Source organism: Nocardia sp. NPDC004582, assembly GCF_053602115.1.
Genome location: NZ_JBSGCY010000027.1, coordinates 1 through 56,826 on the forward strand (window position 1 = coordinate 1; position 56,826 = coordinate 56,826).

At 68.4% G+C, this 56,826-nt stretch carries 48 protein-coding genes and 3 pseudogenes (1 of these 51 only partly in view); 28 read left to right on the forward strand and 23 right to left on the reverse strand.

Annotation, left to right across the window (positions count from 1 at the left end):
* The 3 genes from ACWELJ_RS10845 to ACWELJ_RS10855 all read left to right on the forward strand — a co-directional run.
* A partial coding sequence (locus ACWELJ_RS10845) for an FAD-binding oxidoreductase (protein WP_452365974.1) occupies window positions 1–1,073 on the forward strand: 1,073 nt, incomplete at its 5' end.
* Window positions 1,074–1,200: 127 nt separating this feature from the next.
* Window positions 1,201–2,076: an SPFH domain-containing protein gene (locus tag ACWELJ_RS10850; protein WP_452365975.1), complete on the forward strand. Its 876-nt coding sequence runs from the start codon at window positions 1,201–1,203 to the stop codon at window positions 2,074–2,076.
* Window positions 2,076–2,240: a hypothetical protein gene (locus ACWELJ_RS10855; protein ID WP_357097856.1), complete on the forward strand. Its 165-nt coding sequence runs from the start codon at window positions 2,076–2,078 to the stop codon at window positions 2,238–2,240. Before ACWELJ_RS10850 ends, ACWELJ_RS10855 begins: the two co-directional genes overlap by 1 nt.
* Window positions 2,241–2,259: 19 nt before the next feature.
* On the opposite strand, the gene ACWELJ_RS10860 is transcribed toward ACWELJ_RS10855, so the two are convergent.
* A complete protein-coding gene (locus ACWELJ_RS10860; RefSeq protein ID WP_452365976.1) occupies window positions 2,260–3,132 on the reverse strand; it encodes a class I SAM-dependent methyltransferase in 873 nt (290 codons plus the stop codon).
* Window positions 3,133–3,399: 267 nt separating this feature from the next.
* Between ACWELJ_RS10860 and rpsA the strand changes: the two genes are divergently transcribed.
* Together rpsA and ACWELJ_RS10870 are read left to right on the forward strand one after the other, a co-directional pair.
* On the forward strand, window positions 3,400–4,866 hold the full coding sequence (gene rpsA / locus ACWELJ_RS10865; RefSeq protein ID WP_357285909.1) for a 30S ribosomal protein S1: 1,467 nt from the start codon (window positions 3,400–3,402) through the stop codon (window positions 4,864–4,866).
* A gap of 179 nt (window positions 4,867–5,045) precedes the next feature.
* Window positions 5,046–6,569: a phospholipase C gene (locus tag ACWELJ_RS10870; RefSeq protein ID WP_452365977.1), complete on the forward strand. Its 1,524-nt coding sequence runs from the start codon at window positions 5,046–5,048 to the stop codon at window positions 6,567–6,569.
* A gap of 115 nt (window positions 6,570–6,684) precedes the next feature.
* On the opposite strand, the gene ACWELJ_RS10875 is transcribed toward ACWELJ_RS10870, so the two are convergent.
* Window positions 6,685–6,903 carry a hypothetical protein gene (locus ACWELJ_RS10875; protein ID WP_452365978.1) on the reverse strand — a complete coding sequence of 73 codons (219 nt, stop codon included), beginning with the start codon at window positions 6,901–6,903 and terminating at the stop codon, window positions 6,685–6,687.
* A 293-nt stretch (window positions 6,904–7,196) separates the two neighbouring features.
* Between ACWELJ_RS10875 and coaE the strand changes: the two are divergent.
* Window positions 7,197–8,141 (forward strand): annotated as a pseudogene (gene coaE / locus ACWELJ_RS10880) (dephospho-CoA kinase); the annotation flags it as partial.
* A 77-nt stretch (window positions 8,142–8,218) separates the two neighbouring features.
* Here coaE and ACWELJ_RS10885 read toward each other — a convergent pair.
* The gene (locus ACWELJ_RS10885) at window positions 8,219–8,743 is read right to left on the reverse strand and encodes a DUF402 domain-containing protein (protein ID WP_452365979.1); all 525 of its coding nucleotides are present in this window, start codon (window positions 8,741–8,743) and stop codon (window positions 8,219–8,221) included.
* Between the two features lie 212 nt (window positions 8,744–8,955).
* Between ACWELJ_RS10885 and ACWELJ_RS10890 the strand changes: the two genes are divergently transcribed.
* A complete protein-coding gene (locus ACWELJ_RS10890) occupies window positions 8,956–9,432 on the forward strand; it encodes a hypothetical protein (RefSeq protein ID WP_452365980.1) in 477 nt (158 codons plus the stop codon).
* 77 nt (window positions 9,433–9,509) lie between these two features.
* Here ACWELJ_RS10890 and ACWELJ_RS10895 read toward each other — a convergent pair whose 3' ends face one another.
* Window positions 9,510–10,094, reverse strand: a complete 585-nt coding sequence (locus ACWELJ_RS10895; RefSeq protein ID WP_452365981.1) for a DUF402 domain-containing protein — start codon at window positions 10,092–10,094, stop codon at window positions 9,510–9,512.
* A 342-nt stretch (window positions 10,095–10,436) separates the two neighbouring features.
* Here ACWELJ_RS10895 and uvrB point away from each other — a divergent pair, with 342 nt between their 5' ends.
* Complete coding sequence (gene uvrB, locus ACWELJ_RS10900; RefSeq protein WP_452365982.1) at window positions 10,437–12,602, forward strand: excinuclease ABC subunit UvrB; 2,166 nt, start codon at window positions 10,437–10,439, stop codon at window positions 12,600–12,602.
* Window positions 12,603–12,658: 56 nt separating this feature from the next.
* Here uvrB and ACWELJ_RS10905 read toward each other — a convergent pair whose 3' ends face one another.
* Complete coding sequence (locus tag ACWELJ_RS10905; protein WP_452365983.1) at window positions 12,659–13,141, reverse strand: VOC family protein; 483 nt, start codon at window positions 13,139–13,141, stop codon at window positions 12,659–12,661.
* A 56-nt stretch (window positions 13,142–13,197) separates the two neighbouring features.
* Here ACWELJ_RS10905 and ACWELJ_RS10910 point away from each other — a divergent pair, with 56 nt between their 5' ends.
* The 3 genes from ACWELJ_RS10910 (at window position 13,198) to ACWELJ_RS10920 (ending at window position 15,372) form a co-directional block, all read left to right on the forward strand.
* The gene (locus ACWELJ_RS10910) at window positions 13,198–14,061 is read left to right on the forward strand and encodes an AraC family transcriptional regulator (RefSeq protein ID WP_452365984.1); all 864 of its coding nucleotides are present in this window, start codon (window positions 13,198–13,200) and stop codon (window positions 14,059–14,061) included.
* Window positions 14,062–14,150: 89 nt separating this feature from the next.
* Window positions 14,151–14,570 (forward strand): DoxX family protein, encoded by a 420-nt coding sequence (locus ACWELJ_RS10915; protein WP_452365985.1) that lies wholly within the window; start codon window positions 14,151–14,153, stop codon window positions 14,568–14,570.
* Between the two features lie 349 nt (window positions 14,571–14,919).
* On the forward strand, window positions 14,920–15,372 hold the full coding sequence (locus ACWELJ_RS10920) for a universal stress protein (RefSeq protein ID WP_357097823.1): 453 nt from the start codon (window positions 14,920–14,922) through the stop codon (window positions 15,370–15,372).
* Window positions 15,373–15,471: 99 nt separating this feature from the next.
* Here ACWELJ_RS10920 and ACWELJ_RS10925 read toward each other — a convergent pair whose 3' ends face one another.
* Together ACWELJ_RS10925 and ACWELJ_RS10930 are read right to left on the reverse strand one after the other, a co-directional pair.
* Entirely contained in the window at window positions 15,472–17,757 is a 2,286-nt protein-coding gene (locus tag ACWELJ_RS10925) for a HelD family protein (RefSeq protein WP_452365986.1), read from the reverse strand.
* Window positions 17,758–17,913: 156 nt separating this feature from the next.
* Window positions 17,914–19,248, reverse strand: a complete 1,335-nt coding sequence (locus ACWELJ_RS10930; protein WP_452365987.1) for a diguanylate cyclase domain-containing protein — start codon at window positions 19,246–19,248, stop codon at window positions 17,914–17,916.
* A 176-nt stretch (window positions 19,249–19,424) separates the two neighbouring features.
* Here ACWELJ_RS10930 and ACWELJ_RS10935 point away from each other — a divergent pair, with 176 nt between their 5' ends.
* Window positions 19,425–20,570: a beta-ketoacyl synthase N-terminal-like domain-containing protein gene (locus ACWELJ_RS10935; protein ID WP_452365988.1), complete on the forward strand. Its 1,146-nt coding sequence runs from the start codon at window positions 19,425–19,427 to the stop codon at window positions 20,568–20,570.
* Window positions 20,571–20,636: 66 nt separating this feature from the next.
* Here the strand turns inward: ACWELJ_RS10935 and ACWELJ_RS10940 are convergent, their stop codons facing one another.
* A complete protein-coding gene (locus tag ACWELJ_RS10940) occupies window positions 20,637–22,382 on the reverse strand; it encodes a GAF domain-containing sensor histidine kinase (protein WP_452365989.1) in 1,746 nt (581 codons plus the stop codon).
* A 71-nt stretch (window positions 22,383–22,453) separates the two neighbouring features.
* Complete coding sequence (locus ACWELJ_RS10945) at window positions 22,454–23,101, reverse strand: response regulator transcription factor (protein ID WP_357097132.1); 648 nt, start codon at window positions 23,099–23,101, stop codon at window positions 22,454–22,456.
* Between the two features lie 264 nt (window positions 23,102–23,365).
* Here ACWELJ_RS10945 and ACWELJ_RS10950 point away from each other — a divergent pair, with 264 nt between their 5' ends.
* Complete coding sequence (locus tag ACWELJ_RS10950; protein WP_452365990.1) at window positions 23,366–24,202, forward strand: sigma 54 modulation/S30EA ribosomal C-terminal domain-containing protein; 837 nt, start codon at window positions 23,366–23,368, stop codon at window positions 24,200–24,202.
* A 146-nt stretch (window positions 24,203–24,348) separates the two neighbouring features.
* Complete coding sequence (uvrA, locus tag ACWELJ_RS10955; protein ID WP_452365991.1) at window positions 24,349–27,351, forward strand: excinuclease ABC subunit UvrA; 3,003 nt, start codon at window positions 24,349–24,351, stop codon at window positions 27,349–27,351.
* Between the two features lie 63 nt (window positions 27,352–27,414).
* On the opposite strand, the gene ACWELJ_RS10960 is transcribed toward uvrA, so the two are convergent.
* From ACWELJ_RS10960 to ACWELJ_RS10975, 4 genes are all read right to left on the reverse strand, one after another.
* Window positions 27,415–29,328 (reverse strand): ATP-binding cassette domain-containing protein, encoded by a 1,914-nt coding sequence (locus tag ACWELJ_RS10960; RefSeq protein ID WP_452365992.1) that lies wholly within the window; start codon window positions 29,326–29,328, stop codon window positions 27,415–27,417.
* 36 nt (window positions 29,329–29,364) lie between these two features.
* Window positions 29,365–30,549: a type III polyketide synthase gene (locus ACWELJ_RS10965; protein ID WP_452365993.1), complete on the reverse strand. Its 1,185-nt coding sequence runs from the start codon at window positions 30,547–30,549 to the stop codon at window positions 29,365–29,367.
* Between the two features lie 82 nt (window positions 30,550–30,631).
* The gene (locus tag ACWELJ_RS10970) at window positions 30,632–32,023 is read right to left on the reverse strand and encodes a fatty acid desaturase (RefSeq protein ID WP_379106974.1); all 1,392 of its coding nucleotides are present in this window, start codon (window positions 32,021–32,023) and stop codon (window positions 30,632–30,634) included.
* A 319-nt stretch (window positions 32,024–32,342) separates the two neighbouring features.
* Window positions 32,343–33,173, reverse strand: a complete 831-nt coding sequence (locus tag ACWELJ_RS10975; protein WP_452365994.1) for an LppX_LprAFG lipoprotein — start codon at window positions 33,171–33,173, stop codon at window positions 32,343–32,345.
* 403 nt (window positions 33,174–33,576) lie between these two features.
* On the opposite strand from ACWELJ_RS10975, the gene ACWELJ_RS10980 reads away from it, so the two are divergent.
* Entirely contained in the window at window positions 33,577–34,413 is an 837-nt protein-coding gene (locus tag ACWELJ_RS10980; RefSeq protein WP_452365995.1) for a class I SAM-dependent methyltransferase, read from the forward strand.
* A gap of 6 nt (window positions 34,414–34,419) precedes the next feature.
* A complete protein-coding gene (locus tag ACWELJ_RS10985; RefSeq protein ID WP_452365996.1) occupies window positions 34,420–35,034 on the forward strand; it encodes a TetR/AcrR family transcriptional regulator in 615 nt (204 codons plus the stop codon).
* 78 nt (window positions 35,035–35,112) lie between these two features.
* Here ACWELJ_RS10985 and ACWELJ_RS10990 read toward each other — a convergent pair whose 3' ends face one another.
* Window positions 35,113–35,481, reverse strand: coding sequence for a DUF1844 domain-containing protein (locus ACWELJ_RS10990; protein ID WP_452365997.1), 369 nt, complete (start codon window positions 35,479–35,481; stop codon window positions 35,113–35,115).
* Window positions 35,482–35,813: 332 nt separating this feature from the next.
* On the opposite strand from ACWELJ_RS10990, the gene infC reads away from it, so the two are divergent.
* From infC to ACWELJ_RS11010, 4 genes are all read left to right on the forward strand, one after another.
* Entirely contained in the window at window positions 35,814–36,512 is a 699-nt protein-coding gene (infC, locus tag ACWELJ_RS10995) for a translation initiation factor IF-3 (protein WP_357286021.1), read from the forward strand.
* Window positions 36,513–36,576: 64 nt separating this feature from the next.
* Window positions 36,577–36,771 carry a 50S ribosomal protein L35 gene (gene rpmI, locus ACWELJ_RS11000; RefSeq protein ID WP_033090982.1) on the forward strand — a complete coding sequence of 65 codons (195 nt, stop codon included), beginning with the start codon at window positions 36,577–36,579 and terminating at the stop codon, window positions 36,769–36,771.
* A 70-nt stretch (window positions 36,772–36,841) separates the two neighbouring features.
* A complete protein-coding gene (gene rplT, locus ACWELJ_RS11005; protein ID WP_040807291.1) occupies window positions 36,842–37,222 on the forward strand; it encodes a 50S ribosomal protein L20 in 381 nt (126 codons plus the stop codon).
* A 116-nt stretch (window positions 37,223–37,338) separates the two neighbouring features.
* Window positions 37,339–38,142, forward strand: a complete 804-nt coding sequence (locus ACWELJ_RS11010) for a TrmH family RNA methyltransferase (protein WP_452365998.1) — start codon at window positions 37,339–37,341, stop codon at window positions 38,140–38,142.
* A 50-nt stretch (window positions 38,143–38,192) separates the two neighbouring features.
* Here ACWELJ_RS11010 and ACWELJ_RS11015 read toward each other — a convergent pair whose 3' ends face one another.
* Window positions 38,193–38,765 carry a TetR/AcrR family transcriptional regulator gene (locus tag ACWELJ_RS11015; RefSeq protein ID WP_452365999.1) on the reverse strand — a complete coding sequence of 191 codons (573 nt, stop codon included), beginning with the start codon at window positions 38,763–38,765 and terminating at the stop codon, window positions 38,193–38,195.
* 104 nt (window positions 38,766–38,869) lie between these two features.
* Between ACWELJ_RS11015 and ACWELJ_RS11020 the strand changes: the two genes are divergently transcribed.
* On the forward strand, window positions 38,870–40,321 hold the full coding sequence (locus tag ACWELJ_RS11020) for an MFS transporter (protein ID WP_452366000.1): 1,452 nt from the start codon (window positions 38,870–38,872) through the stop codon (window positions 40,319–40,321).
* Here ACWELJ_RS11020 and lipB read toward each other — a convergent pair.
* Window positions 40,299–40,970 (reverse strand): lipoyl(octanoyl) transferase LipB, encoded by a 672-nt coding sequence (gene lipB / locus ACWELJ_RS11025; RefSeq protein WP_452366001.1) that lies wholly within the window; start codon window positions 40,968–40,970, stop codon window positions 40,299–40,301. The genes ACWELJ_RS11020 and lipB overlap by 23 nt on opposite strands.
* Window positions 40,971–41,155: 185 nt before the next feature.
* On the opposite strand from lipB, the gene pheS reads away from it, so the two are divergent.
* The 3 genes from pheS to ACWELJ_RS11040 all read left to right on the forward strand — a co-directional run bounded on the left by pheS (window position 41,156) and on the right by ACWELJ_RS11040 (window position 45,599).
* A complete protein-coding gene (pheS, locus tag ACWELJ_RS11030) occupies window positions 41,156–42,214 on the forward strand; it encodes a phenylalanine--tRNA ligase subunit alpha (RefSeq protein ID WP_452366002.1) in 1,059 nt (352 codons plus the stop codon).
* A gap of 33 nt (window positions 42,215–42,247) precedes the next feature.
* Window positions 42,248–44,749 (forward strand): phenylalanine--tRNA ligase subunit beta, encoded by a 2,502-nt coding sequence (pheT, locus tag ACWELJ_RS11035; protein ID WP_452366003.1) that lies wholly within the window; start codon window positions 42,248–42,250, stop codon window positions 44,747–44,749.
* A gap of 64 nt (window positions 44,750–44,813) precedes the next feature.
* Complete coding sequence (locus ACWELJ_RS11040) at window positions 44,814–45,599, forward strand: alpha/beta hydrolase (RefSeq protein WP_452366004.1); 786 nt, start codon at window positions 44,814–44,816, stop codon at window positions 45,597–45,599.
* Here ACWELJ_RS11040 and rho read toward each other — a convergent pair.
* Window positions 45,586–46,788 (reverse strand): annotated as a pseudogene (rho, locus tag ACWELJ_RS11045) (transcription termination factor Rho); the annotation flags it as partial. The gene ACWELJ_RS11040 and the pseudogene rho overlap by 14 nt on opposite strands.
* Before the next feature lie 175 nt (window positions 46,789–46,963).
* Here rho and ACWELJ_RS11050 point away from each other — a divergent pair.
* Window positions 46,964–47,473, forward strand: coding sequence for a hypothetical protein (locus ACWELJ_RS11050; RefSeq protein WP_452366005.1), 510 nt, complete (start codon window positions 46,964–46,966; stop codon window positions 47,471–47,473).
* A 24-nt stretch (window positions 47,474–47,497) separates the two neighbouring features.
* Complete coding sequence (locus ACWELJ_RS11055) at window positions 47,498–48,538, forward strand: hypothetical protein (RefSeq protein ID WP_452366006.1); 1,041 nt, start codon at window positions 47,498–47,500, stop codon at window positions 48,536–48,538.
* 88 nt (window positions 48,539–48,626) lie between these two features.
* On the opposite strand, the gene ACWELJ_RS11060 is transcribed toward ACWELJ_RS11055, so the two are convergent.
* The 4 genes and pseudogenes from ACWELJ_RS11060 to ACWELJ_RS11075 form a co-directional block, all read right to left on the reverse strand.
* Entirely contained in the window at window positions 48,627–49,688 is a 1,062-nt protein-coding gene (locus ACWELJ_RS11060) for a GlxA family transcriptional regulator (RefSeq protein WP_452366007.1), read from the reverse strand.
* Window positions 49,689–49,726: 38 nt separating this feature from the next.
* A complete protein-coding gene (locus ACWELJ_RS11065) occupies window positions 49,727–50,605 on the reverse strand; it encodes an alpha/beta fold hydrolase (RefSeq protein ID WP_452366008.1) in 879 nt (292 codons plus the stop codon).
* Between the two features lie 123 nt (window positions 50,606–50,728).
* Window positions 50,729–50,875, reverse strand: a pseudogene (locus tag ACWELJ_RS11070) (aromatic-ring hydroxylase C-terminal domain-containing protein); the annotation flags it as partial.
* A gap of 57 nt (window positions 50,876–50,932) precedes the next feature.
* Window positions 50,933–52,492: an FAD-dependent oxidoreductase gene (locus tag ACWELJ_RS11075; RefSeq protein WP_452366009.1), complete on the reverse strand. Its 1,560-nt coding sequence runs from the start codon at window positions 52,490–52,492 to the stop codon at window positions 50,933–50,935.
* Between the two features lie 284 nt (window positions 52,493–52,776).
* Here ACWELJ_RS11075 and ACWELJ_RS11080 point away from each other — a divergent pair, with 284 nt between their 5' ends.
* Window positions 52,777–54,312, forward strand: a complete 1,536-nt coding sequence (locus ACWELJ_RS11080) for a DUF222 domain-containing protein (protein WP_452366010.1) — start codon at window positions 52,777–52,779, stop codon at window positions 54,310–54,312.
* A 482-nt stretch (window positions 54,313–54,794) separates the two neighbouring features.
* Here ACWELJ_RS11080 and ACWELJ_RS11085 read toward each other — a convergent pair whose 3' ends face one another.
* Window positions 54,795–55,280, reverse strand: coding sequence for a nitroreductase/quinone reductase family protein (locus tag ACWELJ_RS11085; RefSeq protein WP_452366011.1), 486 nt, complete (start codon window positions 55,278–55,280; stop codon window positions 54,795–54,797).
* A gap of 108 nt (window positions 55,281–55,388) precedes the next feature.
* On the opposite strand from ACWELJ_RS11085, the gene ACWELJ_RS11090 reads away from it, so the two are divergent.
* Complete coding sequence (locus tag ACWELJ_RS11090) at window positions 55,389–56,288, forward strand: RNA polymerase sigma-70 factor (protein WP_452366012.1); 900 nt, start codon at window positions 55,389–55,391, stop codon at window positions 56,286–56,288.
* 15 nt (window positions 56,289–56,303) lie between these two features.
* On the opposite strand, the gene ACWELJ_RS11095 is transcribed toward ACWELJ_RS11090, so the two are convergent.
* On the reverse strand, window positions 56,304–56,826 hold the 3' portion of the coding sequence (locus tag ACWELJ_RS11095; protein ID WP_452366013.1) for an isocitrate lyase/PEP mutase family protein. It continues 254 nt past the right edge of the window; 523 of the gene's 777 nt are visible here — the last part of the coding sequence; the start codon falls outside the window, past its right edge; its stop codon occupies window positions 56,304–56,306.

Sequence of the window (56,826 nt, forward strand, 5' to 3'; positions counted from 1 at the left end):
GCCCGCCCGCCCGCATCGGGGCCGGCGTGCAGGCCGGGGCCTTGATCGAGGCGGCCGCCGCGCACGGCCTCGCGCCGCTGAACGGCTCCTCGTTGTCGGTCGGCGTGGTCGGCTACATCCTGGGCGGCGGGGTCGGCATCCTGGCCCGCGAATACGGTTACGCCGCAGAGCATGTGCGGGCCATCGAGATCGTCACCGCCGACGGGCGGCTGCGCACGCTCGCGCCGGGCGACGAATTGTTCGGCGCGGTGCTGGGCACCGGCGGCAACTTCGGCGTCGTCACCGCGCTGGAACTGGACCTGCTGCCCGTCACCCGGGTGTACGGCGGCCAGCTCCAGTTCGACACCGCGCGGGTGGCTCCCGCGCTGGAGGCATGGCGGCTGTGGACCCAGGACGTGCCCGAGACCCTCACCTCGGCCCTCACCATGCTGACCTTCCCCGATCTCCCGCAGCTGCCCCCGCACCTGCGCGGGCGGTACGTGGCGACCATCAATATCGCGTTCACCGGCACCGAGCAGGAGGGCGAGCGCCTCGTCGCGCCGCTGCGCGCGGTCGGCGAGCGAATGACCGACGACCTGCGGATGATGCCGTACACCGAAAGCCATGCCATCTACCGGGATCCGGATCACCCGCACGCCTACACCGCCACCAACGCGCTGCTCTCGGAGCTGCCCGCCGACGCCACCGACGCCTTCCTGGAGGTGACCGGACCCGGGGCCGCGCTGCCGACGGTGGCCGGATTCCGGCACCTGGGCGGGGCGCTGAGCCGCCCGGGGCCGAACGGCATCTCGATGGACCACCGCGACGCGCGGTACATCGCGCGGGTGCTGGCCATGCCGCGGCCGGACAACGCCGAGCAGGTGCGCGAGCAGTTGGATCTGGTGCGAAAGACGGTGGCGCCGTGGACCGTCGGCCACAACCTCAACTTCCTGTACGGCGGCGGCGACCAGGCCGACGAGGCGCAGACGCGCGCCGGGTACTCCGATGCCACCTACGACCGGCTCGCGGCGCTCAAGGCGCGGTACGACCCGGCCAACCTGTTCCGCAACAACCGCAATATCCGGCCGAATTGATCGGCCGGGACTCGTAGCCCTTGCCCCGCCGCCCCTTCGCGCGGCGGGGCGAGCTGCTGTCTCACCCTTGCCGCGTCTCGGCGGTAGCGCTATCGTCGTGATATCACTTCGATACTAGGAGAGTGTCATGGAGATGCGTCGGGCCTTCCGATTGAACGGCTTCCTCGTGCTGGGGGTCTTCATCCTGCTGGTCCTCGGAATGGTGCTGGAGTCGCACGCGCTGAGCGCCGGAGCCGAAGGGGGCGCGCGGACCGTCATCGGCATCGCGCTGGGGGTGACCATCCTCGCCGCGGTGCTCGCCGCCAGCGGATTCATCACGGTGAATCCCAACCAGGCCAAGGTGATCCAGTTCTTCGGCCGCTACATCGGCTCGGTCGGCGAGGCGGGCTTCCACTGGGTGACCCCGCTGTCCAGCCGCCGCGGCATCTCGCTGCGCATCCGCAACTTCGAGACCCAGAAGCTGAAGGTCAACGACCTCGACGGCAACCCGGTCGAGATCGCCGCCGTCGTCGTCTACCAGGTGGTCGACAGCTACAAGGCCGCCTTCGCCGTCGACGACTACGAGGACTTCGTGCGCACCCAGTCCGAGACCGCGGTCCGGCACCTGGCCACCACCCACCCGTACCAGACCGACGACGCGAGCACCTCGAGCCTGCGCGACGGCGCCGAGGTCGCGGGCGAGCTGACCGCCGAACTGCGCGCCCGCACCGAACTGGCCGGCATCGAGATCATCGAGGCCCGCATCACCCACCTCGCCTACGCGCCGGAGATCGCCCAGGCCATGCTGGTCCGCCAGCAGGCCGCGCAGGTGGTCGCCGCCCGCAGCCGCATCGTGGAAGGCGCGGTCGGTATGGTCGGCATGGCACTGGACCGGCTCGCGGAACAGGGCGTGGTCGATCTGGATGAGGAGCGCAAGGCGGCGATGGTGTCCAACCTGCTGGTCGTGCTGTGCGGGGACCGCTCCGCCGCACCCGTGGTCAACGCCGGCACCCTCTACGCCTGATGTCCGCCGCCAAACGCGAGCCGAAACGCGTGCTGCTGCGCCTGGACCCGGCCGTCCACGACGCCATCGCCAAATGGGCGGCCGACGACCTGCGCAGCATCAACGCCCAGATCGAATACGCGCTCCGGATGGCGCTGCGGCAAGCGGGCCGCGAACCCAAGTAGTCACGCCACCGGCTCGGTCTCAGCTCGCTTTCTCGGTGACGAAAATGGCTGTGCCCGGAAAGATCTCGCCGCGGAGGGGGCTCCACTGGCCCCATTCGCGGTCGAGCCATTCGGGCCAGTCGGGTTCGACGATGTCGACGAGGGTGAGGCCGGCGGCGACGATCTCGCGGACGCGGTCGCCGATGGTGCGATGGTGCTCGACATAGGTGGGCTCGCCGTCGGGACCGACCTCTACATAAGGAGTGCGGTCGAAATAGGGGATGGTGGCGCGCAGGCCGCCCGGGCCGGGATCGTCGGGGAAGATCCAGCGCATGGGGTGATTGACGGAGAAGACCCAGCGGCCGCCGGGACGCAGGACGCGGTGGACCTCGCGCATCACGCGCGCGGAGTCGGCGACGAAGGGGACCGCGCCGAAGGCCGAGCAGGCCAGGTCGAAGGATTCGTCGGCGAAGGGCAAATCCTCGGCGCCCGCCTGGATCAAGGGGACGCGGGGCCCGCCCGCCGCCATCGCGGCCAGGCCGCGGTCCAGCATGGAACGGGAGATGTCGAGGCCGACGGGGTGCGCGCCGTGCGAGGCGAGCCAGCGCGAGCAGGGCGCCGAACCGCAGCCGATCTCCAGGATCCGCTTGCCCTCGATCTCGCCCAGCAGATGCCAGTCACCCTCGTGCAACCCCTCGGGGCACCACACGAACTCACCGGCGGGGGAGTCCACGCCCAGGAAGTCGGCGTGGGTCTCGTGATAGGCGGCCGCGTCGGCGTCCCACCACTTGCGGCTGGCCCGCTGGCTGGACTCGGAATCGACCTTGGCGCGGGTCACTCCCACCGTGCCGAGCAGGGCATTGGCCTGGGCGTGCCGGACGTCGTCGGGGGTGGCAGAGTGATCTTCGGACATGGGCCAACCCTAGCGAGGATTGCGATGGGACCCATGTTTGCTTGGTACAACACCCGTCGCGTACGCTGTTTTCCGCGAGTGTCTTCTGTACCCGGTTTCTCGAGACCGCGTAGAGCAGATAATCGTGCTGTGAGTCCGCAAGCTGTCTTTGGAAGTTACAGCCACGGCAGCGTTGTGCAACGTTAGATCCATTGCCCGCTGTTCGCAGCAAAACCGAAAGTCCACATGTCCACTACCGACCACAATCCGTCCGGAGCCTCCCAACACATGCCCACCACTGTCACCTCGCCGCAGGTTGCCGTCAACGACATCGGCACTGCCGAGGACTTCCTCGCCGCCATCGACAAGACCATCAAGTACTTCAACGACGGCGATATCGTCGAAGGCACGATCGTCAAGGTCGATCGCGATGAGGTCCTTCTCGACATCGGTTACAAGACCGAAGGCGTGATCCCGTCTCGCGAACTGTCCATCAAGCACGATGTCGACCCCAATGAGGTCGTTTCCGTGGGCGATGAGGTCGAGGCCCTCGTTCTCACCAAGGAGGACAAGGAAGGCCGCCTGATCCTGTCGAAGAAGCGCGCTCAGTACGAGCGGGCTTGGGGCACGATCGAGGAGCTCAAGGAGAAGGACGAGGCCGTCAAGGGCACCGTCATCGAGGTCGTCAAGGGCGGCCTGATCCTGGACATCGGTCTGCGCGGCTTCCTCCCGGCGTCGCTGGTCGAGATGCGCCGCGTCCGCGACCTCCAGCCGTACGTCGGCAAGGAGATCGAGGCCAAGATCATCGAGCTCGACAAGAACCGCAACAACGTGGTCCTGTCGCGTCGCGCCTGGCTCGAGCAGACCCAGTCCGAGGTCCGCAGCGAGTTCCTGCACCAGCTGCAGAAGGGCCAGGTCCGCAAGGGTGTGGTCTCCTCCATCGTCAACTTCGGTGCCTTCGTGGACCTGGGTGGCGTGGACGGTCTGGTGCACGTCTCCGAGCTGTCCTGGAAGCACATCGACCACCCGTCCGAGGTTGTCGAGGTCGGCAACGAGGTCACCGTCGAGGTTCTCGACGTCGATCTCGACCGCGAGCGTGTCTCCCTGTCGCTCAAGGCGACCCAGGAAGACCCGTGGCGTCAGTTCGCCCGCACCCACGCGATCGGCCAGATCGTGCCGGGCAAGGTCACCAAGCTGGTTCCGTTCGGTGCGTTCGTGCGCGTCGAAGAGGGCATCGAGGGCCTGGTGCACATCTCCGAGCTGGCCGAGCGCCACGTCGAGGTCCCGGACCAGGTTGTCGCCGTCGGCGACGACGCCATGGTCAAGGTCATCGACATCGACCTCGAGCGTCGCCGGATCTCGCTGTCGCTGAAGCAGGCCAACGAGGACTACACCGCCGAGTTCGACCCGTCGAAGTACGGCATGGCCGACAGCTACGACGACCAGGGCAACTACATCTTCCCCGAGGGCTTCGACTCCGAGACCAACGAATGGCTCGAAGGTTTCGAGAAGCAGCGTGAGGAGTGGGAGACCCGGTACGCCGAGGCCGAGCGTCGCCACAAGATGCACACCGCTCAGATGGAGAAGATGGCGGCCGACGCCGCCGCCGAGGCCGCCAACGGTGGACCGCAGAACTACTCCTCGGAGTCCGGTTCGCAGGCTGCCGCGTCGTCCTCGGACGCTCCGGCCGGTGGCTCGCTCGCGAGCGACGCGCAGCTGGCCGCGCTGCGTGAGAAGCTGTCGGGCAACGCCTGATTCGCTGATCCGCGTTAAGCGATAACGAAAGTCCCCTGGTCCCATCGACCAGGGGACTTTCGTTTACCAGCGGTTCGCTGGGCTGTCATGATGCACAGGTTGGATACGTACTGGACGTACGACCGATCCGGGTCGCCGTCCCTTCACTGTCACTTCTAACGGGAAGGCACCACCGGAGCATGGGCGTGTTCGCCGGAGTCAACAGGCGGGAATTTCTGGCGAAAGCCATGGCGGCGGGCGGTGCGGGCGCGCTCGCGTCGGTCGCCGGACCGATCATCGAAAAGGCTTACGCCGCGGACCCGGCGGGCATGGGCGGACTCGGGGACATCGAGCACTTCGTGCTGCTCATGCAGGAGAACCGGTCCTTCGACCACTACTTCGGCACCATGTCCGGGGTGCGCGGATTCGACGACCCGTCCCCGTCCTGGAACCAGTACGGGTACACCCCCGGCATCGGCCCCACCGCGGACGGCTTCCTCAACCCGTTCCGTCTCGACACCACCCGCGGCGCCAGCCTCGACGGTGAGTGCATCAACGACCCGGACCACAGCTGGGCGGCCATGCACAAGGCGTGGAACAACGGCCGCAACGACGGCTGGATGCCCATGTCCATCGCCTCGGTCGGGCCCGGAAACGCGCCTGCCGCAATGGGTTACTACACCCAGGCCGACATCCCGGTGCACTGGGACCTGGCCAACGCCTTCACCCTGCTCGACAACTACCACTGCTCGGTGCTCGGCCCGACCGACCCCAACCGGCTGTACTGGATGTCGGCTACCATCGACCCGGAGGGCCGCAACGGCGGCCCGCTGCTCGAGACGCCGACCCTGATCCCGCAGAACGCCTACAGCTGGCGGACCATGCCGGAGAACCTCTCCGATGCCGGGGTCAGCTGGAAGATCTACAACAATCGCGATGTCGGTCCGCTGTCGTCGGTGATCTTGGACGGCATGATGGGCTGCTTCAAACAGGCCGCCGACCCGAATTCCGAACTGGCCCGGCGCGGTAAGGCCCCGGCGTATCCGCAGGACTTCGCCGCCGACGTCGCCGCCAACCAGCTGCCCGCCGTGTCCTGGGTGATCCCGTCGCTGCTGAACTGCGAACATCCCGCGCTGCCACCGGCTTTCGGCGCGGTCGGCATCATGCAGGTGCTCGACATCCTCACCTCCAACCCGGCGGTGTGGGAGAAGACCGCGCTGATCATCAGCTATGACGAGAACGGCGGCTTCTTCGATCACGTCACCCCGCCGACCGCGCCCGCGGGCACGCCGGGGGAGTACGTCACCGTGCCGATCGACAAGAAGCACGAGGGCATCACCGGGCCGATCGGCCTCGGCTATCGCGTGCCGGGCCTGGTCGTCTCGCCCTACAGCCGCGGCGGCCTGGTCGCCTCGGAGACCTTCGACCACACCTCGCAGTTGCGACTCCTGGAGCGGCGCTTCGGAGTCGACGTCCCGAACCTGACGGCGTGGCGGCGCGGCGTCACCGGTGACATGACCTCGGCCTTCGACTTCGGTTCCGGCCCCGATGCTTCCAAGCCCGTGTTCGCTCCCGCGGACCGGAAGGTCAACGACGCCATCGCGCAGTGCGGTCCGAACATCGCCCTCGGGACCGCGACCGTCGGCACTCCGTACCCGGTGCCGCCCAACTCCATGCCGCGCCAGGATCCCGGCACCCGGCGCAAGCCCAGCGGCATCGTGTAATTCCGCTGCCGCGTCAGGAGACACGCGCACAACACAGTGGCTCGGTCCGGATCGGACCGAGCCACTGCGTATGTATGTGGCGAATCAGGGAGCGGTGCTGGAGGTTCCGGCGGAATCAGCCGGCGGTCGCGGGCACCCAGCGGCGGGTGACGCCGGCCTCGGGTGATTGTTTTCGCCTGGCCGTCGCGCTGTGCCTGCCCGGGCTGAACAGCGCGGTCAGCCAGGACCGTCCGTGCTCGGCGAGAGCGGCTGCGACGGCGGGGATCTCGATGCAATGCACGGTGCCCGCCAGGCCCAGACGGTGGCGACCCGTCTGGAGGTTCTTGGTGCCCACTGATGTTCCTTCTCTTGCGTGTTAACCGGCCTGAAGATCGCCTGCGGCGAACGATAGCCGAACAAAAGTGTGAGTCACCGAATTTTGCGGGGCGTGTGCCCCGGCGTGTCGGAATGTTGCCGACAAACGGTCGGGATTGGCCGGAAAAGTTGCGAAATGATCTCACCGGCATCACGGAACGGGTAAGGACTGTGCTTGCAGGTGAAACGGCGATGCCAGGTGAGCGACTCGGACCAGGCCGACCGGGCAACCCTGGCACGCACCGGAACCGGCCGCGATGCGAGACTGGTCGAATGTTGCGAATCGGTCTCACCGGAGGCATGGGCGCGGGCAAGTCCACCGTGGCCCGCATTCTCACCGAGCGCGGAGCCGTGCTCGTGGACAGCGATGTCATCGCGCGCGAGGTGGTCGCCCCCGGCACCGAGGGCCTGGCCGCCCTGGTCGCCGCGTTCGGCGCCGACATCCTCGCCGCCGACGGCAGCCTCGACCGGCCCGCCCTGGCGGCCAAGGCCTTCGCCAGCGACGAGGCCCGCGCCACCCTCAATGGCATTACCCACCCGCTGGTGGGCAAGCGCACCGCGGAGCTCATCGCCGCCGCGCCCGTGGACGGCATTGTGGTGCAGGACATTCCGCTGCTCGTCGAGAACGGCCTGGCGCCGTTCATGAACCTGGTGGTCATCGTGGACGCCGCCGAGGAGACCCGGGTGCGCCGGCTGGTGGAGTTCCGCGGCATCGACGAGGCCGACGCCCGCGCTCGAATCGCCGCCCAGGCCACCGACGCCCAGCGCCGCGCCACCGCCGACGTTCTGCTCGACAACAATGGCGCGACCGGACTCATCGACGCCGAGGTGCACCGGCTGTGGGACGAGCGCCTGGTGCCCTTCGAACGCAATCTGCGCACCCGCACGCCCGCTGCGCGGCCGGAACTGCCCGTGGTGGAAGCGAATCCGGAGTGGCCCGCCCAGGCGCGGCGGGTGATCGCGCGTCTCGCACTGGCGTGCGCGGCCGACGCGGCGAGCATCGAGCATGTCGGGGCGACCGCCGTGGCGGGTAAGCCCGCGGCCGACGTCCTCGACATCCGGATCACGGTCGCGGCCGGGGTGGCCCCGGACGCGCTCCGGGATCGCTTGGCGGACATCGGTTTTCCGCCGGTGGCCGCGGACCGGGTGCCGGCCGCGGGCGTCGAGCTCGCGGCGGGGGAGCGGCTGCACGCCAATGCCGACCCGGGCCGTGCGGTCAACCTGATCATCGGCGCCTAGACGTCGAGAAGGGGCCGTCCGCACCTCTCGGTGCGGACGGCCCCTGGTTCCTCGGTCTACATCCAGGTGAGCGTGATGCCCTTGGACGCCAGCCAGTCCTCGAAACTGTGTCCGTGCGCGGCGATTCCGTCGATGGTGGCGGTGGCGGACTCGATGGCCTGCTGGGCCTCGGTCAGGGTCAGGTAGTCGGCGGCGTGGGCGGCCAGCAGCTCGTCCACGTCGAGTAGCTCCACCTCGCGGCCCTGGCGCACCACCAGGTCCAGGTAATGGTCCACCGACTTCCACCGCTTCGGCCCGACCTGGGCGAACTCGCCGATGTCGATGTAGTAGTCCTGGTCGCGCAGATGCGCGGGGGTGAAGTGGAAGACGGTGGCGCGCAAGGACACCGTGGGCAACAGCCAGGATTCGATGTAGTGGAACTCGGGATGGTCCGAGGTGCGGGCCATGTACAGCCCCCACGGCTCCACCTGATAGCGCTCCACCTGCCGCACGAAACCCTTGGGATCGATATTGGTGAGCTCGTCGATATTGAAGTACTCCACCTTGGGTCGGTGCAGATCCACCGCGGGCGCCCGAGTCATGCCATTCAGCATCGCCTGTCGAGCGGCGGCCGTCCAGGGGAGCGGGGGTGGCGTCGCTCGCAGATTGCTGGAATCCGGCGCGGACCGGGGCGAATATTCCGAAAACTCCATTTGAAGCGAACGTGTTTCGCTATTGTTCGGTTGCGCTGTATCGTCGCGCACGACGACCCGCCATTTCGTGGGCGGGGCCTCAACCGTAAGGGAATACCTGCATGAGCGAACAGAACACCCGTGCCCGTCGGGTCGGCATGGGCCTCACGACCTTCGGCGCGGTGGCCGGGACCATCGTCCTGGCCGCGCCCCAGGCCGGTGCGTGGCCGACCGGCCTCGAGGTTTCCGGCACCAGCCACAATGTCGGCTGCTCCTACACCCTGACCGCGTCCATCGATGTGGACCGGCTGCTGTCGGTGGCCTTCCGTGACAACGGCACCGAGCTGCCGGGCAGCCCGGTCACCCCGTCGCTGCTGAGCGGCAAGGTCACCATCAACTGGACTCCGAGCACCGCGGGCAAGCACACGCTGACCGTGACCCAGACCCTGATCTCGAAGTCGATCGACGTCGACGTGGCCCCGGCCAACCCGCTGACCAGCACCGGCAGCGTGGGCTGCGGTCTGAGCGGCGGCTCGAGCAACCTGATCCCGAGCCTGTCGGGCGGCCTGAACGGTGTGCTGCCGAGCATCTCCGGCTAGTCGGAGGGCGGAGATACCCCCAAGACCTCGCCCGGTCCGGATCCCTCCGGACCGGGCGTTGTCGTTCCGGTACCGGATCAGAGCCAGGTGAGGGTGACGCCCTTGGTGGCGAGCCAGCGGTCGACATCGTGCCCGCACGCGCCGAGGCCGTCGACCACCGCGGCGGCCCGCTCGATGGCCCGGTGGGTCTGCGCGGTGTCGAACTGCCCGGCCGCGTGCGCGGTCAGCAGGTCGTCGATGCCGAGCAGCTCGGGCGCGCGGCCCGGCCGGGCGACCACGTGCAGGTAGTGGCTCTCGGCCCGCCACCGCTTGTCCTCGCACGGCCCGTACTCGCCGATGTCGAGGTAGTGGGTCTGGGACCGATCGTGACCCGGGCGCAGGTGATACACCGTGGCGCGCAGCGACAGCTCGGGCAGCAGCCAGGATTCGACGTAGTGGTACCGCGGATTGTCCACTGTCCGTTCGATATACAGACCGAACGGTTCGGCGTGTAAACGCTCCACGGGGTGTAGAAACCCGCGATAATCGGTCCACGACAGATCCGCGAGATTGAAATACTCGAGTCTGGGGCGATGCGGGGACACCGCGGGGGTGTCATCGGTCGTCCGGTACGGGCGCGCGCCATTGGTGGAATTCCGCTGCGGCGTAAACAAACCGGTCATCGCCATGCCTTCTCTCGAATCGTGCGACCAGCGAGCTCAGAGTACACCCGGAACCGGGGATTCAAACCGCCGTGAACGGACTGAGATCTACGCGACACCGATCGTCGCGGGCGACGTGAAATCCGTTGGGGTAACGGTCAATTCAGACATTGGAAGTCCTTTACCGAAATGAGTACCGGACTAGAGAATTCGGAGCCGCGGCGCGCCTGGACGGGTGGGCTCCGCGCGGGCAGCCATCGCGCGGCGACGCGGTGATCGTGACCGGCGCCACCGGGGGTCCGCCCTCGGTGAACAGGCGAGCGGCTGAGTGTTCTTGTCGGTGGTCCGTCCTAGGCTGGTGTCATGGCTTTCGCAACCGAGATCCCGGACGACCTGCCGCTGGCCCATTCGGAGCATCGGCCCATCGGTGAGGTCGAGCGGACCGACAGCCAGTTCCAGGTGGTCAGCGAGCACGTTCCGGCCGGTGACCAGCCGGCCGCCATCGCCGAACTCGAGCGGCGCATCCGCGCGGGGGAGAAGGACGTGGTGCTGCTCGGCGCCACCGGTACCGGTAAGTCGGCGACCACGGCCTGGCTGATCGAGCGGTTGCAGCGGCCCACCCTGGTCATGGCCCCCAACAAGACCCTCGCCGCGCAGCTGGCCAACGAGCTGCGCGAGATGCTGCCCAACAACGCGGTCGAGTACTTCGTCTCGTACTACGACTACTACCAGCCCGAGGCGTACATCGCGCAGACCGATACCTATATCGAGAAGGACAGCTCGATCAACGACGACGTGGAGCGGCTGCGCCACTCGGCGACCTCGAGCCTGCTCTCGCGCCGCGACGTGGTGGTGGTCGCCTCGGTGTCGTGCATCTACGGCCTCGGCACGCCGCAGTCCTACCTGGACCGGTCGGTGCAGCTGGAGGTCGGCACCGAGATCGACCGGGATCGGCTGCTGCGCCTGCTGGTGGACGTGCAATACACCCGCAACGACATGTCGTTCACCCGCGGCAGTTTCCGGGTGCGCGGCGACACCGTCGAAATCATTCCCTCGTACGAGGAATTGGCGGTGCGCATCGAATTCTTCGGCGACGAGATCGAGGCGCTCTACTATCTGCATCCGCTGACCGGTGACGTGGTGCGCCAGGTGGATATGGTCCGGATTTTCCCGGCCACCCATTATGTGGCGGGTCCCGAGCGTATGGAGCGCGCGGTGCGCGACATCGAGGCCGAACTCGAGACGCGGCTGGCGGATTTGGAGAAGCAGGGCAAACTGCTGGAGGCGCAGCGGCTTCGGATGCGCACCCAATACGACCTGGAGATGATCAAGCAGGTCGGTTTCTGTTCGGGTATCGAGAACTATTCGCGGCATATCGACGGGCGGCCCGCGGGTTCGGCGCCGGCGACCCTGCTGGATTACTTCCCCGAGGATTTCCTGCTCGTCATCGACGAATCGCACGTGACCGTGCCGCAGATCGGCGGCATGTACGAGGGCGACATGTCGCGCAAGCGCAACCTGGTCGAGTACGGCTTCCGGCTGCCGTCGGCGGTGGACAACCGGCCGCTCACCTGGGAGGAGTTCGCCGAGCGGATCGGGCAGGCGGTGTACCTGTCAGCCACCCCCGGCCCGTACGAATTGGGGCAGACCGGCGGCGAATTCGTCGAACAGGTGATCCGCCCGACCGGTCTGGTGGACCCGCACGTGGTGGTCAAGCCGACCAAGGGACAGATCGACGATCTGGTGCACGAGATCCGGCTGCGGACCGAACGCGACGAACGCGTCCTGGTCACCACCCTGACCAAGAAGATGGCCGAGGACCTCACCGACTACCTGCTCGGGCTCGGGGTGCGGGTGCGCTATCTGCACTCCGAGATCGACACCCTGCGCCGCGTCGAATTGCTGCGGCAGTTGCGTCTGGGCGAATACGACGTACTGGTCGGCATCAACCTGCTGCGCGAGGGCCTGGACCTGCCCGAGGTCTCACTGGTCGCCATTCTGGACGCCGACAAGGAAGGCTTCCTGCGCTCGTCGACCAGTCTCATCCAGACCATCGGCCGCGCGGCGCGCAATGTGTCCGGGGAGGTCCACATGTACGCGGACAAGATCACCGACTCCATGCGCCACGCCATCGACGAGACCGAGCGCCGCCGGGCCAAGCAGGTCGCCTACAACGAAGAGCGCGGCATCGATCCGAAACCGTTGCGCAAGAAGATCGCCGACATTCTGGATCAGGTGTACCGCGAGGCCGAGGAGACCGAGGTCGAGGTGGGCGGCTCGGGCCGCAATGCCAGCCGCGGCCGTCGCGCCCAGGGCGAACCCGGGCGGGCGGTGAGCGCGGGCGTCTACGAGGGTCGCGACGTGGCGAACATGCCGCGCGCCGAACTCGCCGACCTGATCAAGGACATGACCGCGCAGATGATGAACGCGGCCCGCGAGCTGCAGTTCGAGCTCGCCGGTCGCCTCCGCGACGAGATCGCCGACCTGAAGAAGGAACTGCGCGGCATGGACGCCGCCGGATTGTCGTGAGGCGGAACACCTTCGGCGGCACGGGTTGCCAAGTGCCGGCGGCTCCGAGCCGTCCGCTAAAGGCCCGGAGAGGCGGCACTAGCCATCCACTCGTCGACCCGGCGTTCGGCCTCTTCGCGGGAGACGTCCTCGACGCGCGTCATGACGATCCAGCGGTGGCCGAAGGGGTCCATGACGCGGCCGTAGCGGTCACCGGTGACGAAGGTCTGCGGCTCAGAGACGAAGCGGGCGCCGTGCTCGGTGGCCAGCTTCGAGACCGCGTCCACGTCGGGGCAGTAGTGCACGACGCTGGTGTGGACCCAGTCGTCGGCGGGGGCGCGCAGGCCCTCGTCGGGAATGGGCATGCCCACCTGGATGGTGGAGTCGCCGATCAGCAGTTCGGCGTGCGCGGCCTGGCCGTCGGGAAGATCGTTGCGGCTCAGCACTTTCGCACCGAACACGGCGCGGTAGAAGTCGATGGCCGCATTGGCGTCGGGGACGGCCAGGAAGCAGGTGATGGAGTGGTAGTCCTGTGGGATCGGATGCACCGTTTCGCTCATGGTCACTACCTTCCTCGGCGCGGCCGCGATGGTCTTGTAAGAAGGCGACAGGGGCGATGACCAGCGCCGGCAATCACGAAAACCGGTTCGGGCCACGGCCGGTGCCGCCGCCGGAGACGGCCAAGGGCATCCTGCGGCCGCGCCAGCAGAACGCCGCCAACAACCACGCCCGCCTGCCCGCGGGCGAGCGGGTGTCGCGCTATGTCGAGTGGTACTGGGCGGTCCGCTGGGACCGCCGCGGTGAGCCGCCGTTCTACGCCGAGGTGCTGCCGTACCCGTGCGTGAACCTGACCTTCGAGCGCACCCACGAGCGCACCGGCGCCTTCGTCACCGGGGTGTGGACCACCAAGTACGTGCGCGAATTGGCCGGGGCGGGTGAGACGTTCGGGGTGAAGTTCCGGGCGGGCGGCTTCGGCGCGTTCACGGGCCTGGATGTGGGCGCGCTGAGCGACACCTCGGTCCCGGCGGCCGAGATCTTCCCCGCCGCGGACGCCTTGGCCGAGGCCGTGCTCGCCACCGAGGACGCGCTGATCCGCCGCGATCTGATCGAGGACTTCCTGGTGACGGCCCAGGGCGAGGAGGGTGACCAGAGCGCCTACCGCCAGGTCCTGCTGATCATCGAGGCCATGGAGCATGATCGTGATCTGACCCGGGTGGACCAGGTCACCGAGCGTTTCGGTATCCCGATCCGCACCCTGCAGCGGTTGTTCCGCCGCTACGTCGGCGGGAGCCCGAAGTGGGTGCTGCGCCGGTATCGGCTGCAGGACGGCGCGCATCTGCTGGCCGAGGGCCGCACGTCCGACCTCGCCGCCCTGGCTCTCGACCTGGGCTATTTCGATCAGGCGCACTTCTCCAACGAGTTCGCCAAGGAGATCGGAATGGCTCCGCTCGAATACGCCCGCATCTCGCTACCATCCTGACAAACTGGCTGGTACGGGAATACCGGTGAATCTGATGAAGTTGGTTGCCATGTCATCCAATGGCGTATCGATCATCGAAGGAGCGGGCCATGGACGTGCTGGTTTTGATCGGACGGATCCTGTTCGCGTTTCTCTTCCTCGGCTCGGGTTTCGGGCATCTGGCGCAGCGTGCGTCGATGGCGCAATACGCGCAGTTCAAGGGGATTCCGATGCCCACGCTGGCGGTCCCGGCCTCGGGCGTGCTGCTGCTGGCCGGCGGGCTGAGCGTGCTGCTGGGCGTCTGGGCCGACCTCGGCGCACTGCTGCTGATCCTGTTCCTGGTGCCGACCGCCTTCCTGATGCACGCGTTCTGGAAGGAGACCGATCCCGAGGCCAAGCAGGGCGAGATGGTGCACTTCAACAAGGACATCGCGCTGGCGGGCGCGTCGCTCATGCTGTTCGCCTTCTTCGCCCACACCGGCCACGATCTCGGATTGACGCTCACCGGACCGCTTTTCAGCCTCTCCTAGGAAATCCGCGGCGACCGGCAAAACGAAGTCACTGTTTCCCGGGCCGTTCGTTGTGACGTGACACAACGAACGGCCCGCGGACATTTCGGGCTTGTGACGAATCTCCCAGGCGTGCAAGGCTGTTGACATTGTGTGTTCCGCGTCGCGGTGGCCGGGAAATATGCTGGTAGCCGGGGCCCTGTTCGGAGCGTGCCGGGAATGTCACAGTCGCTGATCCCGCCACGCGGTGTGATGTGTTGCGATATCGAATATTTCCGCCGGTTATGCCGCTATTGTCAGGCGAAGTTGCCGCGGTGAAAACCCCACTGTCGAGGAATCCGCGGCCCCGACCCTTGTACTTGGAGGAGAAATGACCGCCTACCGGACGATCGTCGTCGGTACCGATGGCTCGGACTCGTCGTACGTCGCCGTCGAGCGGGCCGCGGCTCTGGCCGGCGACGAGGGCGCCACGCTGTACATCGCCTGCGCCTACTTCCCGACCGACGACCGCGATGTCGCCGCGGCCGCGGACGTGCTGAAGGACGAGGCCTACCAGGTGCGCGGCTCCGCGCCCACCAGTGAGATCCTGCGCGTCGCCCGCGACAAGGCCGTCGCCCTGGGCGCGGTGAACGTCGTGGAGAAGCCTGTCGTCGGCGAGCCGGTCGAGTCGCTGCTGGACCTGGTGAAGGACGTGGAGGCCGACCTGCTGGTCGTCGGTAACCGCGGCCTCAACACCCTGGCCGGTCGCCTGCTCGGCTCGGTGCCCTCGGACGTGGCCCGCAAGTCGCGCTGTGACGTGCTGATCGTGCACACCGTGCGCTGATCCCACCCGCGTGACCGGGGGCCGTGGCCCCCGTGATTCGGACGAAGAAGAAGCGGCCGAGCCCGATCCGGGCTCGGCCGCTTCGCTGTTCACGGCGGGTCAGGACAGCCGGCGCAGGACCTCCGGCAGGTCCTCGGTGTGCACGACCGCCAGCCGCTGGGTGGCGCGGGTCAGCGCCACGTACAGGTCGTTGAGGCCGCGCGGCGATTCGCTCAGGATCCGGTGCGGTTCCACGAGGACGACCGCGTCGAATTCCAGGCCCTTCACGTCATGGACGGTGAGCACCCGCGTCGAATCATCGGACAGGTGAGCCAGTTCGGCGGCCAGGTCGTGCGGCACGATGACCGCGGTGGTGCCGGGATGCTCGGCCTCGGCCGCGATCAGCCGCTTGACCTCGTCGGCCAGCTCGCCCACGGTCACCCGGGTCGCGGCGGGCGCGAAACCGGCGTCGCGCACCGAGCGCGGCGCGGGCGCGGCCGGATCGATGGCGGCCAGCACGTCGGCGGCCACCGCCATGATCTCCGAGGGCGTGCGGTAGTTGACGGTCAGCTCGGTGAGCTTCCAGCGTTTGGCCACATACGGTTCCAGCACTTGCTGCCACGACGACGCGCCCGCCGGATCGCCGGTCTGGGCGACGTCGCCGACCGCGGTGATCCACCGATTCGGGATGCGGCGCATGACCATCCGCCACGCCATGGCCGAAAGTTCCTGCGCCTCATCGACGATGACGTGACCGTAGGTCCAGGTGCGGTCCCCGGCGGCGCGTTCGGCGGTGGTCTGGCGGGTGCGGACCTGCTGGCGCTCGGCGAGCTGGGAGGCGTCGATGAGGTCGTAGGCCATGAGCAGTTCGGGATCGAGGTCGTCCTCGAGATCCTGTGGCGCGGAACCGGTCAGGATGTCGAGGGCGTCCTGCGCCTCGGCGAGCTGGGCACGCCAGCGGCGGCGGGCGCGTTCGCGTTCCTCGCTGTCGTCGATGCCGAGCAGTTCGGCCAGTTCGTCGAGCAGCGGCGCGTCGGCGTCGCTGAACTCGCCGCTGTCGGAGCGGTGCAGTTCGGCCCGATCGGCCGCGCTGAGTCCGCCGGCGGCGTTGGCCAGGCGCTTGGGGTCGGCCCACAGCCCGCCCAGCACCTCCTGCGGGGTGAGGATGGGCCACAGTCCGGCGATGGCGCGCTGGATCTCGGCATCGGCGCGCATCTCGTCGCGGATCTCGGTGAGATCGGTCTGGCTCAACAGGTTTCGCCCGCCCAGCGGGTTGGAGCCGATGGCGGCGGCGAGCTGATCGGTGAGCGCGTCCACGACCGCGGCGGCGAAGATGGGCCGAGCCAGGTTGTGCGGGCGGCGCGAGGAGCGGGCCCGGCCGCGGGCCTTGGTGACGATCTTGCGGTCGAGTTCGAGCTGATGCCCGTCGAAGTAGAGCGGGATGGTCTCGCGCGGCACGTCCTGCCAGTCGCGCACCGCCTTCTTGAGCACCTCGAGCATGTCGAGGGAACCCTTGAGTTCCCCGGCGCGCAGCGAATCCTCCAGTGTCGCTTGCACTCCCGGATACAGATTGCCGACGGTGGACAGCAGCACCCCGGTCTCGCCGAGCGAGGGCAGCACCTGACCGATGTAGTCGAGGAAGGTGGAGTTCGGGCCGATGATCAGCACACCGGCCTTGTCCAGCTGCTGGCGGTAGGTGTAGAGCAGGTAGGCGGCGCGGTGCAGCGCCACCGCGGTCTTGCCGGTGCCGGGACCGCCCTGCACCACCAGCACGCTCTTGTGCTCGGAGCGGATGATCGCGTCCTGCTCGCTCTGAATGGTCTCGACGATGTCGTTCATGTGCCCGGTGCGGGCGGCGTTGAGGGCGGCCAGCAGCGCGCTCTCGCTGCCGACGCCGCCGTCACCGCCGATCGCGCCCGCGGCCTGAGCGGCCTCCAGGCTCAGGTACTCGTCGTTGACCCCGGTGACCTGGCGGTTGCGGGAGCGGATGTGGCGCCGCCGGGTCACCCCGTCGGGGGCGGCGGTCGTGGCCAGATAGAACGGCCGGGCCAGGGGAGCGCGCCAGTCCAGCAGCAGTGTCTCGTAGTCGGCGCTCTCGTCGAGGATGCCGATGCGGCCGATGTAGCGGTTCTCGCCGTCGCCGTCGTTCTCGCCCGGGGCGATGTCGATGCGGCCGAAGCACAGGCCGTGCTCGGCGGCGTCGTACTTGGACAGATCCTCGGAGTAGAGCTGGGTGAACGACTCGCGCTCACTGCGGGCCTGCGGGGTGCCACCGGTTTCCAGGAGCACGGTGCGCAGCCGCCGCTGGGCGTAGGCGCGCATGCCGTCGAGCTGTTCGTAGAGCTTCGTGAGGTACTGCTGCTCGCGTTCCAGGTCCGGGGATGCCGCGTCAGCGGAATCGGGCACAGAACGCTCCTCGGTGAGGTCGGGCAAGACGGAACTCCTTGTTCACCACGCCGCCGTGCGGGACGGCGCGCGAAGCATCGAGAACAGAGTTGTCGAGTCTAGTGCGCCTTGCTTGCCCGCGCCGTATCGCCAGGTGACGAGGCGTGGGTGACCGGGTTACGAGGCGTGGGTGCTGTCGGTGCGATGCGCCAGCGCGGCGTTCTGGTGGTTGAGCGGCTTGACCCGGTACATGGCCAGGTCGGCGTCGTGCAGCACGGCCTCGGGCGTGCGGGTGTCACCGGCGTGCAGGTGGGTGACGCCGATGGAGGCGTCGACCTGGATCCGGTGCCCGCGCGCGATGATCGGCTCGGAGGTCGCGTGCCGCAGCCGGGCGATGAGGGCGTCCAGATCGTCGCCGAGGGTGCGCCCGGACAGCAGCACCAGGAATTCGTCGCCGCCGATGCGGCCCACCACGTCGTCGGAGCGCAGCCCGCGCTGCAGCCGTTGCGCCACGATCTGCAGCACGGTGTCGCCGATGGCGTGGCCGAGGGTGTCGTTGATGGTCTTGAACCCGTCCAGGTCGACGAACAGCACGCTCGACACCGGCAGCGTCTCGGTCGTGCCCAGCGCCGCCGCCAGCCGCGACAGCACCAGCGACCGGTTGGCCAGTCCGGTGAGCGGATCGTGGGTGGCCTGGTACTCCAATTGCCTGCGGCTGGCCCGGAATTCGGTGATGTCGTTGAACGAGGACACCGCCGGGGAGTTCGGGTCCCGGGGGTTGAGCAGGCGGCTGTTGGCCGAGAGCCAGCGCCGCTGTCCGTCGGGCCGGTCCAGCCCGAACACGAACCGCGTCACGTCCTCGCCGGTGGCCAGGGTGCGGATGACCGGATACCAGGTCGAGGGCATGGGCTGGGCGTTCGCGTCGAGCAGGCACAGCGGCAGGTCGTCGATGTGGGTGCCGATCAGGTCCTCGGCGTCGTAGCCGAAGATGCGGCGCGCGGCCGGGTTCGCGGATTCGATGCGGCCGTCGCGGTCGATCACCACCACGCCCTCCTCGAGTTGCGACACCACGGAGGTGAAGAACTGCTCGGCGCGCCGCTGCGCGGCCTCGGCGCGGCGCTGCGGGGTGAGGTCGTGCACGACGACCTGATAGGCCAGGTGGTCGTGCCAGGCGGTCAGCACCGATACGGTCTCGACCTCCACCGACCGCCCGTCGCAGCGCAGCAGGGTCATCTCGGTGGGGTCGGAGGCGGTGCCGGCGATGGTGAGGCGGCGGATGCGGTCGAGCATGGGCGCCACCGACGGCGGCGCGACGAAATCGGTGACCGGCCGGCCGATGACGTCCTCGGGTTCGGGGGCCGCGAGCATGCGCAGCAGGGCCGGATTGGCGTAGACGATGGTTCCGCGTTCGTGGACCACGATGCCGTCCGGGCTGTAGTCGACCAGTGACCGGTAGCGCTGGGCCAGCTGTTCGGCATCGGACGGGAGGTTTGCCTGTTCGTTACCCACCATGTCGTACACCCCCTGATCGTCAGTGCGGAACACGTCGATGGAGCACGCCACCATTCTGTTATCTAAAAATTTGCTGGTGCAGCTTGCCGACCGTATTGAATGAATTACCGGAGAGGAGTAACGCAATGCCTGGCACTATCCCCGTCCCGATTGCCGACGGTCAGCATCAAGATCATATGACGATTGCCGGTATCGGTGCCGTGACCGGGTACGGCTGGGGCCGAGAAACCCTCTGGGAGGGTTTGCTGAGCGGCAAGTCCGCGGCCCGGCTACATCCAGGGTACGGGCCCGGACGCGATCGGCACGGGTGGGTTTCCCGCGTGCCGGACGGCGGCGATCCGGACCTGCCGCCGAGTCGCTACCTGCGCGCGACCCTGGACTCCGCCCGCGAAGCGGTCACCGACGCCCGCGCCCGCGGCTGGCGGCCCGGCCGGACCGTCGGACTGCTGCACGCGATCGTGCTCGGCAACCTCGACGAATGGCAGGACTTCTTCACCGTCGATCACGGACAGCGGCGCTCGCGCGACTATCTGCGGCTGATCCCCTCGACCCCGGTGTCGATGCTGATGAGCGAGTTCGGTTTCCACGGCCCGGCCATGAATGTCAGCGCCGCCTGCTCCTCGCTGAACGCGGCTCTGGTCACCGCGCGATTATGGATCGACCACGGCATGGCCGACGACGTGCTGGTGGTGGCCACCGATCTGTCGGCCTCCCCGGACATGGTGCAGGCCTTCGTGAATCTGGGCGCCGCGGTCTTCGACGCCGATCCGCTCGAGGCGTGCCGGCCGTTCCAGGAGGGCAGCCGCGGTTTCGTCTTCGGCGAGGCGTCGATCGCGATGCTGCTGACCCGCGACGCCGACCGCCCGTACGCGGCGGTGCTGGGCGGGGCGATGTCCAGCGACGGGTACCACGTCATCTCGGTGGAGCCGTCGTACGAGCAGATCTTCGACTGCGTGCACCGCGCCCTCGCCGCGGCCGGCGTGAGCCCCGAGCAGATCGCCTGCCTCAATGCCCACGCCTCCGGCACCGCCCAGTGCGACGCGGCCGAAACCGCGCTGCTGGCCCAGATTTTCGACGATCGCCCGCAGGTGACGGCGCTCAAACCGCTGGCCGGGCACTGCCAGGCCGCCTCGGCCGGGATCGAGGTGGCCGCCGCGGCCATGGGCTACGAGCGCGGGCTGCTGGTGTCCGCGCCGATCGTGGCGCCCGCGCATGCCCGCCTGCTGGACGGCGTGCAGCCGGGCATCGGCGGCCTCACCCTGAAGACCGCACTCGGCATGGGCGGCAACAACAGTGCGGTGGTGCTCGGTCCCGCCGGGTGACGGCGATCGGTGCGGCGTGACGGCGGTCAGTGCAGGGTGACGGCGGTGGGTGCAGAGTGACGGCGGTCAGTGCAGCGGCACCGACCAGTGCAGTTTGGTTCCGGTGGTGGTGGGGTCCTCGTCGTCGCCGTTGGCGTTGCGGCGCGGATATACCGCCAGCCGCCCGCCCGACTGTTCGGCGCGCCGCGCCAGATTGGTGAGTCCGCTCGGCGTGATCGAGTCCGGGATCCCGCGGCCGTTGTCGGCGACCACGATGGTGAGATCGTCGGCCACCCCGATGTCGATGGTGATGGTGTCGGCCCCCGAATGCCGGACCGCGTTCGAGACGGCCTCGCGCACAACGGCTTCCGCGTGATCGGCGAGCGCCGGCTCGACCACCGACAGCGGGCCGGTGATGTGCATGAGCGCCCGGATGTCGGTGGCGCTGGTCTGCTGTTTGACCGCGCGCTCGATGCGCTGGCGCAGCCGGGTGCTGTGCCCGTCGCCGCCGTGCAGGTCGAAGATCGAGGTGCGGATCTCCTCCACCACGTCCTGCAGATCGTTGATCGCGTCCGCGAGCCGGCGTTGCACTTCGGGAACCCGGGCGCGCGGCACCGTGCCCTGCAGCGCCAGCCCGATGGCGAACAGCCGCTGGATGACGTGGTCGTGCAGGTCGCGGGCGATGCGGTCGCGGTCGGTGAGGATGTCGAGTTCGCGCATGCGCCGCTGCGCCACCGCCAGCTGCATGGCCAGCGCGGCCTGATCGGTGAAGGCGGCGATCAGCTCCACCAATTCGTCGGAGTAGGGCGCGGATTCGGCCGAGCGCAGCGTGATCAGCACGCCCAGGGTGGAATCGGGGGTGTGCAGCGGCAGCACCAGGGCCGGGCCGATATCGGCGATCGGGGTGCCCAGGTCGATGTGGCGGCCGTCGTCGAAGCGCAGCGGGGTGCGGGTGGTGAGGGCTTGGCCGACCGCGGTCTCGATGGTGCGCACCGCGTGCCCGGCGGGCGGCTCGCCCGGCCCGGACCACTGCGCGACCACCAGCTCGGTGACCTTCTCGGGTGCTTCGTCGGGATCGGCGACCACGGCCAGCAGCGCCTGCTGGGAGGCGGTGAGTTCGCGCGCGTGCGCGACCACGTGCGCGAGCACCTTGCTGGGTTCGGTGTCGGCGAGGAATTCGGTGGCGATGTCGCGGGTGGCCTCGATCCAGGCCTGGCGGGTGCGGGCCTGTTCGTAGAGCCGGGCATTGTCGACGGCGATACCGGCCGCGGCCGCGAGCGCCTGCAGCAGCACCTCGTCGTCCTCGGTGAAGGGGTGCCCGCCGGATTTCTCGGCGAGATACAGGTTTCCGAAGATCTCGCCGCGAATGCGCACCGGCATGCCCAGCAGGGTGCGCATGACCGGATGGTGTTCGGGGAAGCCGACGGCGACCGGATGGCGGGTCAGGTCGTCCAGGCGCAGCGGTTCGGGCTTGTCGAGCAGGAGCCCGAGCACGCCGTGGCTCTCGGGCATCGCGCCGATCTTGACCCGGGTCTGCTCGTCGATGCCGTGGAAGATGAACTGGCTGGGCTGCTGTTCGTGCCCGAGCACCGCCAGCGCCCCGTAGCGGGCGTCGACCAGGATGGTGGCGGCGCGCACGATGGTGCTCAGCGTCTGGTCCAGGTCCAGGCCGGAGGTGACCAGCAACATCGCCTCGACCAGCCCGTCGATCCGATCGCGGGCGTCGATGATCTGTTCGACTCGGTCCTTGACCTCGGTGAGCAACTCGCGTAATCGCAGCTGCGACAGCGTTTCACGCACCGAGTAAGGGCCGGTGCGGGGAGTGTCGTGCATGTGTGTCCTGCGGTCCGGCGGATACGCCACGTCAGCGCGATTCTATGCGCGCCGCGGTTGCCGCGCGGTTGTCATGCCGAACGTGGTTGTCCCGTACGCAATTTCGATGCCAGCACGGCCGCCTGGGTGCGGCGTTCCATGCCGAGTTTGGCCAGCAGGCGCGAGACGTAGTTCTTGACCGTCTTCTCCGCCAGGAACATCCGTTCGGCGATCTGCCGGTTGGTCAGGCCGTCGCCGAGCAGGTCGAGCAGCTTGCGTTCCTGATCGGTCAAACCGGCCAGCGGGCCGTCGAATTCGGTGCTGCGCCGCAGCCGGGCCATGAGGGCGGCCGCCGCGCGATTGTCCAGCAGCGAGCGGCCCGCGCCCACCTCCTTGATCGCCTTGGCCAGCTCCATGCCCTTGATGTCCTTGACCACGTAGCCGCTGGCGCCGGCCAGGATGGCGTCCATCATGGCCTGCTCGTCGGTGTAGGAGGTGAGGATCAGGCAGCGCAGATCGTCGATGTCGGCCAGCAGGTCCCGGCACAGTTCGATGCCGTTGCCGTCGGGCAGGCGCACGTCGAGCACCGCCACGTCGGGGCGCAGCGCCGGGATCCGGGCCAGCGCCTGGGCGACGTCCCCGGCCTCGCCGACCACGGTCAGCTCGGGGTCCTCCTCCAGTAGATCGGTCAGACCGCGGCGGACGATCTCGTGATCGTCGACCAGGAAGACTTTGATCACGACGGCCTCCAGGATGTCGGTGCAGCGCGGTCGGTTCGCGCGCGCGTGCGCGAACGATCCCGGCCAACGTAACGCGTGGCGCGGCAACGGGATACCGCCGAAGGTCCCTAATTTCCGAGCGAATCGGCGGCCCCGAGATCTTTTGTCGGAGACTTTTCCCCGAAAGTGGTCTGGTTTGGGACCTTCGGCACTGTCGGGCCCGACTGACCTGTGTTGCCATGGAGTTCGGTTGCCGGGTCGGATACAGGGAGAGCGGGGTCGGCTATGGGCGCGTTCGATGTGTGGTCGAGTGGAATCGATCCGGATTTCGTGGTGACCACGCACGGGCCCGTCCCGTCGGGGGAGGTGACCCGGGTGGTGCGCGGACTGGGCCGGGTATTGCGCCGCCACGGGGTCGACGGGCCGGTGCGGGCACGCCTGCACTGGCCCGATCCCGACGACGGCGACCCGGAGGACGGCACCACCCTGGTGCAGGCGAGTGTCCGAGCGCTGGGGAAGGCGTTCCGGGTACAGGTCGCCGGGCCGGGGCGGTTCGCCGCCACCTTCGCACTGGAACGTCTCGATCTGCGGCTGGGCTGCCCGCCGGACGAATTGTCCCGGCCCTGGCCGGATCCCGCGCGGCCGTCGCTGTCCGCGGTCACCGAAGTCCGCCCGATCGTGCGGCGCAAGGACTGCCGACTACAGGTGGCCACGCCCGCGGCGGCGGCACGGGTGCTCGACGCCATGGACTACGACGCGCACCTGTTCATCGACGCCGACACCGGATCCGAGGCGGTGGTCTGCTGGACCGGGCCGCTCGGGGTGCGCACGCTGGGCCGTCCGCGCGACGGCGTGCCCGTGCTGCTCGAGGACGAGGCGGTGGCCCGGCTGTGCCTGGGCGGGCTGCCGTACCTGTTCTTCATCGACGCCGACGTCCGCCGCGGACGGCTGCTCTACCGCCGCTTCGACGGCGACCTGGCCCTGGTCACCGCGGCCGGGTCCGAGGATCGCGCCCGCGATCGGGAGCGGGCGCGGCAGCCGCGGGTGATCTCGAGCTGTGTGCGCCGCGCGCTGCCCAGCGCGGCCGGGACCGCCGGCGCGATCACCGAGCGCTCGGCCTGAGCCGCTGCGGGCGACATCACCCTCGGTGGTCGCAATAAACACACTGTGACCAGCGTTTCAACCCGCGTATCCACACTTGTCGGTGGGTGCCCCTAGCATGGCGTCGGGGGTATGTCTGGATGCCGGAACGTTGGAAGGATGGCCAGGTGGCGGATCGCCTGACGGTGCGCGGAGCGCGGGAGCACAACCTCAAAGGGGTCGATCTCGACCTACCTCGCGACAGCCTCATCGTTTTCACTGGTCTGTCCGGGTCCGGAAAGTCCTCGCTGGCCTTCGACACCATCTTCGCCGAGGGACAGCGCCGCTACGTGGAGTCGCTGTCCGCGTACGCCCGGCAGTTCCTCGGTCAGATGGACAAGCCGGACGTGGACTTCATCGAGGGCCTGTCCCCGGCGGTGTCCATCGACCAGAAGTCGACCAACCGCAACCCGCGGTCCACGGTCGGCACCATCACCGAGGTCTACGACTATCTGCGTCTGCTGTTCGCACGCGCGGGCACCCCGCACTGCCCGGTCTGCGGTCACCTGATCGCCAAGCAGAGCCCGCAGCAGATCGTGGATCAGGTGCTGGCCATGCCGGAGGGCACCAAGTTCCAGGTGCTCGCGCCGGTGGTGCGCACCCGCAAGGGTGAGTTCGTGGACCTGTTCGAGTCGCTGAACTCGCAGGGCTATTCGCGGGTCCGGGTCGACGGCGTGGTGCATCCGCTGACCGATCCGCCCAAGCTGAAGAAGCAGGAGAAGCACGATGTCGAGGTGGTCGTGGACCGCCTCGCCGTGAAGCCGAGTTCCAAACAGCGCCTGACCGATTCGATCGAGACCGCGCTGCGGCTGGCCGACGGCATCGTGGTGCTGGACTTCGTGGACCGCGACGAGCACGCCCACGACCGGGAGCGGCGCTTCTCCGAGCGGCTGGCCTGCCCGAACGGGCACCCGCTCGATATCGAGGATCTGGAACCGCGGTCGTTCTCCTTCAACTCGCCCTACGGCGCCTGCCCGGATTGCACCGGTCTGGGCATCCGCAAGGAGGTCGACCCGGATCTCGTTGTGCCGGACCCGGATCTGAGCCTGGCCGAGGGCGCGATCGCGCCGTGGTCGCGCGGGCAGACCGCCGAGTATTTCACCCGTCTGCTGTCGGGTCTGGCCGAGGCCATCGGCTTCTCCATGGACACGCCGTGGAGTCAGCTGCCGCTCAAGGCCCGTAAGGCGGTGCTGGAGGGCAGCTCCGAGCAGGTGCACGTCTCCTACACCAACCGCTACGGCCGCAAGCGTTCGTATTACGCCGATTTCGAGGGTGTGATGCCGTTCCTGCAGCGGCGCATGGACGCCACCGAATCGGAGGCGATGAAGGAGCACTACGACGGCTACATGCGCGACATCCCGTGCCCGGTGTGCGCCGGCGCGCGCCTGCGGCCGGAGATCCTGGCGGTCACGCTGTCGGCGGGCGCCGAGCGCCGCTCCATCGCCGACATCTCGGATCTGTCGATCGGCGATGCCGCCACCTTCCTGAACTCGCTCACCCTCGACGACCGCCAAGCCGCGATCGCCGCGCAGGTGATCAAGGAGATCCAGGCGCGCCTGGGCTTCCTGCTCGATGTCGGCCTGCAGTACCTGACGCTCTCGCGCGCCGCCGCCACCCTCTCCGGCGGTGAGGCGCAGCGCATCCGGCTGGCCACCCAGATCGGTTCGGGCCTGGTGGGCGTGCTGTACGTGCTCGACGAGCCGTCCATCGGCCTGCATCAGCGCGACAATCGCCGCCTGATCGAAACCCTCACGCGCCTCAAGAGTCTCGGCAACACCCTGATCGTGGTCGAGCACGACGAGGACACCATCCACGCCTCGGACTGGGTGGTCGACATCGGCCCACTGGCCGGCGAGCACGGCGGTCAGGTGGTGTACTCGGGTCCGTACGAGGGCTTGTTGCGGGACAAGGATTCCCTCACCGGCGCATACCTTTCCGGCCGGGAGAGCATCGAGGTGCCGCTGGTGCGGCGGCCGATCGACAAGCGCAAGCAGCTCACCGTCGTCGGCGCGACCGAGCACAACCTCCAGAACATCGACGTGAACTTCCCGCTGGGTGTGCTCACCTCGATCACCGGCGTCTCCGGCTCGGGTAAGTCGACACTGGTCAACGACATTCTCGCGACCGTGCTGCAGAACAAGCTGAACGGCGCGCGGCAGGTGCCGGGCCGCCACACCCGGGTCAACGGCCTCGACCACCTGGACAAGCTGGTGCAGGTGGACCAGTCGCCGATCGGCCGCACCCCGCGCTCGAATCCGGCCACCTACACCGGTGTCTTCGACAAGATCCGCACCCTGTTCGCGGCCACCACCGAGGCCAAGGTGCGCGGCTATCAGCCGGGCCGATTCTCCTTCAATGTCAAGGGCGGCCGCTGCGAGGCGTGCTCGGGCGACGGCACCCTGAAGATCGAGATGAACTTCCTGCCGGACGTGTACGTTCCGTGCGAGGTCTGCCACGGCGCGCGGTACAACCGCGAAACCCTGGAAGTCCACTACAAGGGCAAGACCATCGCCGAGGTGCTGGACATGCCGATCGAGGAGGCCGCGGACTTCTTCGAACCGGTGACCTCCATCCACCGCTATCTCAAGACCCTGGTGGACGTCGGTCTCGGCTATGTCCGCCTGGGCCAGTCGGCCCCGACGCTGTCCGGTGGTGAGGCGCAGCGCGTGAAGCTGGCCGCCGAACTCCAGAAGCGCTCCACCGGCCGCACCATCTACATCCTCGACGAACCCACCACGGGCCTGCACTTCGAGGACATCCGCAAACTGCTGACCGTGATCAACGGCCTGGTCGACAAGGGCAACACGGTGATCGTCATCGAGCACAACCTCGATGTCATCAAGACCTCGGACTGGGTCATCGACATGGGACCCGAGGGTGGTTCGGGCGGCGGCACGGTCATCGCCCAGGGCACCCCGGAAGACGTTGCGGCCGTGGCGGACAGCTACACCGGCCAGTTCCTGAAGCATGTGCTCGCGGCCCAGCCGCCGGCGCTCGCCGAACCCAAGCCCGCGAAGAAGGCGGCGGCCAAGAAGGCTCCCGCGAAGAAGGCCGCCCCGAAGACCGAGGCCCAGGCCGCGGCCACCAAGAAGGCGGCGGCCGCCCGCCGCAAGGCCGCCGCGTTGCGCTGACGCCCACCGCCCGGAACGACGAAGCCCCGCACCGGATTCGGTGCGGGGCTTCGTCGTTCGGTCCTATTCGGCGGCGACCGGCGCGCTGAGCTCCTTGACCTCGGCGATGCGGCCGAAGTCGAGTTTGATGAGCTGGTCGGCGCAGTCGAAGTACCGGTCGTCGTGGGTGATGACGATGACGGTCTTGCCGCGGTTCTTCAGCGAGACCAGGATCTCGCGGTAGAACACGTCACGGAACTTCGGCTCCTGATCGGCGGCCCACTCGTCGAACAGGTAGATCGGGCGGTCCTCGAGCAGCGCGGTCAGCAATGCCAGCCGCTTGCGTTGCCCCTGGGACAGCGCGATCGTGGACAGCCGGCCGTTCTCCACGGTGACCTTGTGGTCGATCTGCAGTTCCTTCAAGTACTTCCGGACCTCGTCGTCCACGCCTTCGCCGAAGCCGAGGTAATCCTCGAACAGATGGAAGTCGGTGAAGACGGCCGAGCTGTTCTGCCGGAACCACTCGATGTTCTCGTGATCGACGGCCTCGCCGTTGAGCGACAGGTGGCCGTGCTGCGGGACGTAGAGGCCCGTGATCAGTTTGGCCAGGGTGGATTTGCCACTGCCGTTGCCGCCCACGATGAAGCTGATCTGGCCGGGTTCGAAGGTCAGGTCCAGCGGTCCCAGATGGAAGCCGGAGCCGTCGGCCTGCGGCGGGCCCAGCGGGCCGCCCATCGGCACGGGCCGTTCGCGTCCGCCGTGGCCGACGAACCTGTGCCCGTTGACATCCGGCCGGTCGACGCCCTGCGAGCCGTGGCCCGGTGGCGGGCCGGCGGGGCGTCCGCCCGGATGCGGTCCGGGCCGTCCGCCCACGGGTGCTCCCGGCGCTCCCGGCCGTCCACCGCCATCACCGGGATGCGGTCGCGCACCGCCGCCGGGATGGGGTCCGCTGCCGGGCGGCGGCGGGAACGCGGGCGGGGCCTCGGTCAGATAGTTGTAGCTGACGTCATTGAGCTCCAGCCGCGCCGACGTGACCGCCGGTCGGTCGGTGTAGGGCAGTGTCGACTCGTCGTGCGCGGTCTGGATGGACAGGTTGAGCGACCGGATCTTGGCCAGCGCCACATCGCCGCGCAGCAGGTCCGGGATGCGGTGCATGAAGTTCTGCATCGGCATCGCCAGGAACGTGGTGACCAGCACGTAGCCGACCATCACGTTCTGCGGCAGGTCCAGCGCCCGCGCCAGCCCGAACAGGATCAGCGCCATGGTGGCCAGCTGCAGCAGCTGCCCGAACCCTTGGGCCACGGTGAATTTCGACCCGGCGTCGATGTTCTGCGCCCGCAGCGTCTCCGCGGAGCCGAGCAGGTGCTTGTCCATGAAGTCGCGCCGCCGGCCGCGGTGCAGCTTGAGCTCCTTGATGCCCAGCGATACCGCCTGGAAGGAGCGCAGCAGCCCGTCCTCGTTCTCGCGCGCCGACTGGTACAGCGCCCGCACCCGCTTGAGAACCAGTTCCACACAGGCGATTCCGAGCAGCGTGCCCGCCACCGTGGTGGCGAAGATCGGCCCGGACACGACCGCGAGGAACACGAAGCAGCCCACGATGGTGGCCAGGTCGATGCAGATGCTCGGAATGGCCGTCACCGCCTGCGACAGCGCCCGCACGTCCTCGGTGAGGGTAGCGATCAGCCGGTGCTGGCCCAGCCGTTCCAGGTGTTCCAGCGGCGCGGACACGATGCGCGAGCTCAGGTCCGCGCGCAGCCGGTAGATGGCGTCCTGCGCCAGCCGGATCAGCAGCACCTGCGAGATCACGCCGCTGATCAGGATGACCAGGGCGGTCGCGATGAAGGCCTGGACGGTGACGCCCGGGTGCGGTTCCGGTGACACCACTCCCCGAATCAATGTCACCAGGTAGGTATTGGCCGCACCGCAGACGAGACCGGAGGCGATGACGCCGGCGATCCGCATCCACGAGATGGAGATGAGGAATCTGATGAGTTGCATGACTGCTGGGCTCTCTGGACGACTGGGTCGGGCTGGTCAGGAACGGATGACGTCGAACACGACGCCCTCGAGGGTGACGCCGGGCGCGAAGGAGAACGCCACGCCCGTCGAGATCGGCGCGGTCGTGGACTGCGCGACCATCTGCTCGAGGACGAAGATCAGCGAGACGCTGAGCATGTTGCCGTATTCGGCGAGGACGTCCCAGCTGGTGGCGGCCTGTTCGGAGCCGAGGCCGAGCGAACGCACCGACTCCTCGATGATCTTGGGGCCGCCCGGGTGGATCGCCCATAGATCGATGTCGGCCTTGCTGAGGCCCTGGCGCGCGAGCACCTCGGTCACCACCGGGTCCACGCCGCGCAGGATGTACTGCGGCAGGTTCTCCGACAGCTCGCAGGTGATGCCGTTGTCGTTGACGCCCAGCACGATTCCGTCCTCGGCGTCGTCGAACAGGTAGCTGAAGCTGTCGCGGATGACGATGGACCCGGCCGGGAGCTGCTGGTGCGCCTGCCGGGCGCCGATGACCACCGCGCCGCAGCCGTCGCCGAAGAGGCTGTGGATGATGACGTCGTTGACATTGTCGTCGAACACGGCGTTGACCGAGCTCAGCTCGATGCAGATGACCAGCGCCTTCTTGTCCGGGTGCGCCCGCACGTAATCCGTCGCGGCGCGCACGGAGTTCATGGCCGCGGCGCAGCCCATGAAATTCACGATGACCCGGTTGACGGTGGGGGACAGGCCCAGCTGCTTGACCACGGCCACGTCCACGCCGGGCGCGATGAACCCGGTGCTGGTGGCGAAGACCAGCATGCCGATCTCGGCGGCCGGGTCCTCGAGGTGGGCCACGGCGCGGCCGGCCACGTCCACGGCCAGCGGCACCGCGTGGTCGTAGAAGGTGTTCATGCGGTCGCGGATGGTGCCCGATTCCCGGCTGTAGGACAGGAATTCGGGGTCGATCGGGTTCACCGCGAGGTGGCGGGTGGTGACCCGGGTCTTCTGGTAGATCCGCGGGATCCGGGCCTGCTGGGCCGGGTCGGTGAACAGTCCGGCGACCTGGGCGGCGGCGTCGGCCTGCGCGAAGATCTGCGCGGGCGCGCCGGTGGCGATGGACTCGATCACGCCGACGGTGGTCGGCGGGGCCGGCGGCAGCGGGGTGGGCGCGAAGTCGTAGCCGGGTTCGCCTCCCGCGAACCGGGCGGCTCCTTCGTCGATGGTGATGGACACGAATGACTCCCCTCGTATTCTTTGGTGGAACCCGCGGTGCGGCCGGCGCATGTTCCGGCGCGCCGCGGTGGTCGGAATCGGTTCAGACCGTGCCGATTCCGGTGAAGCCCTGCGCGGTGTAGACGACACAGGTCTTCAGGGCGAGCGGTGAGAAGTGCTCCTTGACGAACCCCCACTTGCGCTCCACCGCGTCGTCGGACGGCGCGAGGATGTAGGTGCGGATCTGCTTGGGGAAGCGGTCGGTGAAGAAGCTCTTGGCGGGCAGCCATTCCACACCGAACTTCGCCGACTCCTCGCGCAGCACGTCCTCGGTGGCGATATTGGCGAAACCGCTGCGCTGGTAGGGCAGGACGTGATGGACGCGGTGCGAGCTGAGGCCCGCGGACAGGAAGCAGTCCAGGTAGCGGTTGCCGACCACCTTCAGGTCGTAGGCCTGCTCGATCTGGTCGACGCCCCAGTCCTCGCTGTTGTGCTCGAGCTCCTCGGTCTCGACCTCGAAGTCGTGGCTGGCCACCACCAGGAAGGTGGAGACCCACAGGGTGATCACGAATTGCAGGGCCCAGGCCCAGAAGTCGCCCATCACGGTGAAGGCGATGAGCTCGCCCAGCAGCAGGAACCGCGCGCCGAAGGATCCGATGAAGTGCGGCAACGCCCCGCCCCAGGTGCCGTACATGTCCTTGATGCCCACCTTGCGGGTGAGCCGGCAGACATCGAGCAGGCGGAAGGTCATACCGGTGACGGTGTGGCCGAACTTGTGCAGGGTGTGGATCGGCACCCGGTACAGGCGCGGGATCCGCATCATCATGGTGAAGACGTTCTTCTTGATGTCGACTTCACTCTGGGTGTGCGGGTGGTGCAGCAGGGCGTGGCCGTCCGCGGTCACGAAAGCCAGTGCGACGTAATTGAAGTCGAAGGCGTTCGTGTAGATCTTGTTCATGCCCTTCTGGGCGCGGTGGATGGCGTAGTGCCCGAATCCGGCCAGCGAGCTGCGCAGCAGCACCATGGCGATCACGAAGACCGGCAACGGCATCCAGGACCGCTCGAACAACCGCAGGCCCTGCACCGCGAAGTACGCCACCGCGAGAATGGCGACCACGATATTGAAATAGGTGTCCATGCGCCGGATCCGGGCGGCCAGCTCGGGTTCCTTGAGCCGCGCCTTCACCTTGTGCAGCAGGTCGTCCTTGTTGTCGAAGCTGAACTTCGGGGTATCGCGCCAGCTGTCGAAACCCTCGTTGAACAGGAACGCGGGCGCGTTGGCCTTGGGGTGGATGTCCTCGGGCAGGGCGTCGCGGTCGAGCGCGTACTTCTTCAGAATCTTGCCGATGGCTTCCGGATTCTTGTGGTACGAACCGACAATCGAGGTGATGTCGCGGTTCTTGGTGCGGCCGATGAAGAACTCGCCGCCCGGATGCTTGGAAATCCAGTCGGAGAGGTCGTAGGCTTTCCCGTCGTAGACCCAGACGTTGGAAATCGGCGGCGGGCCGTCGAGCGGGGGCCGGCGGAATTCATCTGCTGGCGCCTGCCGTTCGATCGTCGCCTCGGCCTCGGGCCGTTCGATCGTCATAGCTTTCCTCCACACGCACACACCGCGTTCGAACTTACGAATGGAATCGTCGGCGTTGCGGCTTGCAATTCACTGAACAATCTCTTAAGTGGGCTTTTGTTAACAGTTGCCGGAAAATTGTGTCCGGAAAACGCGGAAGCCGGCCGGGGCAGGCGGGCGACAGTCGTTGCCGCCGTAGCTCGTTCCCCGAACCGGCTCCCAACTCACAGGACAGACGGGCGCGTGTCTATCCGCCGGGCTTGGTGACGTGCACCGGCTTCGCCCAGTCGGACAGGGTCACGGTGACCGTGCCCGCGTCCTTGGTCACGATGGCGCGCACCAGGTTCGGGCCGGTGCCCGGCGAGGCGGCGTTCGAGGGCAGGGTGGTGCCCGTACCGCTCGGCGGCGCGACGTCCTTGATGTACAGGGTGATCGGGAACTCGCCGCCGTCCTTGCCGATCTGCGGGACGACCGGGTCCATGACGTCGGCGGAGATGGTGCCGCTGACCTTCACGGTGTCGACGCCGTCGATCTTCTCGCGGCCCTCGGCCTTGGCGTTCTTCACCTGCGAGATGGCGTAGGCCAGACCCTTGTCCTTGTCGAGCAGGACGCCCGGGTCGTAGATCTTCTCGGCCGGGCCGACGGGAGCGTACTTGGAGCCGTCGCCGGTGTAGAGGGTCTTGTCGACGACCATGAACTTGGTCTTGGTGAAGTCGGCGCCCTCCTTGACCTTCACCTCGGCGTCACCGATGGCCTGGCCCTGGCCCTGCGGCTGGTTGGTGACGTCGGCCTTGATGCTCTTGACCGACAGCGTGGGCAGGTTCTGCACATCCAGCACCACGTGCACCGACTGCAGGGTCTGGGTGGTCTTGGCCGATTCGGCGACGATCTGCGCGCCGTCGGGCAGCTGCGACGGCGGGGCCGCCTGCGAGGTGGTGGCCTTGCTGTCCGAGCTGCTGGACGAGGTGCAGCCGGCCACCAGCGCGGCGGTCGCGGCCGCGGCGATCATGATCGGGAGCACGCCGCGCCGAATCCGGCTGCCGGACGTGCGGTTCCCTTGGGATATCAGGTCATTCATGTACAACCCCCGAAGTCCATTCGATCTCGTAGTGAGGGCAGCCTTGCCGCTGCCCGTCGTAGTATGCAGGACGTCGCCCGCGCTCGCGCCGATCGGTGCGATACTCCGGCATCCAACCAGCACCCGCTCGATGTCGCCACGCTGTTTCGATCATCCAGCCGCGCAGGCGATCAGCCCGCAACCAGCTATGTCGCATGTCCGGCCGAGCGTTAACAATCCGGCGGAGATCGCGGCAAGCCCGAGCGTCCGATTCCGTGGGTGCCCTTCCGTCGCTGGCTGTTTGCCGAATGGGCGCTGAATATTCGGCGGAAATCGTTACCCGGGGCGGGTATTGACACGTTCCGCCGGCCGCGCGCAATATGAACGAGCGTTCATGAACACACGTTCATAATAGGAGTCGAGCATGACCGAGATCGTGAATACCGCCCAGTCCGAAGCCTGGAACGGCTACGAAGGCGAACACTGGGCCGGCCACTACGACCGCTACGACGCCGTCAACCACGGCTTCGACGAACCCCTGCTGACCGCCGCCCGCATCGCCGACGGCCACCGTGTCCTCGATATCGGCTGCGGTAACGGCCAATTGACCCGCGCCGCCGCCCGCCGCGCCGGCACCGGCTCCGCGACCGGCATCGACCTCTCCGGCCCGATGCTCGCCCGCGCCCGCGAACGGGCCGCCGCCGAAGCCGTCCGCAATGTCGGCTTCGAACAGGGCGACGCCCAGATCCATCCCTTCCCCGACGCCGCCTACGACGCCGCGCTGAGCCGCTTCGGCATCATGTTCTTCACCGATCCCGTGGCGGCCTTCGCCAATATCGCGCGCGCCCTGCGCCCCGGGGGCCGGCTGGCCTTCGCCGCCATGACCCCGCTCGCGGGCACCGACCTGGGCGCCGTATTCGGCGCCGCCGCGGCCCATCTCGGCGATTTCGCGGTCGGCCCCGCCGAGGGGCCATGCTCCGAGCCCGGCCGCATCCGGGACCTGTTGTCCGCCGCCGGTTTCCGCGAGATCGGCGTCGAATACCGCGAGGCCGAGGGGATCTGGGGCGCCGACATCGCCGACGCCACCGACTTCATCATGGGCTGGGGCCCGGTCCGCTACCACCGCTCCCTGGCCGGGTTCGCCACCGACGACCAAGTCCGCCAGGCGATCTCCGGGGCCCTGATTCCCTACGCCACCCCGGGCGGCATCGTGCTGCGCGGGTCGGCCTGGCTTGTCACGGCCGCGACCCCGCTACCGTAACCAGACATGTCCCCCCGCAAGGCCGCGGCGCTGCGCGCCACCGACGATGCCCGCACCCTCCGCGATCACCTCGTCGACACCGCGCAGCGCCTGCTCGCCGACGGCTCGGCCGCCACCCTCACCGTGCGCGCCATCGCGCGCGCGGCCGGGGTGGCCGACGGCGTCCTCTACAACCACTTCCCGGACAAGGACGCCCTGCTCGCCGCCGCGGTCCGCGCGCACGTCGACGCCGCGCACCGCGCCCTCGGCTCGCTGCCCGCCCCGGGGGAGGCGACCGTCGCGGAGAACCTCCGCATATATCTGAGTGCGGGCCTCGACCTGCACCGCGCGGTCCTGCCGGTCTTCGCGGGCCTGCTGTCCGCTCCGGCCGTACTCGATCGCTTCGCCGAACTGCCGAGCGATCAGCCCGACTGGCGGGTCCTGCTCGAGGACTATCTGGCCGGGGAGCGGCGACTGGGCCGCCTGGCCGCTGACGCCGACCCCGCCGCCGCGGCGTCCGTCCTGGTCGGCATCTGTCACGACCGGGTCCTCGATGCCGTGCTGCCCGGCATGTCACCGCCCGCGGTCGAGCCCGCGGCCGTCGTCGCCACCCTCCTCGAGGGCATCGGCCCGCGCGGGTAGAGCCCACACGCACGAAAAACGGCCCGCCCCGGACAATCTCGGGGCGGGCCGCTTCGGCAGATCGGTGGCGGACGACCGTCAGTACACCGGGCCGGTGTACTTCTCGCCCGGGCCCGCGCCCGGCGCGTCCGGGAACTCCGAGGATTCGCGGAACGCGCGCTGCAGCGACTGCAGGCCGTCGCGGATCGGACCGGCGTGCGGGCCGAGGTACTCGACCGACGCGGTGACCAGACCGGCGAGCGCGGTGATGACGCGACGTGCCTCGTCCAGGTCCAGGTGGGGGCTGGCGGCCGGATCGGGTTCGCCGAGGCCGAGCTTCTCGGCCGCGGAGCTCATCAGCATGACGGCGGCGCGGCTGATGACCTCGACCGCGGGGATCTCGGCCAGTTCGCGCACGACCTCGCCGTCGATGAGGGCGGAATCGTCGTCCAAGGTAGCCTCGCTCATGGTCTAGAGGATGCCATCGCGCGGGTCGGCGCTGGTCGCGGGGGCGGCCGATTCGGAGCTCACCGCTATGAGTGTTAGACTCTTCCGCGACGACCGCCCTGGACTGGTTCCTGTAACCGACTCGGGGCATCAAGTGGAGCCCGACTCCCACCGTCAACCAGCGCTGACAGCGCGAGGTTGAACGGTCCGGTCGCCCATCATTTGCGTGATGGGTTCTGCGCGTGGGTTTTTCCTGCGTGCGGTGCGATGCGAGCTGTTCGCGTCGCGGATCGGTCGACTCGGGCCCCGTGCCGGTGAAATACCGGAGCGGGGCTTTCGTGTTGAAATTGGGGTTGCAGTTATTGCTTGCGGTCGTTGACGAACCGCTTGACCTAGGAGGCCCCATCAGCACTGAGACCCGCATCAACGATCGCATCCGCGTTCCCGAGGTCCGACTCATCGGACCCGGCGGCGAGCAGGTTGGGATCGTGCGTGTTGAAGATGCACTACGCGTCGCTCAGGAAGCTGACCTCGACCTGGTCGAGGTCGCGCCCGATGCACGCCCGCCGGTGTGCAAGATCATGGACTACGGCAAGTTCAAGTACGAGACCGCGCAGAAGGCGCGTGAGTCCCGGAAGAACCAGGTCCAGACCGTGATCAAGGAGCAGAAGCTCCGCCCGAAGATCGATGACCACGACTACGCCACCAAGCGCGGCCACGTGATGCGCTTCCTGGAGGCCGGGTCGAAGGTCAAGGTCACCATCATGTTCCGTGGTCGCGAGCAGTCGCGCCCCGAACTCGGGTTCCGGCTCCTGCAGCGACTGGCCGCCGACGTCGCCGACCTCGGATTCGTCGAAACCTCGGCCAAGCAGGACGGCCGAAACATGACCATGGTCCTCGCGCCGCACAAGGGCGCGAAGACGCGGGTGAAGGCCCAGAACGACGCGAGCTCGACGCAGCAGCGCAGCAGTGCGCCCGCGCCGGCTCCCGCCGAGGCGGCCCCGGCCGAGACCGCAGCCCCGGCTGCCGAATCGGCCACCCCGCAGCAGTAATAACGAGAAGCTCCGGAGGCGTGTGGTACTCGCGCGCCTCCGGCACGACAGATATGAGGAATCCATGCCGAAGATGAAGAGCCACAGCGGCGCCTCGAAGCGATTCAAGGTGTCGGGCAGCGGCAAGCTGCTGCGTCAGCAGGCGAACCGTCGCCACCTGCTCGAGCACAAGCCGACCACCCGGACTCGTCGTCTGGACGGCGTGGAGGTCGTCGCGAAGGCCGACGTCGCTCGCGTCAAGAAGCTGCTCGCCAAGTAAATCCGGCTGAGCCGACCGACCAACCTCCGGGTGCGATCGCCGCACCCCCTATTCGATCAAGGACTGAAAAGTGGCACGCGTCAAAAGGGCCGTCAACGCTCAGAAGAAGCGCCGTTCCGTTCTCGAGGCCTCCAAGGGCTACCGCGGTCAGCGGTCGCGCCTGTACCGCAAGGCCAAGGAACAGCAGCTGCACTCGCTCACCTACGCCTACCGGGACCGCCGGGCGCGCAAGGGTGACTTCCGTCAGCTGTGGATCACTCGTATCAACGCCGCCGCGCGTCTGAACGACATGACCTACAACCGCTTCATGCAGGGCCTCAAGGCCGCCGGCATCGAGGTGGACCGCAAGATCCTGGCCGAGCTCGCCGTCTCCGACGCCGAGGCCTTCGCCCAGCTGGTCGCCGCCGCCAAGGCTGCCCTGCCGGCCGACGTCAACGCCCCGGCCGCCTGATTCGGTCCGCGTGACAAAGCAATAGCCGAAACGACCCGCGGACGCATGGTCCGCGGGTCGTTTCGTTTCTTTCGTTTCTTTCGTATCTCCGCGTATCTCCGAGGGGCAAGGTGGCCGTGAGCGCTGATTCCATCGACTGGCGTAACTCCCGGATCGTGTCGGCGGTGAAGCTGCACCGCAGTCCGGTCCGGCGCAAGACCGGCCTGTTCCTGGCCGAGGGCGCGAATTCGGTCGAGGCGGCGCTGGACACCGGCCGGGTCGAGGAGCTGTTCTTCTCGGAGAAGGCCGCCGAACGCGAGCACGCGCTGGTCGCCGGGGCCGCCGCCCAAGGGGTGCGGACCACGCTGGTCACCGACCGGGCCGCGGAGATGCTGGGGGAGACCGTGACTCCGCCGGGCCTGGTCGCGGTGTGCCGCCAGGTGGATGTGCCGCTGCGCGAGGTCCTCGACGCCGCCCCGCGCATGCTCGCCGTGCCCGTCGAGATCTCCGATCCGGGCAACGCGGGCACCCTCATCCGCGTGGCCGACGCCGTCGGCGCGGATGCTGTCGTGCTGGCCGGTGATTCGGTGGACCCGCACAATGGCAAATGCGTACGCGCCTGTGCCGGAAGCCTTTTCCACGTCCCCGTGGCTCGCTCCCGCGATATCGACGCCACCCTCGACGCGCTGGAGGCGGCGGGCATCGCGATCCTGGCCACCACCGCCAAGGGCGAGGTCGAGCTCGACGACGCCGACGAGATCCTGCGTGGCCCGGTCGCCTGGCTGTTCGGCAACGAGGCGCACGGCCTGGACAAGGCCATCGCCGCCCGCGCCACCCACCGGGTGCGGATTCCGATCCATGGCCGCGCGGAGAGCCTGAATCTGGCCGCGGCCGCGGCGATCTGCCTCTACTCGAGCTCGCGAGTCCAGCACGCGGGGTGAACCGGCCGCACCGGTACGCCTGACCGCCGCTCGTCACCGCCGCCGGTCGGTCAGATGCCGTCTTCGCTGAGGTTCTCGAGGATCTCGGTGGCCCACGGCGGCGCGTCGGCGCCGTCGCCGGTGACTCCCAGCGCGGTCAGGTCGATGAGCAGCATGCCGGTGCCGAAGAAGCGGCGGACTTCGTAGGTGGTCGCGCCGGTCAGCTCCTTGGTGAGGGTGTAGAGCTCACCGAAGTGCCGGCGGATGTTCGCGCCGATGGCCGGGTCGCCCGCCGCCGCGATGCCCTGCAGGAAGACGCGGGGTAGCTCGGCTTCGGTGAGGAAGTGCTGGCCGAAGTGGTCGCCGAGGGTGTCGAGCCGGTCCTTGGGGGAGGCGTCCGGCGCCGCCAGCGTGGCTCCGCCGCGGAAGATGTCCGCGATGCGCTCGCACACCTGGTCCAGCACGGCCAGGAAGAGCTGCTGTTTGGTGCCGAACAGCCGGATCACGTAGGGCTGCGAGACCCCGGCGCGGCGCGCGATGTCATCGGTTTTCGTTGCGGCGTAACCGGATTCGGCGAAGGCGGTGGTGGCTGCGGCGAGCACCTCCGCGCTGCGTTCGGTCGCCGTCATCCGGGTCCTGGTCATGGCTGTCGAGCCTCCTCGTCATCGGGAATCACCTGCGCTGTTGACATGTTATCAGCCGATGCATACTCTCTAGTTATCAGTCGATTACAACAAGGGAATTGGACATGACTGAGACACTCGAAACCTCCTCTCTCACCGGCAAGGTGGCCGAACAGGCCCGGCAGCGCCCGCTCGCCGCCGTCCTCGCCGCCGTGGGTATTCCGATGTTCATGGTCACGCTCGACAACCTGGTGGTGACCAACGCGCTGCCGGTGATCCGCACCGAACTGCACGCCTCGCTCTCGGACCTGCAGTGGTTCGTCAACGCCTACACGCTGGCCTTCGCCTCGCTGCTGCTCACCGCCTCGGCGCTGGGCGACCGGCTCGGCCGCCGCCGCGTCTTCCTGGGCGGCATCGCCCTGTTCACCCTCGGCTCGGCCGCGTGCGCGCTGGCCACCGAACCGTGGATGCTCATCGCCGCCCGCGCGGCCCAGGGCTTCGGCGGCGCGGCCGTCATGCCGCTGTCGCTGACCCTGCTGTCCGCAGCGGTGCCGGAGAAGATGCGCAGCGCCGCCATCGGCATCTGGGGCGGCATCTCCGGCCTGGGTATCGCGCTGGGCCCGGTGGTCGGCGGCGCGGTCGTCGACGGCCTGAACTGGCAGTGGATCTTCTGGCTGAACGTGCCGATCGGCCTGATCGCGGTGCCGCTGGCGGCCCGCGTGCTCGGCGAATCCTTCGGCGGCGCACGGCGATTGGACCTGCTCGGCCTGCTGCTGTCGGCGGGCGGGGTGCTCGCGGTGGTGTGGGGCGTCATCCACGGCGCCGACGACGGCTGGACCTCGGCCAAGGTGCTGACCGGGCTGATCGGCGGCGCGATCGCGCTCACGGCGTTCGTGCTCTGGGAGCACCGGACCGCTGATCCGATGCTGCCGCTGCGCCTGTTCCGCAAGCGCGGCTACGTCATCAACGTGGTGTCGTTCACCTTCTCGCTGGGCACCTTCGGCTCGATCTTCCTGCTGGCCCAGTACTTCCAGGTGGTGCAGGGGTATTCGCCGCTGGCCTCCGGGGTGCGGACGCTGCCGTGGACCATGGCCCCGATGGTGGTGGCCCCGCTGGCCGGACTCATCGTGGACCGGGTCGGCGCGCGGGTGCTGGTGTCGATCGGCCAGGCGCTGCTGTCGGTGGCGCTGCTGTGGATGGCTCTCACCACGAGCGTGGACGTGTCCTACAGCCACTTCGTGCTGCCGTTCGTGCTCGGCGGCGTGGGCATGGGCCTGACCTTCGCACCCACGGCCACCGTCGTCATGGCCGGTGCGTCACCGGCGGATCAGGGCATGGCCTCGGGCGCCAACAACACCATTCGCGAGGTCGGTGTGGCCATGGGTGTCGCGGTGCTGGCCTCGGTGTTCGCTTCGCACGGCTCGTATCTGAGCCCGGCGGACTACGTCGACGGCCTGATTCCGGCGGTGAAGGTCGGCTCGGTCATCGTGGCGCTGGGCGCGTTCGTGGCGCTGCTGCTGCCGGCGACCTCCACCCCGGTCCGGCGGGTTCCGGTCAGGGCAGGGGCGTCGGGGTAGGGCTCGCCTCGAAGGCCCCGGCGATGGTCGCGACAACGCGCTCCATCGTCGGGGCCTGCTCGCCGTCCAGTTCCCTTTCCACGGATGTCATGTCGACATCGGGCAGCCCGCACGCGACGGCCAGCTTCCACGGGGTCAGATCGCCGGTGACATTCAGGGCGAAGCCGTGGGTGGAGACATTGCGGCCCACGCGCATACCGATCGAGGTGATCTTGCGGCCGGTGTCGCGGGTCCAGACACCGGTGAGCAGTTCCGAGCCGGGCGGGGTGACCCGGCGCTCGGCCGGGATGCCGAGTTCGGCCAGGGCGGCGACGATGCGCTGTTCGACATCGCGGATCAGGTCCACGACGCCCTCGCCGGGCCGCAGCTTCACGATGAGATAGCCGACCAGCTGGCCGGGGGCGTGGTAGGTGAGCTGGCCGCCTCGGTTGGTGGTGAAGACCGGGATGTCGGTGTCGGGGGCGGGCAGGTGGGCCTCGGGGGTGCGGCGGCCGATGGTGAAGGTCTGTTCGTGGCTCAGCAGCCACAGCGTGTCGGGCCGTTCGTCGGCGACGCGCTCCTCCCACATCCGCTGCATGCGGTCCATCGCCGCCGCGTACTCGATGAGGCGGTCGGAGTCGTCGATCAAGGTCAGGGGCCGGGACTTCACGAGTCCATTGGTACCACCGGTGTGGTCACCACCACGCCGAAGGGTGGGCCCGAGCTGGGAAAATCCAGGTGAGGTGGGCTGATTACAAGGTTTACGATGCGACCAGCAAGAATGGGTGGGCAGTACCGATTGCCGATAAGACTTTCCGCCCGACCCGTAACCAGCCTGGGGAGTGACGAACCATCGTGGCCGATGACAACAGTGCCGAGCAGACCGCCGCGTTGAGCGAGGAGTCGCTCTCCGCCGCCGCGGAAGCCGCGGAGAAGGCGTTCGCCTCGGCCTCGACCCTGGACGAGCTGGCCACGGCCAAGACCGAGTACATGGGCGGCAAGTCGCCGATCTCGCTGGCGCAGCGGTCGCTGGGCACGCTGCCCAAGGAGGAGAAGGCCGACGCGGGCAAGCGGGTGAACGTGGCGCGCGGCCGGGTGTCGCAGGCCTACGAGTCCCGCCAGGCCGAGCTGCTCGCCGAGCGCGACGCGGCGGTCCTGGTCGCGGAGACCATCGACGTGACCCTGCCCGCCGACCGTCGCCCGGTCGGCGCGCGCCACCCCATCTCGGTGCTGTCCGAGCGGGTCGCGGACGTGTTCGTGGCCATGGGCTGGGAGGTCGCCGAAGGCCCCGAGGTCGAGACCGAGCACTTCAACTTCGACGCGCTGAACTTCCTGCCCGACCATCCGGCCCGCACCATGCAGGACACCTTCCACATCGCGCCGGAGGGCTCGCGGCAGGTGCTGCGCACCCACACCTCGCCGGTTCAGGTGCGCACCATGCTGTCTCGCGAACTGCCGATCTACGTGGTGTGCCCGGGCCGCACCTTCCGCACCGACGAGCTGGACGCCACCCACACCCCGGTGTTCTCGCAGATCGAGGGCCTGGCCGTCGACAAGGGCCTGACCATGGCCCACCTCAAGGGCACCCTGGACGGTTTCGCGCGGGCGCTGTTCGGCCCGAACACCACCACCCGCATGCGGCCCAGCTTCTTCCCCTTCACCGAGCCGTCCGCCGAGGTGGACGTGTGGTTCGAGGACAAGAAGGGCGGCCCCGGCTGGGTCGAGTGGGGCGGCTGCGGCATGGTGAACCCGAAGGTGCTCATCGCCAGCGGCATCGACCCCGAGGTGTACAGCGGCTTCGCGTTCGGCATGGGCCTGGAGCGGACCCTGCAGTTCCGCAACGGCCTGCCGGACATGCGCGACATCGTCGAGGGCGATGTGCGGTTCACGCTGCCGTTCGGCATCCAGTCCTGACCTGACCCCCGATACGAGGAAGCGAAACGTCAAGTGCGAGTAGCTCAGTCCTGGCTGACGGACATCCTGCAGCGGACCACCCCCGGGTGGTCGGTGACGGCCGAGGAGCTCGACGCGGGGTTCGTCCGGGTCGGTCTCGAGGTCGAAGAGGTCGACCATCTGGCGCCCATCGGCGGTGACATCGACAAGCCGCTGGTGGTCGGCCGGGTCGCCGAGATCACCGAGCTGACCGAGTTCAAGAAGCCGATCCGCTTCTGCAAGGTCGACGTCGGCAACCCCGAGCTGCAGGAGATCGTCTGCGGCGCACGGAACTTCGCCGTCGGCGACCTGGTCGTGGTGGTGCTGCCGGGCGGCGAGCTGCCCGGCGGATTCAAGATCTCGTCGCGGAAGACTTACGGCCACACCAGCAATGGCATGATCTGCTCGGTCGCCGAACTCGGCATCGGCAAGGACCACAGCGGCATCCTGGTGCTCGAGCCCGGCACCGCCGAGCCCGGCGCGGACGCCAACGAGCTGCTGGGCCTGGGCGACACCATCATCGAGCTGGCCATCACCCCCGACCGCGGCTACGCGTTCTCCGCGCGCGGCCTGGCGCGTGAGCTGGCCTGCGGCTTCGACCTGGAGTACGGCGATCCGGCCGTGCGGCTGCTGCCGGACTCCGAGGCGCAGGCGTGGCCGGTGAAGATCGAACCCGAGTCGGGCTGCACGCGTTTCGCGGTGCGCCGGGTCACCGGCATCGACCCGAAGGCCGTGAGCCCGTGGTGGCTGCAGCGCCGCCTGCTGCTGTCGGGCGTGCGCCCGATCTCCCCGGCCGTGGACGTCACCAACTACGTGATGCTCGAGCTCGGTCAGCCGCTGCACGCGTTCGACGCCGCCAAGGTGCGCGGCGGATTCGTGGTGCGCCGCGCCCATACCGGCGAGACCCTGCGCACCCTCGACGAGGCCGAGCGCACCCTCGACGCCGAGGACGTGGTGATCGCCGACGAGTCCGGCGTCATCTCGCTGGCCGGCATCATGGGCGGCGCGAGCACCGAGGTGTCGGACACCTCCACCGACATCCTGCTCGAGGCCGCGACCTGGAACCCGGTGGCCGTGGCCCGCACCGCGCGCCGGCACAAGCTGGGCTCCGAGGCCAGCCGCCGCTTCGAACGGATCGTGGACCCCGAGGTCAATATCGCCGCCCTCGACCGCGCCGCCACCCTGCTGGCCGAGATCGCCGGTGGCACTGTCGAATCCGTGCTGACCGACGTGCGCGTGCCCACCCCGGCCGCGGCGCCGATCACCATGGACATCGATCTGGCCGACCGCACCGCGGGCGTGCACTACGCGCCCGGCGCGGCCACCCGCCGCCTGCAGCAGGTCGGCTGCGCCATCGAGGTCGGCGTCAGCGAGGCCGGTCACCCGCAGCTGATCGTGACCCCGCCGTCCTGGCGTCCCGACCTCACCCAGCCCGCCGACCTGGTGGAGGAGGTGCTGCGCCTGGAGGGTCTGGACCAGATCCCGTCGGTGCTGCCCACCGCCCCCGCCGGGCGCGGCCTGACCGCCGCCCAGCTGCGCCGCCGCGCGGTGAGCAAGGCGCTGGCGTTCGAGGGCTGCGTCGAGGTGCCCGCCCCGGTCTTCATGCAGGCCGGTGTCTTCGACACCTGGGCGCTGGACGCCGACGACCCGCGCCGCAATACGCTGCGGGTGCTGAACCCGCTCGACGTCGAGCGCGCGGAACTGTCGACCACCCTGCTGCCCGGTCTGCTGGAGATCGCGGCCCGCAATATCTCCCGCGGTCAGCGTGATCTCGCCATCTACGCGATCGGCCAGGTCACCCTGCCGACCGAGCAGACCGCGCCCGTCGGCCCGCTCCCGGTGGACCGCCGCCCGACCGACGCCGAGATCCAGGTCCTGCTGGACTCCCTGCCCGAGCAGCCGACCCGCGTCGGCGCGGTCCTCACCGGCCGCCGCGAGCCGCGCGGCCCGTGGGGCCCCGGCCGCCAGGTCGAGGCGTCGGACACCTTCGCCCTGGTCGACGCGATCGCCGAGGCCTCGGGCCTCACGATCGAACGCCGTGCGGCACAGTTCCTGCCGTGGCACCCGGGCCGCTGCGCCGAGCTCCTGGTGGACGGCGTCGTCGTCGGTCACGCCGGCGAACTGCACCCCGCCGTGCTGGAGCGCTCCGGTCTGCCCCCGCGCACCTGCGCCTTCCAGCTCGACCTCGACGCCCTGCCGCTGCGCGAAATCCGCCCCACCCCGGTGGTTTCCGCGTTCCCCGCGGTCCTGCAGGACGTCTCGGTCAGCGTCGACAAGACCGTCCCCGCCGTATCGGTCGAGAACGCCCTCCGCACCGGCGCGGGTGACCTGCTCGAAGACATCTCCCTCTTCGACGTCTACGAGGGCGCCCAGGCCGGTGAGGGCCGCAAGTCCCTCACCTACGCCCTGCGCTTCCGCGCCACCGACCGCACCCTCACCGAAGACGAGGCCAGCGCCGCCCGCGACGCGGCCGTCGCCCGCGCCTCGGACGCGGTGGGAGCCGTCCTGCGCGGCTGATCCCAGGCCACCGCGAAAGGGCCCCGATCCTGATGGATCGGGGCCCTTTCGGTATGAATGAACCATGTGGCATCCGGCGACGCCCGTCCTCAACGCCCTCAGCTATCAACCGGGTGAGCGCGGCATCGTGGAGACTCCCGAAACGTATGGGTTCGCCTATGCGGATCTGTACTTGCCTACCTCCGATGGGGAGACCGTCAACGCGTGGTTCGTGCCGGCGGTGGGGGAACCGGTGGGGCACATCCTGTTCGCACACGGCAATGGTGGGAACATCGGGGACCGGTCACCGATGCTGGGCATGCTGGCGTCGGCCGGATTCGATGTGATGACGTTCGATTACCGGGGGTACGGGCGCAGTACCGGGCGGCCGGGTGAGGGTGGGACGTATCGGGATGTACGGGCGGCGCGGGCGGCGTTGCTGGCACAGGCCGGGGTGGATGCCGAGCGGGTGGTGTATCTCGGGAAGTCGCTGGGCGGGGGCGTGATGCTGGAGTTGGCGAACGCGGTGCCGCCGGCGGCGTTGCTGTTGATGTCGACGTTCACGAGCATGCGGGACGCGGCGGCGGCGGTGTACCCGTTCCTGCCGAAGATCTTCGTGCCCAACGCTTATCCGAGTCTGACGCGGATCCGGCGGTTGCGCTGTCCGGTCCTGATCATGCACGGTGACGCGGATGAGCTGCTGCCGGTGCGGATGGGGCGGGATTTGTTCGCGGCGGCGCCGGAGCCCAAGGAGCTGGTGATCTATCCGGGCGGACTGCACAACAATCTGATCGGATTTCCCGGCTGGGCCGAGCGGGTCGCGGCCTGGGCGGCGGGCGTGCTGCCGCCCAAGCGGCTCATTTCCGGATGATGTTGGCGAGGAACTCGGCATTGCCGCCGGTCTTGCGCAGGCCGTCGAGGAGCAGGTCGAGGGCGCGCTGATCGTCGAGGTCGGCGAGGGTGCGGCGCAGGGTGGCGACGGCCTGGCGTTCGGCCGGATCGAGCAGCAGGTCGTCGCGGCGGGTGCTGGACTTGGCGATGTCCACCGCGGGGAAGATGTGGCGGCCCGCCAGGGTGCGGTCGAGTTTGAGCTCGGCGTTGCCGGTGCCCTTGTACTCCTCGAAGATGACGGTGTCGGCGAGCGAACCGGTTTCGACGAGCGCGCTGGCCACGATGGTCAGCGAGCCGCCGTCCTCGATATTGCGGGCCGCGCCCAGGAACCGCTTGGGCGGCAGCAGCGCGGTGGAATCCACACCGCCGGAGAGGATTCGGCCCGAGGCCGGTCCGGAGGTGTTGTAGGCGCGGGCCAGCCGGGTGAGCGAGTCGAGCAGGACGACGACGTCGCGGCCCTCCTCCACCAGGCGCTGCGCCCGTTCGATGGCCAGTTCGGCCAGCGCGGTCTGCTCGGCGGGGGAGTGGTCGAAGGTGGCGGCGACCACCTCGGCGGGGACGCCGCGGGACAGGTCGGTGACCTCCTCGGGGCGCTCGCCGACCAGCACCAGCATCAGGTGCGCCTCCGGGTGGTTGACCGCGATGCCGTGCGCGATCGACTGCAGCACAGAGGTTTTGCCCGCCTTCGGCGGTGCGACGATCAGCGCGCGCTGGCCTTTGCCGATCGGCATGATCAGGTCGGTGACGCGGGTGGTGAGCTGGTTCGGCTGGGTCTCCAGCCGCAGCCGCTCATTCGGGTGGATGGGGGTCAGGTCCCGGAAGTGCGGTCGCGTGCCGAGTCCGGCCGCCGGTCGGCCGTTGACGGTGTCGACCCGGACGAGGGGAGCTTGCTTGCCGCCCTTGGGATTCGGCTGCGCGAGTCCGGCGACCAGGTCGCCGCGGCGCAGTCCGTGGGTGCGGATCAGGCGGGCCGGGACGTGGATGTCGCGCGGGCCGGGCAGGTAGCCGTCGCGGCGCAGGACCCCGGTTTGGCCGTGCAGTTCCAGGATTCCCGTTGCGGGAGTGAGTGTTTCGATGTGGTCGAGGGCCGGGGCCGGATCGGTGGATACGACCGGGGGCCGGATTTCGGCGGTTGTCATGGTGTTTCTCCTTGGTGGCCGGATATGGCCGAGGGCGGTGGGTAACCGCGGATGTATGCCGAGTGGTCACCGCATGGGCGGGATCTGCTCGGTGGGGAAGAAAATCGCGGTGGGAGGGACTCTGCGTCGACCTGCGTCCACGGGATCGCGACGCCACCACGGTACGTCACCCCGCGCGGCGCGGTCAATGCGTAGCCTGGAACCCATGAGCGATGCCAGGGAACTCGCGGCGTTGTTGGCGCAGCTGCCGGACGCCGAACTCGCGGCCGTGGTCGCCGCCGCCACCGAGGGCCGGGCCGGTCTGGCCGCCCTGCACGCGGTGGCGCGGTCCCTGACCGATACGCTCGGTCATGCCCCGGACGTCATCGATGTGACTCCTGACACCCTGCCCGTGGAGGGCTATTCACAGTCTGAGACGGTCGGGGGATCCGGGCAGGTCGGAGCGGGTCCGGTGGCGACCGGGATACCGGTACCGCCTGCGGGTATCCCCACCGCGCCCACGGTCGGCGGCTATTCCTCCGCCGGTGTCCCTACTTTCGAGTCAGTTCGCGATAAGGTCGAGCAACGCTACGGGACCTCGCAGGGGATGGGCGAGCTCGATCGGCAGACACCAGTGGGCCGTAGCGTAGAGGAACAGTGGGAAGCGCGGGCCGAGGCCGCGCGGGAACGACTGGATCAAATTCGAAAATCGATGCAGGGCAACGATTCCGAGTAGGTCCGGCGTTCCGTCCGAGAATGGGTGGAACCTTTGACCGAGCCGCGCGAAATTGCCGAGAAACTACTGGATCTCCAGGTCGACTTCATTGTCGCCGAGGTCTCCGGTGACCGCTTCGCTGAAGTGATCGCCCGCGATGTGGAAGCGGTGGTCGGCGTCGCCGACACCATCATCTTCCGCGACGTGGTCGAGATCGATCAGGCCAAGCAGACCGTCGCCACTGTCATCGACCTCATCGGCGGTAGCCCGGTGCTGGGCGAGATGGTCGGCACGCTGGCCGACTCGCTCTACGAGGACATCGCGGGGAACACCCAGTACACCCTTGGTGACGTGGTCGACCGGGAACCGGTCGAACAGCTGCTGGAGAAGCTCTTCGGCATGCATCAGGCCCAGGAGCGCATCCTGGAACGCCTCACCGAGAGCCCCCTGATCGCGACCGTGGCCGCCAAGTTCGTGGACAAGCTGGTCGACGATCTGATGGAGACCAACAAGCAGATGGCCTCGAAGATTCCCGGGGTCGGCTCGCTGGTGTCGATGGGCACCAATGCCGCCAAGACCGCGCGCAAGGCCGCGGAGAAGGCCGGCGGCACCTTCATCGGCGAAATGGCCGGTAAGGGAGCGCAATTCGCGCTCAAGCGGACCAATAACGCGATCCGCGAGATGCTGCGCGACGCGCCCGTGCACGACGCGGCCATGGAGTTCTGGGACCTGCACGCCGGCGAACCGGTGAGCGGCCTGCGCGAGTACCTGTCGCAGCAGGATCTGAAGGATCTGGCGCTGATCATCCACCGGATCGCGGTGACCACCCGCAACAAGGAATACGTCGGCGTGCTGGTGGACCAGGGCGTCGAGGTGTTCTTCGACAAGTACGGCGACCACACCCTGGCCGCCATGCTGCCCGAGCTGGGCCTGTCCGAGGCGGTCATCGCCGAGGAGATCCTGCGCTACGGCCCCGCCGTGGTGGAGGCGGCCAAGCGCAACGGCGTGCTGGCCAAGCTGATCCGGGAGCGGCTGGAGCCGTTCTTCCTGTCCGAGCCGGTGCTGGCGGTGCTCGCCGGGAACTGACGGCTGGTACCTGTCACGGGGTCGCACGCTGAATCCGCGTGCGAAAACCGGTGTGCGACCGGCGATGCCGCGCCGTCGGTGGAACCCCTCATCTGCTCCGAGCCGGTCCGATGGCGAAATGCTGGCGGTAGCGTTCGGGCGTGGTCGCGAGGCGGCGGATGAACACCCGGTGCAGGGTCTCGCCGTGGCGGTAGCCGACCTGCCGGGCGATGGCGCCGATGGTGAGTTCGGTGGATTCCAGCAGCCGCCGGGCCGCCTCCACGCGCAGGTCCTCGATGAACGCCGCAGGGGTGCAGCCGGTTTCGGTGCGGAAGGCGCGCGCGAAGTTGCGTTCGCTCATTCCGGCGCGGCCGGCCAGCACGGCGACGCCGAGGTCCTCGCCGAGATGATCGGGCAGCCAGTCCTGCACCGCCCGGATGGCGGGCGTGCGGGCGGGCTGAGCGCGTAGTTGCGCGCTGAACTGGGCCTGCCCGCCGGGACGGCGCGTGAACACCACGTACACCCGCGCGATCATGGCCGCCGTCTCGCGCCCGTGGTCGTCCTCGACCAGGGCCAATGCCAGATCGACGCCCGCGGACATGCCCGCCGACGTCCAGCGATTGCGATCCCGCACATAGATGCGGTCCGGTTCGACCGTGACGCGTGGATACCGTTGCGCCAGTATGCCGGTCGAGCCCCAGTGGGTGGTGGCCCGGTAGCCGTCGAGCAGTCCGGCGGCGGCCAGCAGCAGCGCGCCCGCGCACACCGATGTCACCCGGCGCGCTTTGCGGGCGAGGGCGGGCAGCTCCGGAATCACCTCCGCCGCAGCGGGACCGGTGACATCGCCGCCGACGACGACAAGGGTGTCGAAGTCGTCGCCGTCGGCGATATCGCGCAGCGAATGCGCCACCGAGAGGGTGAGCCCGCCGTCGGCCTGGATCGCCCGGCCGCCCGGCGAGGCCGTCAGCAGCCGGTAGGGCGGGACGCGCGATCCGCTGTTCTCGCCGGGCGGACCATCACCGCCCGCGTGGCCTCGCAGTTCCGGCGGTAGACGATCTCGCGGTGTCTCGGCGATCTGGTTCAGCAGTGCGAACACATCCAGCGGCCCCGCGAGTTCCGAGATCTGCATGCCTGGGAAGACGACCAAGACAATGGTGCGAGGTGCGGGCACCTCGCCATGATCGCAGTGGACGCCGGTGGCTGTCACGGTCAGTTGCTGATCGATCCGGCCGGATCGGGCGTGGCGTGTAGTTCCAGGAACGGGATGATCAGCGACGCGAGCCGGTCGGGGAACTGGGCGTGCGGGTAGTGGCCACCCTGTTCGATCAGGGCGTATCGGCCCAGTCCGGGCGACAGGGACGCCACGATCCGCTGGGCCTCCGCCTCGGGGTGGGGGTAGTCGGGGTCCTCACCTCCCATGATCACCAGCGCGGGACAGTGGACTTCCGGCAGCCGTGCCTCGGCATCGGCGGGGGTGGTCTTGCCGGTCTTCATGAATTCCGCCCAGCGGCCCGGACTCCGCAACTGGGCGCGGAGTTCGGTGAGGTAGTCGTCGTGGTCCTGCGGCCGGGTCGGGTACGCGACGCCATCGAGATACTTGAACCACAGCCGGGGCGAACCGAGCAGCTGGGTGCCGACCAGTTCGGTCAGGCCGCGCCGGTGCCGGCGGTTCGACCACAGCGCACCGAAGTCGATGCCCTGGGTGAGGGTGAACGGGTTGATCTCGACGATCCCCGACACCAGCTCCGGCGCTTCGGCGGCCGCGATGGTGGCCGCGCCGCCGGACAGCGAGTGGCCGACGATCACCGCCGGACCCCCGAAATGCCGGATGACGCCGAGCAGATCGAGGGCCACGTCGGTGCGGGCGATGGCCGCCTTACCGGTGACCGACGGCCAGTCGAGGGTGGATTCGCCGTGACCGCGCATGTCGGCGTTCACGACCCGGTGCCCGGCGGCGGCCAGGGGCCCGATCAGATGGCGGAAGTCCCGCCGCCACGTTCCCATGCCGTGTGACAGCACCACGAGGGGCCCGTCGCCGGTGACGTCGCAGGCGATCCGCCCGTGCTCGAGTGTGACGAACTCGGTCATTTCCCGGTCCTTCCAAGCGATTTCGTTCCGTCGCCGCGATGCGCGGCATGCCGGAATTCAACGCCGGAAAACGGATGACGCCTACCGTCCGGGCAGGCCGGATCAGTGGTGTGGCCGATCCGGTCAGTCGCTGACCACCCCGGCCCGCACCGCCGTCCCCGCCGTTTCGGAGGCGCCGAACCAGATGGTGAGCGCGTCCCGCAACGCCGCGGCTTCGTCCACCGTTGTGGGCCAAGCGATGTGGGCGTCCGGGCGGATCAGGGTGTGGCCGACCCGGTCGGCCGCCGACCCTGATAAACCGCAGCGGGGCTCGGTTCGGCGGGAGCGTCAGCCGATCGCCGTTCCCGCCGCGACGCCGGCGCCGCCGAGCCAGGCGGCGAGCGCGTCCCGCAAAGCGGGCGCTGCCGTCTCCAAGGGTTCGTCCACCGTTGCGGCCCAGGCGATGTGGGCGTCCGGGCGGATCAGGAGGGCGTCGGCGGGACGGTCGGCGGTGGTGGCGACGCGCAGGTCGACGCGACCGGCCCACTCCTCGGCGATGTCGTGGAGGTCGGGGCGGTCGGCCAGCACCAGCAGGACCGGGCGGGCCGCGTGCAGGAGTTCGGCGACTCGGGTGTCTCCGGCGTCGGTGCGCAGCGGCAGGTCCGGGACGACGGTGCCGGTCAGGGGGTGCTGGTTGGGGTTCGGCAGCGGGTAGCGCAGGTCGGTGCCCGCGATGAGGGCACCCACCCGGCGCAGGGCGGGCTCGTCGGTGAGCAGTTCCTGGAACAGTTCCCGCAGTGCCAGTGCCGCCGGGTCGTCGCCGCGCCGCAAGGCCACCTGAGCTTGGGTCTGCATCATGATGCGGGCACCGGCGAAGTGACGCTCCTCGTGATAGCTGTCCAGCAGTCCCTCCGGCGCCCGGCCGTGCAGGTCGGCGGCCAGTTTCCAGGCCAGGTTGATCGCGTCGAGCATGCCCGCGTTGAGGCCGACACCCGTCATGGGAAAGGCGTGTGCGGCATCACCGGCGATGAAAACCCGTCCAGCCCGGTACCGTTCGGCCTGGCGGGCCTGGAACTGGTAGCGGGACAGGCGGATCGGGTCACCGAGCGGAAGGTCGACGCCGAGGATGCGCCGGATGCTGTCCTGCAGTTCGGACAGGGTCAGCGGCTCGTTGTCGTCGGTGTCATCGATGGTGTCCTCGGTGGTCTGGATCATCATCGTGCCCGGGGCGAGTGACCCCATCGCGAACACGCCGTGCTCGGTGCGGGTGAAACCGGCCGCGACGGTACCGAACCCGGGAACATCGAGGTCCCCGTTCTCGCGCTGCGTCACCGAATCCGGCACGCTGACCTGCCCCAATCGGTTGACCTCGGGGTACGTGGTGCCCGGGAAGTCAACTCCCGCCATGCCGCGCACCCGGCTGCGCGCACCGTCGCAGGCCACTACGTAGCGGGCAGTGAGCCGATGGTCGCCGTCCGGGTCGCGCACGTCCACCGTCACCGTGTCAGCGTCCTGTGCGAGGGCTGTCACCTCGTGGCCCCGGCGCACTTCCGCGCCCAACTCGGTCGCCCAATCATCCAGCAGCTGTTCCAGTTTCGGCTGCGGTAGATGCATGGCCTGCAGCGGCGAATCGGTCAAGGGGCTGAAGTCCACGTGCAATCCGCCGAATGGAATCGCCGCCGTGGGGCCGGCATCCACGCCGATCTCGTTGAGCCGCGCGGTCAGGCCACGATAATCCAGCAGCCGCAGGATCTGCCCTCCCAGGCCATTGGCCTTCGGAACGGTCCGCAGGTGCGGCAGCCGCTCCAGGACGATCGGCCGCACCCCGGCCAGCCGCAGTTCGGCGGCCAGCATCAGGCCCGTCGGGCCCGCACCCACGATGATCACGTCGGCATCGGTACTACGCACTCGTATTACTCCGTTTCCGTGGGTTTTCGCTACGGTCAGCGATTCTGCGGCATCACAGGGGTCTTGTGGCAAGCCCCGGGGTGCGATATACGTTGAAGAGGGAAGTGGTTCGCCCCACCTCGCTCCTCCGTCCGCGCGCCGTCGCCGGGCGGATTTTTTGTTTTGCCCACCGGCATGGGAGGTGGCAAGCATTTGGTTGGGAACTTCGGCCCGCTATTTGAAAAGCCATGCATCACAATGGAATTCGGCTATGAACGCCGTTTTTATCACAGTAGAATAGAGGCATGGATTCGAATGGGGTGACACTCGAGGGCTGCGGTATCGCTGAACTGGCGGCCGCGGTCTCCACCCTGACCGAAACCATTCAGGGCGGGAAGATGACCGACTTCTCCGACGAAGACGTTGTGTCGTTGATGCAGCAGTTGGAAACGTATAAGCGTCAGCTCGCCGCGCTGGATACGCGGTTGATCATCGAAGCGGGAGAGCGGTCCCTGCACTCGCGTAGCGGGGCCGGGAAGATGGTGCCGTTCCTGCGCCACACCTTGGGCCTGTCCCGGTATGACGCGTCGGTGCGGGTGAAGATCACCCATTACTGCGGGGAATTCGTCCAACAGACAGGTCATGTCGCGCCGCCGGTGTTGCCGGTGGCTGCGGAAGCGTTTGCGGCGGGGGAGATTTCGCGTGATCACGTGCGGCATGTCATGGACGTGATGAACCATCTGCCCGTTGATGTGCCTGCTGAGGCGCGGGCGGAGGCCGAGCAGATCCTGGTGGATTACTCGCGCAATGGGTGGCCCGATGATCTGTTGAAGATCGGGCGTGACATCCTCGCTCGCCTGGATCCGGATGGGAAGGTCGTCTCCGACGCCGACCGTCGTCGCCGTCGCGGGATCACCCTGTGCCGTCCCGGCGTGGATGGCATGTCGCGTATCGAGGGCTGGATCACTCCCGAGTTGCGTGCGCTGCTCGATGCTGTGTTCGCGAAGCTGGCGCGGCCGGGTATGTGCAATCTGGAAGATGCTGAAAGCCCCAGCGCGCGTGACGGGTTCATCGAGAACTCGGTCCTGGACGCTGCTGCCGGTCGTGATCGTCGTGATGCGGGGCAGCGCACCCATGATGCGTTGTTCGCTCTGCTGCAGCCCGGTGTCGATGTCAGTGATCTGGGGTCGCATCGGGGGATGCCGGTGCAGGCCGTGTTCACGATGAGCCTCAAGGATTTCGAGGCCGGGGCCGGGGTCGCGACCACGGCGTCCGGGACGCATGCTTCGGTGGCTGAGGCGTTGAAGCTGGCCGCTGATTCGCATCCGGTGATCGCGGTCCTCGACGGGGACGGGATGCCGCTCTACCTGCAACGGTCGCGGCGCACTGCCAGTGAAGCCCAACGATTGGCGCTCCTCGCCCGGGATAAGGGGTGCACCCGACCGGGGTGTGAGCAACCGGCCAGTATGTGCGCCGCCCACCACATCACCGATTGGGCGCAGGGCGGCCCCACCGATATCGACAACCTGACGTTCGCGTGTGATCACTGCCACGCGTTGATCAACGACGGCCCGGATGGGTGGAAAACCGTTGTGATGGGTAAAGACTCGCCTCATGCGGGCCGTACGGGGTGGATTGCTCCGATGAGTCTCGATCCCACCGGCACCCCACGCGTGAACGAGCGTCATCACGTCGGGCAGGCGATCGCCGCTGCGGTCGATTCGAGCTGCAAGCAGTGGCGCTCACGGGTTTCATCGAAACCGCGCTGCTCGTCTGCTGCTGGCGTACGCAAAGCGACGGGGAGTGTGGTCGCCTCGCCTGCCCTGCCGGACTTGGGCTGACGCCGGGCCGGGAGCCGTCAGCCTGCCGATCCTGGCCCACGGACTGCACGCATCACCTACTCGAGACAAGAACCCAACAGACCTCGAGACATCAACCATTTTCGAACTCCACGAAACCAAGCCCACCCGCTGACCTCCCTTCACGCCGCGATGATGCGCGGCCGAACCTCGAGGGGGCTGGAAGGTGAGGCGGCCCAACAGACTCGGCCACCCTGTCTTCCTTTTCCTGTCCTCACCGGTGGTGGCTGGTAGGTGAGGCGGCCCAACAGACTCGGCCACCCTGTCTTCCTTTTCCTGTCCTCACCGGTGGTGGCTGGTAGGTGAGGCGGCCTCCTGAACCTGGCCAACCCTCTCCCTTTTCCTGTCCCCACCGGCGGAGGCTGGTAGGTGAGGTGGTTTCGCAAGCGCGGCCACCTCCCTCCTCCAGGCGTCTTTACATCTTTGTTGGCTTTTGGTCTTTGCTCTTCTTCGTTGCGGTTTGCCTACGCCCGGCTGAGGACCGCGATAGGAAACTGCCGCGAGCTCAACGCCCGGTACGTATTGAAGTGAGGGTAAGCGGCAGCGAGAGTGCGCCAGTGGGCATCGTATTCCGCGGAATCGTTGACTACCCGGTAGGTGACGGGGAAGGTGTCGCGCCCGACTCGGACCTGAACATTGTCGGTGGCCAGGAGATTCTTCCACCAGTTGGGCACTCCGGGATTGCCGCCGTTGGACCCGCACACGAGCAAGTCGTCACCAGAGCGCACGAGCATCAGCATGACCGGGCGAGGTTCGCCTGATTTCCGCCCGGGTACCGTCAACTCGAAAACCGGATCACCGAAAAGGGTAGCGAAGCGGGTCCCGCCGAAACGCGTGTAGAGACGGCGATGGACGCGGGCGTAGAAGCGGGCCACACCGCCCAGATAGGTACTCGAGTAGAAGTTGAAGCGGCCCATCAGGGTCAGCTTGCCGGGATCGGTGCCGGTCATGGATTTTCCCCTCGGGACGGCGGGCGGTCGAAACTGACTGTACATGGTGTCCAGCGAGTTGACGTGAGGGCTCGAGTTGCCGTGAGGGCTACTGGCTAGGCTTCGGACATGGGGATGGATACGGATCGGCCGGCCGGGGTGGACGAGTTCGATGGGCTGCGACCGTTGCTGTTCACGGTCGCCTACCAGCTGCTCGGCAGTGCCTCCGACGCCGAGGATGTGGTGCAGGACAGCTACCTTCGGTGGCGAGCGACCGATCAGGGGCGGGTGGAGAACCCGCGGGCGTACCTGACCACCGTGGTGACCCGGCAGGCGCTCAATCATCTGCGCACGGTGCGACGGCGGCGCGAAGAGTATGTGGGCAGCTGGCTGCCCGAACCGATCCGCACCGAGGACAACGCCGAACGCGATGTGCTGCTGGCCGAATCGGTGTCGATGGCCATGCTGCTGGTGCTCGAAACCCTGGGGCCGACCGAGCGGGCGGTGTTCGTGCTGTCGGAGGTGTTCGGGCACAGTTTCGTCGAAATCGCCGGAATGGTCGGCAAATCCGATGCCGCGGTGCGGCAGATCGCGCATCGGGCTCGCGCGCACGTGCGGGAGCGCCGCAAGCGGTTCGAACCCGATGCTCGGACCAGCCGGGCGGTGATCGAACGGTTCCTGCTGGCCGCGCAGACCGGTGATACCCAGACCCTGATGGATGTCCTCGCGCCGGACGTGGTGCAGATCTCCGACGGCGGCGGCAAGGTCACCGCGGCCCGGAAGCCCGTATTCGGTGCGGAACGGGTCGCGATCTACCTGGTGCGGCTGACCCGGAACGGCTTGGCGGGCATGACCGTCGAGTTCGGCACCTACAACGCGCTGCCCGCCGTCCTGTTGCGCACCGCGGATGGACGGCTCGACACCGTGCAGCTGATCGAAACGAGTGGCGACCGCATCACCGGCCTGTACGCGATACGCAATCCCGACAAGCTGCGGACCGCTGAACTGACTCGCGTGATCGCTCGGTGACAGGTCGCTGCGCGGTCAAGGCTCCAGAACCCGCTGAATCGTTGCGTAGCTGGGGATTTCGGCGACCAGCGGATGACCGTGTGCCACGGATTCGGCCGTGTGCACCGCCGCGGCCAGTGCCGCGCGGTACAACAGTGACCCCGTGCTGATGCGCCGCACACCCAAGCCGCCCAGCTCGGCGACCGTCGGCCCGGTGGGGGAGAACAGAATGTTCAGCGGCGCGCTCAACGCGGTGGTGAGGGCGCGAATCCCGTCAGGGTCGGTGATTCCGGGCACGAAAATGCCGTCCGCGCCGCACTTCTCGTAATGCTGCACCCGTTCCAGCGTGGAGTCCGCGTCGATGCCGAGCCAGTAGGTGTCGGTGCGCGCGTTGACGAACAGCTCGGGCACGCGAGCCTTCACTGCCGCGATCAGCTCGCCGTGCTCGCGCGGATCCGCCAGCGCCGTGTTGGATCGGCTGTCCTCCAGGTTGATTCCCGCGATGCCCGCGTGTGCGAGTTCCGCGCAGAACTCCGCCACCTCGTGCGCGTCGGTGCTG

What these genes read in the sequence shown, in the direction of transcription:
- rpmI (WP_033090982.1), top strand. Translation starts at nt 36,577, where the DNA reads ATGCCGAAGATGAAGAGCCACAGCGGCGCCTCGAAGCGATTCAAGGTG.
- ACWELJ_RS10950 (WP_452365990.1), top strand. Translation starts at nt 23,366, where the DNA reads ATGGGCGCGTTCGATGTGTGGTCGAGTGGAATCGATCCGGATTTCGTG.
- ACWELJ_RS10890 (WP_452365980.1), top strand. Translation starts at nt 8,956, where the DNA reads ATGAGCGAACAGAACACCCGTGCCCGTCGGGTCGGCATGGGCCTCACG.
- rpsA (WP_357285909.1), top strand. Translation starts at nt 3,400, where the DNA reads ATGCCCACCACTGTCACCTCGCCGCAGGTTGCCGTCAACGACATCGGC.
- ACWELJ_RS10930 (WP_452365987.1), bottom strand. Translation starts at nt 19,248, where the DNA reads ATGGTGGGTAACGAACAGGCAAACCTCCCGTCCGATGCCGAACAGCTG.
- ACWELJ_RS10885 (WP_452365979.1), bottom strand. Translation starts at nt 8,743, where the DNA reads ATGACTCGGGCGCCCGCGGTGGATCTGCACCGACCCAAGGTGGAGTAC.
- ACWELJ_RS10985 (WP_452365996.1), top strand. Translation starts at nt 34,420, where the DNA reads ATGTCCCCCCGCAAGGCCGCGGCGCTGCGCGCCACCGACGATGCCCGC.
- ACWELJ_RS10850 (WP_452365975.1), top strand. Translation starts at nt 1,201, where the DNA reads ATGGAGATGCGTCGGGCCTTCCGATTGAACGGCTTCCTCGTGCTGGGG.
- ACWELJ_RS10990 (WP_452365997.1), bottom strand. Translation starts at nt 35,481, where the DNA reads ATGAGCGAGGCTACCTTGGACGACGATTCCGCCCTCATCGACGGCGAG.
- ACWELJ_RS10920 (WP_357097823.1), top strand. Translation starts at nt 14,920, where the DNA reads ATGACCGCCTACCGGACGATCGTCGTCGGTACCGATGGCTCGGACTCG.
- ACWELJ_RS11080 (WP_452366010.1), top strand. Translation starts at nt 52,777, where the DNA reads ATGGATTCGAATGGGGTGACACTCGAGGGCTGCGGTATCGCTGAACTG.
- ACWELJ_RS10980 (WP_452365995.1), top strand. Translation starts at nt 33,577, where the DNA reads ATGACCGAGATCGTGAATACCGCCCAGTCCGAAGCCTGGAACGGCTAC.
- ACWELJ_RS10870 (WP_452365977.1), top strand. Translation starts at nt 5,046, where the DNA reads ATGGGCGTGTTCGCCGGAGTCAACAGGCGGGAATTTCTGGCGAAAGCC.
- ACWELJ_RS10935 (WP_452365988.1), top strand. Translation starts at nt 19,425, where the DNA reads ATGACGATTGCCGGTATCGGTGCCGTGACCGGGTACGGCTGGGGCCGA.
- ACWELJ_RS10960 (WP_452365992.1), bottom strand. Translation starts at nt 29,328, where the DNA reads ATGCAACTCATCAGATTCCTCATCTCCATCTCGTGGATGCGGATCGCC.
- ACWELJ_RS11065 (WP_452366008.1), bottom strand. Translation starts at nt 50,605, where the DNA reads ATGACCGAGTTCGTCACACTCGAGCACGGGCGGATCGCCTGCGACGTC.
- ACWELJ_RS10860 (WP_452365976.1), bottom strand. Translation starts at nt 3,132, where the DNA reads ATGTCCGAAGATCACTCTGCCACCCCCGACGACGTCCGGCACGCCCAG.
- ACWELJ_RS11050 (WP_452366005.1), top strand. Translation starts at nt 46,964, where the DNA reads ATGAGCGATGCCAGGGAACTCGCGGCGTTGTTGGCGCAGCTGCCGGAC.
- ACWELJ_RS10940 (WP_452365989.1), bottom strand. Translation starts at nt 22,382, where the DNA reads ATGCACGACACTCCCCGCACCGGCCCTTACTCGGTGCGTGAAACGCTG.
- uvrB (WP_452365982.1), top strand. Translation starts at nt 10,437, where the DNA reads ATGGCTTTCGCAACCGAGATCCCGGACGACCTGCCGCTGGCCCATTCG.
- ACWELJ_RS10910 (WP_452365984.1), top strand. Translation starts at nt 13,198, where the DNA reads ATGACCAGCGCCGGCAATCACGAAAACCGGTTCGGGCCACGGCCGGTG.
- ACWELJ_RS10895 (WP_452365981.1), bottom strand. Translation starts at nt 10,094, where the DNA reads ATGACCGGTTTGTTTACGCCGCAGCGGAATTCCACCAATGGCGCGCGC.
- ACWELJ_RS11085 (WP_452366011.1), bottom strand. Translation starts at nt 55,280, where the DNA reads ATGACCGGCACCGATCCCGGCAAGCTGACCCTGATGGGCCGCTTCAAC.
- ACWELJ_RS11040 (WP_452366004.1), top strand. Translation starts at nt 44,814, where the DNA reads ATGTGGCATCCGGCGACGCCCGTCCTCAACGCCCTCAGCTATCAACCG.
- ACWELJ_RS10975 (WP_452365994.1), bottom strand. Translation starts at nt 33,173, where the DNA reads ATGAATGACCTGATATCCCAAGGGAACCGCACGTCCGGCAGCCGGATT.
- ACWELJ_RS11090 (WP_452366012.1), top strand. Translation starts at nt 55,389, where the DNA reads ATGGGGATGGATACGGATCGGCCGGCCGGGGTGGACGAGTTCGATGGG.
- ACWELJ_RS10855 (WP_357097856.1), top strand. Translation starts at nt 2,076, where the DNA reads ATGTCCGCCGCCAAACGCGAGCCGAAACGCGTGCTGCTGCGCCTGGAC.
- ACWELJ_RS10905 (WP_452365983.1), bottom strand. Translation starts at nt 13,141, where the DNA reads ATGAGCGAAACGGTGCATCCGATCCCACAGGACTACCACTCCATCACC.
- ACWELJ_RS11015 (WP_452365999.1), bottom strand. Translation starts at nt 38,765, where the DNA reads ATGACCAGGACCCGGATGACGGCGACCGAACGCAGCGCGGAGGTGCTC.
- ACWELJ_RS11020 (WP_452366000.1), top strand. Translation starts at nt 38,870, where the DNA reads ATGACTGAGACACTCGAAACCTCCTCTCTCACCGGCAAGGTGGCCGAA.
- ACWELJ_RS10915 (WP_452365985.1), top strand. Translation starts at nt 14,151, where the DNA reads ATGGACGTGCTGGTTTTGATCGGACGGATCCTGTTCGCGTTTCTCTTC.